The organism is Bacillus sp. N6 (assembly GCF_052805735.1).
The window spans coordinates 32,501-80,000 of record NZ_CM127843.1; the positions used below are offsets into that span (position 1 = coordinate 32,501).

Annotated in this window: 49 protein-coding genes, 2 tRNA genes and 2 rRNA genes (1 of these 53 only partly in view); 52 read left to right on the top strand and 1 reads right to left on the bottom strand. The window is 36.5% G+C overall.

Going from position 1 to position 47,500, the window contains the following annotated elements:
• The 11 genes from ACUXVC_RS00165 to rsmI form a co-directional block, all read left to right on the top strand.
• Window positions 1-998: ribosomal RNA gene (locus ACUXVC_RS00165) — 23S ribosomal RNA — on the top strand (it extends 1,924 nt beyond the left edge of the window).
• A gap of 48 nt (window positions 999-1,046) precedes the next feature.
• Window positions 1,047-1,162 (top strand): 5S ribosomal RNA (rrf, locus tag ACUXVC_RS00170).
• 189 nt (window positions 1,163-1,351) lie between these two features.
• The gene (locus tag ACUXVC_RS00175) at window positions 1,352-1,531 is read left to right on the top strand and encodes a sigma factor G inhibitor Gin (RefSeq protein ID WP_000776279.1); all 180 of its coding nucleotides are present in this window, start codon (window positions 1,352-1,354) and stop codon (window positions 1,529-1,531) included.
• Between the two features lie 71 nt (window positions 1,532-1,602).
• Entirely contained in the window at window positions 1,603-3,024 is a 1,422-nt protein-coding gene (locus tag ACUXVC_RS00180; protein WP_064531870.1) for an aminotransferase class I/II-fold pyridoxal phosphate-dependent enzyme, read from the top strand.
• Window position 3,025: 1 nt separating this feature from the next.
• Window positions 3,026-3,652 carry a dTMP kinase gene (tmk, locus tag ACUXVC_RS00185; RefSeq protein ID WP_000677220.1) on the top strand — a complete coding sequence of 209 codons (627 nt, stop codon included), beginning with the start codon at window positions 3,026-3,028 and terminating at the stop codon, window positions 3,650-3,652.
• Window positions 3,653-3,687: 35 nt separating this feature from the next.
• Complete coding sequence (gene holB / locus ACUXVC_RS00190) at window positions 3,688-4,671, top strand: DNA polymerase III subunit delta' (RefSeq protein WP_000978578.1); 984 nt, start codon at window positions 3,688-3,690, stop codon at window positions 4,669-4,671.
• 5 nt (window positions 4,672-4,676) lie between these two features.
• The gene (locus ACUXVC_RS00195; RefSeq protein WP_000272429.1) at window positions 4,677-5,504 is read left to right on the top strand and encodes a PSP1 domain-containing protein; all 828 of its coding nucleotides are present in this window, start codon (window positions 4,677-4,679) and stop codon (window positions 5,502-5,504) included.
• A 14-nt stretch (window positions 5,505-5,518) separates the two neighbouring features.
• A complete protein-coding gene (gene yabA / locus ACUXVC_RS00200; protein WP_000412063.1) occupies window positions 5,519-5,869 on the top strand; it encodes a DNA replication initiation control protein YabA in 351 nt (116 codons plus the stop codon).
• 82 nt (window positions 5,870-5,951) lie between these two features.
• Window positions 5,952-6,692 (top strand): tRNA1(Val) (adenine(37)-N6)-methyltransferase, encoded by a 741-nt coding sequence (locus tag ACUXVC_RS00205; protein WP_001055355.1) that lies wholly within the window; start codon window positions 5,952-5,954, stop codon window positions 6,690-6,692.
• The gene (locus ACUXVC_RS00210; RefSeq protein ID WP_000414350.1) at window positions 6,679-6,969 is read left to right on the top strand and encodes a GIY-YIG nuclease family protein; all 291 of its coding nucleotides are present in this window, start codon (window positions 6,679-6,681) and stop codon (window positions 6,967-6,969) included. Before ACUXVC_RS00205 ends, ACUXVC_RS00210 begins: the two co-directional genes overlap by 14 nt.
• Window positions 6,938-7,813 carry a 16S rRNA (cytidine(1402)-2'-O)-methyltransferase gene (rsmI, locus tag ACUXVC_RS00215; RefSeq protein ID WP_000267824.1) on the top strand — a complete coding sequence of 292 codons (876 nt, stop codon included), beginning with the start codon at window positions 6,938-6,940 and terminating at the stop codon, window positions 7,811-7,813. Before ACUXVC_RS00210 ends, rsmI begins: the two co-directional genes overlap by 32 nt.
• 20 nt (window positions 7,814-7,833) lie before the next feature.
• Here rsmI and ACUXVC_RS00220 read toward each other — a convergent pair whose 3' ends face one another.
• On the bottom strand, window positions 7,834-8,118 hold the full coding sequence (locus tag ACUXVC_RS00220) for an AbrB/MazE/SpoVT family DNA-binding domain-containing protein (RefSeq protein WP_000843036.1): 285 nt from the start codon (window positions 8,116-8,118) through the stop codon (window positions 7,834-7,836).
• A gap of 487 nt (window positions 8,119-8,605) precedes the next feature.
• Between ACUXVC_RS00220 and metG the strand changes: the two genes are divergently transcribed.
• From metG to dusB, 41 genes are all read left to right on the top strand, one after another.
• Window positions 8,606-10,588: a methionine--tRNA ligase gene (metG, locus tag ACUXVC_RS00225; RefSeq protein ID WP_375853541.1), complete on the top strand. Its 1,983-nt coding sequence runs from the start codon at window positions 8,606-8,608 to the stop codon at window positions 10,586-10,588.
• 166 nt (window positions 10,589-10,754) lie between these two features.
• Window positions 10,755-11,522 (top strand): TatD family hydrolase, encoded by a 768-nt coding sequence (locus ACUXVC_RS00230; protein WP_098127747.1) that lies wholly within the window; start codon window positions 10,755-10,757, stop codon window positions 11,520-11,522.
• A gap of 214 nt (window positions 11,523-11,736) precedes the next feature.
• Window positions 11,737-12,294 (top strand): ribonuclease M5, encoded by a 558-nt coding sequence (gene rnmV, locus ACUXVC_RS00235; RefSeq protein ID WP_000692837.1) that lies wholly within the window; start codon window positions 11,737-11,739, stop codon window positions 12,292-12,294.
• A complete protein-coding gene (rsmA, locus tag ACUXVC_RS00240) occupies window positions 12,291-13,169 on the top strand; it encodes a 16S rRNA (adenine(1518)-N(6)/adenine(1519)-N(6))-dimethyltransferase RsmA (protein ID WP_000651548.1) in 879 nt (292 codons plus the stop codon). The genes rnmV and rsmA overlap by 4 nt, the downstream gene beginning before the upstream one ends.
• A gap of 110 nt (window positions 13,170-13,279) precedes the next feature.
• Window positions 13,280-14,143, top strand: coding sequence for a sporulation peptidase YabG (yabG, locus tag ACUXVC_RS00245; protein ID WP_001173734.1), 864 nt, complete (start codon window positions 13,280-13,282; stop codon window positions 14,141-14,143).
• Between the two features lie 226 nt (window positions 14,144-14,369).
• Window positions 14,370-14,630, top strand: a complete 261-nt coding sequence (gene veg / locus ACUXVC_RS00250) for a biofilm formation stimulator Veg (RefSeq protein ID WP_000044349.1) — start codon at window positions 14,370-14,372, stop codon at window positions 14,628-14,630.
• A 91-nt stretch (window positions 14,631-14,721) separates the two neighbouring features.
• Window positions 14,722-14,901, top strand: a complete 180-nt coding sequence (gene sspF / locus ACUXVC_RS00255; RefSeq protein ID WP_002094215.1) for an acid-soluble spore protein SspF — start codon at window positions 14,722-14,724, stop codon at window positions 14,899-14,901.
• A 196-nt stretch (window positions 14,902-15,097) separates the two neighbouring features.
• Complete coding sequence (gene ispE, locus ACUXVC_RS00260) at window positions 15,098-15,967, top strand: 4-(cytidine 5'-diphospho)-2-C-methyl-D-erythritol kinase (RefSeq protein WP_000772104.1); 870 nt, start codon at window positions 15,098-15,100, stop codon at window positions 15,965-15,967.
• Window positions 15,968-16,021: 54 nt separating this feature from the next.
• Entirely contained in the window at window positions 16,022-16,870 is an 849-nt protein-coding gene (gene purR, locus ACUXVC_RS00265) for a pur operon repressor (protein WP_000702467.1), read from the top strand.
• A gap of 120 nt (window positions 16,871-16,990) precedes the next feature.
• The gene (locus tag ACUXVC_RS00270; RefSeq protein ID WP_000869823.1) at window positions 16,991-17,365 is read left to right on the top strand and encodes a RidA family protein; all 375 of its coding nucleotides are present in this window, start codon (window positions 16,991-16,993) and stop codon (window positions 17,363-17,365) included.
• Between the two features lie 152 nt (window positions 17,366-17,517).
• Complete coding sequence (gene spoVG, locus ACUXVC_RS00275; RefSeq protein ID WP_000454041.1) at window positions 17,518-17,811, top strand: septation regulator SpoVG; 294 nt, start codon at window positions 17,518-17,520, stop codon at window positions 17,809-17,811.
• A 311-nt stretch (window positions 17,812-18,122) separates the two neighbouring features.
• Entirely contained in the window at window positions 18,123-19,502 is a 1,380-nt protein-coding gene (glmU, locus tag ACUXVC_RS00280) for a bifunctional UDP-N-acetylglucosamine diphosphorylase/glucosamine-1-phosphate N-acetyltransferase GlmU (RefSeq protein WP_053563253.1), read from the top strand.
• Window positions 19,503-19,520: 18 nt separating this feature from the next.
• Window positions 19,521-20,474, top strand: a complete 954-nt coding sequence (locus tag ACUXVC_RS00285) for a ribose-phosphate diphosphokinase (protein WP_000107420.1) — start codon at window positions 19,521-19,523, stop codon at window positions 20,472-20,474.
• A gap of 72 nt (window positions 20,475-20,546) precedes the next feature.
• On the top strand, window positions 20,547-21,107 hold the full coding sequence (pth, locus tag ACUXVC_RS00290) for an aminoacyl-tRNA hydrolase (RefSeq protein ID WP_000767702.1): 561 nt from the start codon (window positions 20,547-20,549) through the stop codon (window positions 21,105-21,107).
• Window positions 21,108-21,177: 70 nt separating this feature from the next.
• The gene (locus ACUXVC_RS00295) at window positions 21,178-21,402 is read left to right on the top strand and encodes an anti-sigma-F factor Fin family protein (RefSeq protein WP_000399438.1); all 225 of its coding nucleotides are present in this window, start codon (window positions 21,178-21,180) and stop codon (window positions 21,400-21,402) included.
• A gap of 105 nt (window positions 21,403-21,507) precedes the next feature.
• Window positions 21,508-25,038: a transcription-repair coupling factor gene (gene mfd, locus ACUXVC_RS00300; protein WP_000579684.1), complete on the top strand. Its 3,531-nt coding sequence runs from the start codon at window positions 21,508-21,510 to the stop codon at window positions 25,036-25,038.
• A 136-nt stretch (window positions 25,039-25,174) separates the two neighbouring features.
• Window positions 25,175-25,711, top strand: a complete 537-nt coding sequence (gene spoVT / locus ACUXVC_RS00305; RefSeq protein ID WP_000648306.1) for a stage V sporulation protein T — start codon at window positions 25,175-25,177, stop codon at window positions 25,709-25,711.
• 230 nt (window positions 25,712-25,941) lie between these two features.
• Entirely contained in the window at window positions 25,942-27,543 is a 1,602-nt protein-coding gene (locus ACUXVC_RS00310) for a putative polysaccharide biosynthesis protein (protein WP_095689913.1), read from the top strand.
• 12 nt (window positions 27,544-27,555) lie between these two features.
• On the top strand, window positions 27,556-29,016 hold the full coding sequence (gene mazG / locus ACUXVC_RS00315) for a nucleoside triphosphate pyrophosphohydrolase (RefSeq protein WP_095689912.1): 1,461 nt from the start codon (window positions 27,556-27,558) through the stop codon (window positions 29,014-29,016).
• Window positions 29,017-29,030: 14 nt separating this feature from the next.
• Window positions 29,031-29,306: an RNA-binding S4 domain-containing protein gene (locus ACUXVC_RS00320; protein WP_001234876.1), complete on the top strand. Its 276-nt coding sequence runs from the start codon at window positions 29,031-29,033 to the stop codon at window positions 29,304-29,306.
• Between the two features lie 58 nt (window positions 29,307-29,364).
• A complete protein-coding gene (yabP, locus tag ACUXVC_RS00325; protein ID WP_001059104.1) occupies window positions 29,365-29,673 on the top strand; it encodes a sporulation protein YabP in 309 nt (102 codons plus the stop codon).
• The gene (yabQ, locus tag ACUXVC_RS00330; RefSeq protein WP_000059781.1) at window positions 29,670-30,323 is read left to right on the top strand and encodes a spore cortex biosynthesis protein YabQ; all 654 of its coding nucleotides are present in this window, start codon (window positions 29,670-29,672) and stop codon (window positions 30,321-30,323) included. Before yabP ends, yabQ begins: the two co-directional genes overlap by 4 nt.
• A complete protein-coding gene (gene divIC / locus ACUXVC_RS00335; protein ID WP_001208739.1) occupies window positions 30,320-30,679 on the top strand; it encodes a cell division protein DivIC in 360 nt (119 codons plus the stop codon). The genes yabQ and divIC overlap by 4 nt, the downstream gene beginning before the upstream one ends.
• 87 nt (window positions 30,680-30,766) lie before the next feature.
• Window positions 30,767-31,252, top strand: a complete 486-nt coding sequence (locus ACUXVC_RS00340; protein ID WP_000021451.1) for a S1 domain-containing RNA-binding protein — start codon at window positions 30,767-30,769, stop codon at window positions 31,250-31,252.
• Between the two features lie 158 nt (window positions 31,253-31,410).
• Window positions 31,411-31,484, top strand: a tRNA-Met gene (locus ACUXVC_RS00345).
• 13 nt (window positions 31,485-31,497) lie between these two features.
• Window positions 31,498-31,569, top strand: a tRNA-Glu gene (locus ACUXVC_RS00350).
• A gap of 259 nt (window positions 31,570-31,828) precedes the next feature.
• A complete protein-coding gene (gene spoIIE / locus ACUXVC_RS00355) occupies window positions 31,829-34,300 on the top strand; it encodes a stage II sporulation protein E (RefSeq protein ID WP_001123550.1) in 2,472 nt (823 codons plus the stop codon).
• A gap of 230 nt (window positions 34,301-34,530) precedes the next feature.
• Window positions 34,531-35,961 (top strand): tRNA lysidine(34) synthetase TilS, encoded by a 1,431-nt coding sequence (gene tilS, locus ACUXVC_RS00360; RefSeq protein WP_144465876.1) that lies wholly within the window; start codon window positions 34,531-34,533, stop codon window positions 35,959-35,961.
• The gene (gene hpt / locus ACUXVC_RS00365; RefSeq protein WP_000981846.1) at window positions 35,958-36,500 is read left to right on the top strand and encodes a hypoxanthine phosphoribosyltransferase; all 543 of its coding nucleotides are present in this window, start codon (window positions 35,958-35,960) and stop codon (window positions 36,498-36,500) included. Before tilS ends, hpt begins: the two co-directional genes overlap by 4 nt.
• Window positions 36,501-36,585: 85 nt before the next feature.
• On the top strand, window positions 36,586-38,487 hold the full coding sequence (gene ftsH / locus ACUXVC_RS00370) for an ATP-dependent zinc metalloprotease FtsH (protein ID WP_001079669.1): 1,902 nt from the start codon (window positions 36,586-36,588) through the stop codon (window positions 38,485-38,487).
• A 244-nt stretch (window positions 38,488-38,731) separates the two neighbouring features.
• Complete coding sequence (locus ACUXVC_RS00375) at window positions 38,732-39,520, top strand: type III pantothenate kinase (RefSeq protein WP_000578365.1); 789 nt, start codon at window positions 38,732-38,734, stop codon at window positions 39,518-39,520.
• 6 nt (window positions 39,521-39,526) lie between these two features.
• Window positions 39,527-40,405, top strand: coding sequence for a redox-regulated molecular chaperone HslO (gene hslO / locus ACUXVC_RS00380; RefSeq protein WP_095689910.1), 879 nt, complete (start codon window positions 39,527-39,529; stop codon window positions 40,403-40,405).
• A 104-nt stretch (window positions 40,406-40,509) separates the two neighbouring features.
• On the top strand, window positions 40,510-41,433 hold the full coding sequence (gene cysK / locus ACUXVC_RS00385; protein WP_001261712.1) for a cysteine synthase A: 924 nt from the start codon (window positions 40,510-40,512) through the stop codon (window positions 41,431-41,433).
• A gap of 222 nt (window positions 41,434-41,655) precedes the next feature.
• On the top strand, window positions 41,656-43,053 hold the full coding sequence (gene pabB / locus ACUXVC_RS00390) for an aminodeoxychorismate synthase component I (protein WP_016513294.1): 1,398 nt from the start codon (window positions 41,656-41,658) through the stop codon (window positions 43,051-43,053).
• Window positions 43,054-43,058: 5 nt separating this feature from the next.
• Entirely contained in the window at window positions 43,059-43,646 is a 588-nt protein-coding gene (gene pabA, locus ACUXVC_RS00395; protein ID WP_000602297.1) for an aminodeoxychorismate/anthranilate synthase component II, read from the top strand.
• Window positions 43,640-44,512, top strand: coding sequence for an aminodeoxychorismate lyase (gene pabC, locus ACUXVC_RS00400; RefSeq protein WP_016513295.1), 873 nt, complete (start codon window positions 43,640-43,642; stop codon window positions 44,510-44,512). Before pabA ends, pabC begins: the two co-directional genes overlap by 7 nt.
• Window positions 44,487-45,347 (top strand): dihydropteroate synthase, encoded by an 861-nt coding sequence (gene folP / locus ACUXVC_RS00405; protein ID WP_141240955.1) that lies wholly within the window; start codon window positions 44,487-44,489, stop codon window positions 45,345-45,347. The genes pabC and folP overlap by 26 nt, the downstream gene beginning before the upstream one ends.
• Window positions 45,348-45,710, top strand: a complete 363-nt coding sequence (folB, locus tag ACUXVC_RS00410) for a dihydroneopterin aldolase (RefSeq protein ID WP_000358070.1) — start codon at window positions 45,348-45,350, stop codon at window positions 45,708-45,710.
• Window positions 45,707-46,222 (top strand): 2-amino-4-hydroxy-6-hydroxymethyldihydropteridine diphosphokinase, encoded by a 516-nt coding sequence (folK, locus tag ACUXVC_RS00415; RefSeq protein WP_001059456.1) that lies wholly within the window; start codon window positions 45,707-45,709, stop codon window positions 46,220-46,222. Before folB ends, folK begins: the two co-directional genes overlap by 4 nt.
• On the top strand, window positions 46,174-46,377 hold the full coding sequence (locus tag ACUXVC_RS00420) for a helix-turn-helix domain-containing protein (RefSeq protein WP_000387030.1): 204 nt from the start codon (window positions 46,174-46,176) through the stop codon (window positions 46,375-46,377). The genes folK and ACUXVC_RS00420 overlap by 49 nt, the downstream gene beginning before the upstream one ends.
• Before the next feature lie 23 nt (window positions 46,378-46,400).
• Window positions 46,401-47,399: a tRNA dihydrouridine synthase DusB gene (dusB, locus tag ACUXVC_RS00425; protein WP_144465875.1), complete on the top strand. Its 999-nt coding sequence runs from the start codon at window positions 46,401-46,403 to the stop codon at window positions 47,397-47,399.
• The last annotated feature ends 101 nt before the right edge of the window (window positions 47,400-47,500 follow it).

Below are 47,500 nucleotides of genomic sequence, written 5' to 3' on the forward strand. Positions count from 1 at the left end.
CGGCGGCCGTAACTATAACGGTCCTAAGGTAGCGAAATTCCTTGTCGGGTAAGTTCCGACCCGCACGAAAGGTGTAACGATTTGGGCACTGTCTCAACCAGAGACTCGGTGAAATTATAGTACCTGTGAAGATGCAGGTTACCCGCGACAGGACGGAAAGACCCCGTGGAGCTTTACTGTAGCCTGATATTGAATTTTGGTACAGTTTGTACAGGATAGGCGGGAGCCATTGAAACCGGAGCGCTAGCTTCGGTGGAGGCGCTGGTGGGATACCGCCCTGACTGTATTGAAATTCTAACCTACGGGTCTTATCGACCCGGGAGACAGTGTCAGGTGGGCAGTTTGACTGGGGCGGTCGCCTCCTAAAGTGTAACGGAGGCGCCCAAAGGTTCCCTCAGAATGGTTGGAAATCATTCGTAGAGTGCAAAGGCATAAGGGAGCTTGACTGCGAGACCTACAAGTCGAGCAGGGACGAAAGTCGGGCTTAGTGATCCGGTGGTTCCGCATGGAAGGGCCATCGCTCAACGGATAAAAGCTACCCCGGGGATAACAGGCTTATCTCCCCCAAGAGTCCACATCGACGGGGAGGTTTGGCACCTCGATGTCGGCTCATCGCATCCTGGGGCTGTAGTCGGTCCCAAGGGTTGGGCTGTTCGCCCATTAAAGCGGTACGCGAGCTGGGTTCAGAACGTCGTGAGACAGTTCGGTCCCTATCCGTCGTGGGCGTAGGAAATTTGAGAGGAGCTGTCCTTAGTACGAGAGGACCGGGATGGACGCACCGCTGGTGTACCAGTTGTTCTGCCAAGGGCATAGCTGGGTAGCTATGTGCGGAAGGGATAAGTGCTGAAAGCATCTAAGCATGAAGCCCCCCTCAAGATGAGATTTCCCATAGCGTAAGCTAGTAAGATCCCTGAAAGATGATCAGGTTGATAGGTTCGAGGTGGAAGCATGGTGACATGTGGAGCTGACGAATACTAATAGATCGAGGACTTAACCATATAATATGTAGCAATGTTATCTAGTTTTGAAGGAATATGCCTTCATAGTTTGGTGATGATGGCAGAGAGGTCACACCCGTTCCCATACCGAACACGGAAGTTAAGCTCTCTAGCGCCGATGGTAGTTGGGACCTTGTCCCTGTGAGAGTAGGACGTCGCCAAGCAACTAAAAACACAAGTCTTTTGACTTGTGTTTTTTTGTATTGTTAAAAAGAATGGGAAAGAAGTAATGGTAATACAAACACGTTGCCCAAGAGTTAATCATATTATATAAGAGATGGGTGTATATTTTTCTGGAAATTGTTAAGGATTAGAAGTATAAAATAGGTTCACTTAAATAGGGAGGGAAGGTTATGAAATTACAAAGTGAAGTTTGTATTGTTTGTGAGACAAAAAGAAAAGAAGGTATATATGTTTATAATAATTTAATATGTTATGAATGTGAAAAGGATATGGTGAATACAGAGACAGATGATCCGAAATATATACATTATTTAAAGCAACTTCGAAAATTAGAAGTATCATATTTTTAAATAGGCATATGCCTATTATTTTTTTTGTTCTGTATAATAGATGGAGAATGAATAATAAGGAAGAGATGTAGATGAATCAAAATCATATGCCTTTATATGAGGCGTTAATCGAGTTTAAAGAAAGAGGGCCGTTATCCTTTCATGTCCCAGGTCATAAGAATGGTTTAAACTTCCCTCAGAAGGCAATAAGAGAGTTTAAAGATATTCTATCTATTGATGTAACTGAGTTAGCAGGACTAGATGATTTGCATAGTCCGTTTGAATGTATAGATGAGGCACAACAATTATTGGCTGAAGTGTATGATACAAAGAGAAGTTATTTTTTAATTAATGGTTCAACAGTCGGGAACTTAGCGATGATTTTGTCTTGTTGTGGGGAACATGATATTGTTCTTGTACAAAGAAATTGTCATAAATCAATTATTAATGGTTTAAAACTAGCGGGAGCAAATCCCATTTTTTTAGATCCATGGATTGATGAAACTTATAACGTACCAGTGGGAGTTCGTAATGAAATTATTAAGAAAGCAATTGGAAAATATCCAAATGCGAAAGCACTCATTCTAACGCATCCTAATTATTATGGTATGGGCATGGATTTAGAGGCAAGCATCGCTTTTGCACATGCACATGAAATCCCTGTTTTGATAGATGAGGCACATGGGGCACATCTTTGTTTAGGAGAACCATTCCCGAAATCAGCGTTAACATATGGTGCAGATATTGTAGTGCATTCTGCACATAAGACATTACCCGCAATGACAATGGGTTCCTATTTACATATAAATAGTTACTTAGTAGACGAAGAGAAGGTTACTACTTATTTAAGTATGCTACAATCTAGTAGTCCATCGTATCCAATTATGGCTTCCTTGGATATAGCACGCTTTACAATGGCGCGTATAAAAGAAGAAGGTCATGGTGAAATTGTTGAGTTTTTACGGAGATTTAAGGAACGGTTACGTTCTATTCCCCAAATCGCCATTTTAGAATATCCGTTGCAAGACGAGTTAAAGGTTACCGTACAAACTCGTTGTCAGTTATCAGGGTACGAATTACAGTCCGTATTTGAAAAGGTCGGTATATATACAGAGATGGCTGATCCGTACAATGTCCTATTTATTTTACCCCTGCAAGCAAATGAGGGGTATATGAAGGTTATAGAGATGATCCGAGTAGCATTGCAACATTATGACGTGAAAGACAAGAGGGAATCTATTCGTTATACTTATAAAGGTGAATTCTCTCCGTTGCCGTATACGTATAAACAACTAGAAAGATATGGAACAAGGATAGTATCTATAGAAGAGGCTGTTGGAATGATAGCGGCGGAAATGGTGATTCCGTATCCACCTGGGATTCCATTGGTTATGTATGGAGAGAGAATTACTTCAGAGCATAAAGAGCAAATTATGTATTTAGAGAGAGCAGGAGCTCGTTTTCAAGGTAATACGAAATATATGAAAGTGTATGATATAGAAAGTAGGTTTTAGGATGAAGGGATTATTTGTAACAATTGAAGGCCCAGAAGGTTCAGGTAAAACAACGTTAATTAAAAGCTTATTGCCATATTTTGAACAAAAAGCACAAAAGGTAATGGCGACAAGGGAACCAGGTGGTATTGCAATTTCTGAGGACATTAGGACGATTTTACATAAACAAGAATATACGATGATGGAAGCACGTACAGAAGCGCTTCTTTATGCTGCTGCGCGCAGACAACATTTAGTAGAAAAAGTTATGCCAGCACTTAATGAGAACTATCTCGTGTTATGTGATCGTTTTATAGATAGTTCTTTAGCATATCAAGGCTATGCAAGAGGATTGGGTATGGATAAGGTATTTGAAATAAATCGTTTCGCAACAGAGGACTGTATGCCTAGTTTAACAATTTATCTAGACATTGAGCCTGAGGTTGGCTTGGCTCGGATTGAAAAAGATGCAGGACGTGAAGTAAATCGACTAGATATGGAAGATATCTCTTTCCATAAACGCGTGCGCGAAGGGTATTTACAAGTTGTAGAACGTTTCTCGGAGCGTATTGTATTGGTAAATGCTGATCAGCCGATGGAAAAACTTATAGAAGAAGTTGTTCAGATTATAGAAGATAAATTGTTATAATAGAAGGAAAGAATGAAATAAGTGAGGTATGCATTATGATGAAGACGTGGGAGCAGCTTTCTGCTATACAACCCATCGGTGTAAAAATGTTGATGAATAGCATTGCAAAAGAGCGTATATCCCACGCTTACTTGTTAGAGGGAGGGAAAGGTACGGGAAAGTTTGCGACAGCAATTCAAATGGCAAAGAGTTTCCTCTGTTCTCAGCGGAATGGAGTAGAGCCCTGTCATGTATGCACAAATTGTAAGCGAATTGATTCAGGTAACCACCCTAACTTACATATTGTAAAACCAGACGGATTATCTATTAAGAAGCAGCAAATTCATGATTTACAAGAAGAGTTTTCAAAAACAGGATTAGAGGCAAATAAAAAATTATATATTATTGAGCACGCAGATCGTATGACGGCAAATGCGGCAAATACACTTTTGAAATTTTTAGAAGAACCAAGTAGTGATACAACCGCTATTTTACTTACTGAACAAAGTCATCAAATTTTAAATACGATTTTATCTCGTTGCCAAGTTGTTACGTTTAGACCGTTACCTACAGAATCTTTAATTAGAAGATTACAGGAAGAAGGTATTACAGCATCTTTATCGACACTTGCTGCTCAACTCACAAATAGTTTTGATGAAGCTTTAGCTTTATGTAGTGATGAATGGTTTGCACAAGCACGAGCTTTAGTGATAAAATTATGTGAAGCGCTCGAAAAAGATAAAACCTCTATTTTTTTTGTACAAGAAAAATGGGGAAAACACTTTGGAGAGAAAGAACAATTACAGCAAGGGTTAGATATGTTACTCCTTATTTATAAGGATTTACTATATGTTCAACTTGGAGAAGAAGATCGTCTTGTTTTTCATGAGCAGAAAGAGATGTTTGAATCGTTTTCCTATGCTCAGAAGCGCATTGTATCAGCTCTCTTTAATATATTAGAGGCAAAAAATAGAATCAACGCTAATGTAAATGCGCAGCTTGTGTTCGAACAGTTAGTGTTGCGGTTGCAGGAGGGATGACCGTTTTGTATGATGTAGTAGGTGTTCGCTTTAAGAAGGCCGGAAAGGTATATTACTTTGATCCAAATCAGTTCGATATCTCTGAAAATGAGTTTGTTATTGTAGAAACGGTAAGAGGTATTGAATACGGAAAAGTAGTTATTACCAAAAAGCAAGTTGATGAAAACGACGTTGTATTACCGCTAAAAAAGGTTATTCGTATTGCAAATGAAAATGATCGTACCATTGTTGAAGAGAACAAACATGCTGCAAAAGAAGCATATCAAGTCTGTCAGCAAAAGGTAGTAGAGCATAATCTTGATATGAAACTTGTAGATGTAGAGTATACATTCGATCGTAATAAGATTATTTTCTATTTTACTGCGGATGGTCGGATTGATTTCCGCGAACTAGTGAAGGACTTAGCGGCAATTTTTAGAACAAGAATTGAACTAAGACAAATTGGTGTTCGTGATGAAGCGAAGATGCTAGGTGGTATTGGTCCATGTGGTCGTATGCTTTGTTGTTCTACTTTTTTAGGAGATTTTGAACCTGTATCCATTAAAATGGCAAAGGATCAAAATTTATCATTAAATCCTGCAAAAATCTCTGGTTTATGTGGTCGCTTAATGTGTTGCTTAAAATATGAGAATGATGAATATGAGGCAGCAAAGGAACAACTTCCTGATTTAGATCAACGTATACAAACCCCGCATGGTACTGGCCGTGTGATCGGATTAAATATTTTAGAAAGATTAATTCAAGTGGAACTAGTAGACAAGGAACGGATAGTAGAATATACGTTAGATGAGTTAGTGAATAAAGGGGTCGTTTCGAGTCAAACCACAGATTAATGAGGTGGGTGCTTGTGGAGAAAAAAGATATTTTTGAATCGGTTTCTAGTATGGAAGAGCAAATTGGACATTTATACAAACAGTTGGGAGAGTTAAAACAGCATCTTGCAGAGTTGTTGGAAGAAAACCAGCATATAAAAATGGAAAATAACAATTTGCGACACCGTTTTGAAGAAGTGCAGAATAAAGAAAAACAAAAAACTCAAAAGCGTAAAGAAGTGAAGCCGAAAACAGATATTGGTGAAGGCTATGACAATTTAGCGAGACTGTATCAAGAAGGTTTTCATATTTGCAATCTACATTATGGAAGTGTACGTAAAGAGGGAGATTGTTTGTTCTGTCTGTCATTCTTAAATAAAAAGTGAAATTACCTTTCCAATTATAATTGGAAAGGTAATTTTTTATACATGAAATAGGGTAGGTTAAGGGTAAGAAAAGGAGCAGTATATGAATTTATATGAAGATGAACGTTTAGATTACTTATTAGCGCAAGACATGAAGATTATACAAAGCCCATCAGTATTTAATTTTTCTTTAGATGCTGTTTTACTGGCAGATTTTGCATGGGTACCAATTCAAAAGGGGAATTTACTTGATTTGTGTACAGGTAACGCAGTTGTCCCCCTTCTATTAAGTACAAGAACAAAAGGAAAGATTACTGGTGTGGAAATTCAAGAACGCTTATATGATATGGGAGTAAGAAGTGTTCAATATAATGGGCTGGAAGAAAGAATTCACCTCATACATGGAGATTTGAAAGATATGCCAGAGAAACTCGGACGTCATCAATATGATGTTGTTACATGTAATCCACCATATTTTCAAACACCTCAAACTTCAGAGAAAAATATGAATGAACATTTAGCGATAGCTCGTCATGAAATTATGTGTACATTAGAAGATGTTGTATCTGCAAGTAGTCAGTTAGTAAAACAAGGTGGGAAAGTGGCGTTTGTACATCGTCCAGGGCGATTACTCGACATTGTCACATTAATGCGTAAATATAAAATTGAACCAAAGCGTGTGCGATTTGTTTATCCTAAGGTTGGAAAAGAAGCAAATACATTGTTAATTGAAGGAATTAAGGATGGAAATGCAGATTTAAAAATTTTACCACCTCTCGTTGTATATGAGAACAATAACGAATATACAAAGGAGATACGTTCAATTTTATATGGAGAAGAATAAGCATTTTTTTTATGTGGTAGAGTGCTCTGATGGAAGTTATTATGCTGGATATACAAACCATATAGAAAAACGAATACAGACTCATAATAGCGGCAAAGGAGCTAAGTATACACGCGTCAGGCTTCCTGTCGTTTTAAAATATGTAGAGACCCATGATGATAAGCGTACAGCTATGCAAGCGGAGTATTACTTTAAGCAATTAACGAGAAAACAAAAAGAGGCATATATGCAAAAAGGAGAACGCTATGTGGCAACAAAAAAGCTTTCAACAAAATGAAAAGGGAGTTTTATATTTAGTACCAACTCCTATTGGAAATTTAGAAGATATGACATTTCGTGCAATCCGAATTTTAAAAGAAGTTGATTTAATTGCTGCTGAAGATACGAGACAAACGAAAAAACTTTGTAATTATTTTGAAATTGAAACACCTGTCACGAGTTATCATGAGCATAATAAAGAAGTAAGTGGAAAGAGAATATTAGAGAAGTTAGAGGATGGAAAGAATGTAGCACTTGTTAGTGACGCTGGTATGCCGTGTATTTCTGATCCGGGTTACGATATTGTTGTTGAGGCAGTAGCTGAGCAATATCATGTAATTCCGCTTCCTGGAGCAAATGCAGCCCTTACAGCATTAATTGCATCCGGTCTTGAAACAAAGCAGTTTTATTTCTATGGTTTCTTGCAGAGAAACAAAAAGGAACGGAAGATGGAGTTAGAAAAGCTTCGTTATGTACAAACTACAATGATGTTTTATGAAGCGCCTCATCGTTTAGATGATACTTTAATTTCGATGCAGGAAGTGTTGGGAAATAGAGAGATTGTATTGTGTCGAGAGTTAACGAAAAAATTTGAGGAATTTATTCGAGGGACAATTCAAGAAGCAATTGAGTGGACGAAGCAAAATGAAGTACGTGGTGAGTTTTGTATTTTAGTAGCTGGTTCAACAGAAGAACCTGCTCCAGAAGAACAATGGTGGGAATCTCTTTCAGTATATGATCATATTGAACACTATATAAATGAAAAAGGTATGAATTCAAAAGAAGCGATTAAAACAGTCGCTAAAGATCGAGATTTGTCGAAAAGAGATGTATATCAAATCTATCATGTCGATAAAAAATAAGCTTCTCATAATTGAGAAGCTTATTTTGCTGTTTCGATATAATCTTGAAGTTCGTTTAAGATTTGCTCAGCGCCTTCTTTGCTTAAGATGATTTTACCTTCAGCTAAAGAAAGGTTACCGTCAGATACTTCACCAGTTACTTGGCAAGTCATGTTTGGTTTATATTTCTTTAAGATGATTTTTTCGTCATCAACATAGATTTCAAGAGCGTCCTTTTCTGCAATACCTAAAGTACGGCGTAATTCGATTGGAATTACTACACGACCTAATTCATCAACTTTACGAACAATACCAGTAGATTTCATAATTTTTTTCCTCCTAAATAAATAGTTTATAAGTTTCGAGTCTATTTTTAGATTCGTCATTTTTCGACAAAATACCCTATGGACATATGATACCAATCATTTACATTTCCGTCAATTCTTAAATTCTATATTTTTTAAAAAGATTTATAGATTTCTTATTTCTTATATATAATAGATTGAGAGGAAATTCCACAATTATTTACAATATTTTCAGAAAAAAATAACAAATTTCAAGTGGAGATTGTATATTTTTTTGAAATATGAGCAATAGATGATAAAGATATCGAGCATTAAGACCCAGAATTCAAAATTAGGTTGGCTTAAAGAAGATAAGTGAGATTCGGGCTGCTCGTAAAAGCCCGATTGATGTGGGCTAATAATCAGTGGGGATGAAGAAAAACCCCACTGATTAAAGTTTCACTTTATATATGAGTTTTTGATATACTGTTTATAAATACATATGAGGTTATTCGGGAGGTCCAAAACAATGACAGAGGAAAATAAGTCCTTTTATATTACTACCCCAATTTATTATCCAAGTGGAAAATTACACATTGGACATGCTTATACGACAGTAGCAGGAGATGCGATGGCACGATATAAGCGTATGCAAGGATATAATGTGCATTATTTAACAGGAACTGATGAGCATGGACAGAAGATCCAAAAGAAAGCAGAAGAGTTAAATATTACGCCACAGGCATATGTTGATAATATTGTTGCAGGAATTAAAGAGCTTTGGGAGAAGATGGATATTTCTTATGATGATTTTATTCGTACAACTGAAGATCGTCATAAAGATGTTGTCGAAAAAATCTTTAAGCAATTAGTAGATCAAGGTGACATTTATCTTGATGAATATGAAGGTTGGTATTCTGTACAAGATGAGACGTTCTATACAGAGCATCAATTAGTAGATCCAATTATGGAAGGTGACAAAGTAGTTGGAGGGAAAAGCCCAGATAGTGGTCATGATGTAGAACTTGTTCGTGAAGAATCTTATTTCTTTAGAATGGGTAAATATGTCGACAGACTATTAAAGTTCTATGAAGATAATCCACATTTCATTCAGCCGGAGTCTCGTAAAAATGAAATGATTAATAATTTTATTAAACCAGGATTAGAAGATTTAGCAGTTTCTCGTACTTCATTTGACTGGGGAGTTCGTGTTCCTGGTAACCCAAAACACGTTATTTACGTATGGGTTGACGCATTATCTAACTATATTACGGCGTTAGGTTATGGAACAGCAAATGAAGAGAAATATAAAAAATTCTGGCCTGCAGATGTGCATTTAGTTGGGAAAGAAATCGTTCGTTTCCATACAATTTATTGGCCGATAATTTTAATGGCATTAGATTTACCTCTTCCAAAGAAAGTCTTTGCTCATGGCTGGATTTTAATGAAGGATGGAAAGATGAGTAAGTCAAAAGGAAACGTAGTAGATCCAGTTACATTAATCGATCGTTATGGATTGGATGCATTACGTTATTACTTACTTCGTGAAGTTCCATTTGGATCTGATGGCGTATTTACACCAGAAGGATTTGTGGAGCGTATTAATTACGACTTAGCAAATGACTTAGGTAATTTATTAAATCGTACAGTAGCTATGATTGATAAGTACTTTAACGGAGAAATCCCTGCATTTAAAGCAAATGTAACAGAATTTGATGAAACGTTAGTAGCGTTTGCACAAGATACTTTGAAAAAAGTAGAAGAAGCAATGGAGAATATGGAGTTCTCTGTAGCGTTAGGATCTATTTGGCAATTGGTTAGTCGTACGAATAAATATATTGATGAAACACAACCATGGGTATTAGCAAAAGATGAGAATGATCGTGAAAAGTTAGCTTCCGTAATGGCTCATTTAGCAGAAGTACTTCGTCAAACAGGTATTATGCTTATGCCATTCTTAACAGTAGCACCAAGCAAGATGTTTGCTCAGCTTGGCCTTACTGATGAGGCTCATAAATCTTGGGAAAGTCTATCTACAATTGGCTGTATTCCAGCTGGAACAAAAGTAGAAAAAGGAAACCCGATTTTCCCTCGTTTAGAAATAGAAGTGGAAGTAGAGTACATTAAAGAACAAATGAAAAGCTCTGCCCCTAAAGTAGAAGAGAAAAAAGAAGAAGAGCCGAAGGCAGAAGAAATTACAATTGATGATTTCTTTAAAGTAGAATTACGCGTAGCTGAAGTACTATCTGCTGAACCTGTGAAAAAAGCAGACAAGTTGTTAAAAATTCAACTAGACTTAGGCACAGAAAAGCGTCAAGTTGTTTCTGGAATTGCAAAATTCTATTCGCCAGAAGACCTAAAAGGTAAAAAGGTTATTTGTGTAACAAACTTAAAACCTGTAAAATTACGCGGTGAATTATCGCAAGGTATGATTTTAGCGGGTGAAGAGAATGGCGTATTGTCATTAGCATCAATTGACCAAAATCTACCAAATGGTACAAAAATCAAGTAATTAAGACAAGAAAAGAGATGTTTCACGTGTAACATGTGTGAAACGTCTTTTTTCTTTTTACATTCTCTATTTTTGCATTAAGATTGTAGTATTGTTATCGTTAAGTTATTAAAGAACTTATTTTTGTAGAATAAACTGGATTTCAATATAAAAGGAGTTATGTATTATGTTGTTTGATACACATTCGCATTTGAATGCAGAGCAATTTGAAGAAGATTTGCAAGAAGTTATTGCCCGAATGAAAGAAGCGGGAGTTACTTATACAGTTGTTGTTGGTTTTGATGAAGTAACGATAAAAAAGGCGATGGAATTAGCTGAAGCTTATGATTTTATTTACGCTGCGGTTGGATGGCATCCAGTTGATGCAATTGACATGACAGAAGAACATTTAGCTTGGTTAGAAGAACTTGCTTCTCATCCTAAAGTCGTTGCACTTGGAGAAATGGGTTTAGATTATCATTGGGATAAGTCTCCAAAAGAAATACAGAAAGATGTATTTCGTAAACAAATTGCATTAGCGAAAAAAGTGAAATTGCCGATTATTATACATAATCGCGATGCAACTCAAGATATTGTTGATATTCTAGAAGAAGAGAATGCAGCTGAAGTAGGAGGCATTATGCATTGTTTTAGCGGCAGCGTAGAAGTAGCAGAGCGATGTGTTGATATGAACTTTCTAATTTCGTTAGGCGGACCAGTTACATTTAAAAACGCTAAAAAGCCGAAAGAGGTTGCTACGGAGATTCCATTAGAGAAATTGTTAATAGAGACGGATTGTCCATATCTAACGCCGCATCCATTTCGAGGGAAACGAAATGAACCGAGTTATGTAAAACTCGTAGCAGAAGAAATTGCGAATTTAAAAGGTGTTTCTTATGAGGAAGTAGCAGAAATGACAACCAAAAATGCAAAAGCTTTATTTGGTGTTGAATAAAAAGAATGGGGAAACCTGTTCTTTTTTATTTTGAAAAAACACTAGTAGAAGTGATGAAGAAAATAAATGTGAATGATGAAGTGTTACAATAAGGACAGAGAACAAAGATTTTTCTATTCTATTTTTTAAAATATAAGAATGAGGAAAATAATAATGGAAAAGTCGTCATTTTTTTGTTTTACTAAGTAGAGACGAAACGAGTGTGGAGGCAAGTATGAAAATAAAAGAGATTATCGTTGTAGAAGGTAAAGATGATACAGTTGCGATTAAGCGTGCTGTTGATGCGGATACAATTGAAACGAACGGTTCAGCAATCGGTGATCATGTTATTGAGCAAGTTAAATTAGCGCAGCAAAAAAGGGGCGTTATTATTTTCACAGATCCAGATTATCCTGGAGAGCGTATTCGAAAAATTATTTCTGACAAGGTTCCCGGCTGTAAGCATGCCTTTTTACCGAAGGAAGAAGCGCTTGCTAAAAGGAAAAAGGGAGTTGGGATCGAACATGCTTCTAATGAGTCGATTCGCCGTGCTCTAGAGAATATACATGAAGAAATGGAAGCTTATACAAGTGAAATTAGTTGGAGTGATTTAGTCGATGCAGGCTTAGTGGGCGGAGAAATGGCAAAGAGCCGCAGAGAAAGAATGGGTAAGCTATTAAAGATTGGTTATACAAATGCAAAACAGTTACATAAACGATTACAGATGTTTCAAGTTTCAAAGGAATCATTTGGAGAAGCTTATAAGCAAGTAATACAGGAGGAAAAAAAATGAAGGATATCGCAACGCCAAATCGTACAAAAGACATTGTTGAAAAGTATGGATTTTCATTCAAAAAAAGTTTAGGACAAAACTTTTTAATTGATACAAATGTATTAAATCGTATTGTCGATCATGCAGAAATTGGTTCAGAAAGTGGTGCAATTGAAATTGGACCAGGTATCGGTGCATTAACAGAGCAATTAGCGAAGCGTGCTAAAAAAGTAGTGGCTTTTGAAATTGATCAAAGACTATTACCAATTTTAGATGAGACGTTAGCACCATATGGTAACGTTACAGTTATTAATAAAGACGTACTAAAAGCGGATGTACATGAAGTATTTAATGAGCAATTTGAAGAAGGGCAAGATGTAATGGTAGTAGCTAATTTGCCATACTATATTACAACGCCAATTTTATTTAAATTGCTTGAAGAAAAGTTACCAGTTCGTGGATTTGTTGTTATGATGCAAAAAGAAGTTGGAGATCGTTTAGCTGCTAAACCTGGAACGAAAGAGTATGGTTCTTTATCGATTGCTATTCAGTATTATACAGAAGTTGAAACAGTTATGACTGTACCACGTACAGTGTTTGTACCACAGCCAAATGTTGATTCTGCAATTATTCGCCTTCTAAAGCGTCCGAAACCGGTTGTAGAGGTGACAGATGAAACATTCTTCTTTGAAGTAGTACGAGCAAGTTTCGCACAGCGCCGTAAAACTTTGATGAATAATTTATCAAATAATTTAAATGGTTTCCCGAAAGATAAGGAATTATTGGATCGAATTTTAACAGAAGTAGGAATTGATCCAAAGCGAAGAGGCGAAACGCTATCTATTGAAGAGTTTGCAACATTAAGTAATGCATTGGTTCTTCATAAATTATCATAAGAATATGAAAGGGACAGTTCAACTTGAACTGTCCCTTTTGTCACCTTTCTCCCTCTAAATTCATATTTTAAAAACAGGTAAGATGGCCTAATGAGTTTGGAGGTAGGAGAATGGCTTTACATGTTGGAGAATTAGTGGAACGATATTCTCATAAGAGGGATATTCTTTTTCGTATTATAGAAATAAAAGGCGAGATAGCTATATTGTTTGGAGAGGAAATTAGACTGGTGGCGGATGCGCCACTTGAAGATTTAATTAGTATAGATCAACGAGAACATAAAAAAAGGGTGAAGCGTGAGAAAGAAACAATGGAGCGCACGTATCGTTTGTTTCAACAAGATTATGTGTTAATGAAACAAAGGCATGAACATACTTCAACTGGTGGATACACAAGTGAGGTGAATTATTTTCAAATGCCGGGACGTGTATTGCATATAGATGGAGACCCTTTATATTTGCGCAAGTGCTTAGACTTATATAACAAAATTGGCGTTCCTGTACAAGGTATTCATTGTAAAGAAACGGAGATGCATGAAAAAGTAGTAGACTTAATAGATCACTTTCGCCCAGACATTCTCGTTATTACGGGGCATGATGCATATACAAAATCGAAAGGAGTGAAGGGAGATTTAGCGGCATATAGGCATTCAAGGCATTTTGTACAGGCTGTTCGAGAAGTGCGAAAAAAATATCCATCATTGGATCAACTTGTTATTTTTGCTGGGGCATGTCAATCGCACTTTGAGGCACTAATTCGTGCAGGCGCCAATTTCGCTAGTTCACCATCTAGAATTAATATTCATGCACTAGATCCTGTATATGTAGTTGGTAAAATTAGTTTTACTTCATTTATGGAGAGAGTCAATGTATGGGATGTCGTACGTAATACAATTACTGGTGAAAAGGGACTAGGTGGAATTGAAACGAGAGGGATTTTACGAACGGGATTACCTTTTCAACATTACGAAGAGTAAGCAGGGTACATATGTATCTTGCTTTTTTGTATGGAAGGATTTAAATGAATTTGGATAAAAAGAGACAAGAACGTACAGACTACGTAATGATACTTTTACAATATAGTATTTCTTCTATCTATTCAAACGCAAGATGATATTAGCTGTGAATCGCGGTTAATAATTAGGATAGATATATCGTGTTTTAAGTGTTCAATCTAAATTACAGCGAGGTGTAGCGAAGTATATGTCAAAACGTTTAGATGAAATTAAAAGCGAATTAGATCACCATCTTGGACAGCGACTTATGTTAAAAGCAAATAGTGGAAGAAGAAAAACTGTGGAGCAATCAGGTGTACTAGCAGAAACATACCGTTCTGTTTTTGTTGTACAATTGGATCAACAAGAAGATGCGTTGCAACGTGTATCTTATAGTTATGCAGATGTTTTAACAGAGACAGTAGAGTTAACATTTTATGGAGAACCTCATAATGAGGTCATTTTATAATCCGTATATCATTACATATATTCCCATAAATGAAAAGCTATATTATTTTGCATACTAACTATACCGTAGCAAAATAAGGAGGGACTCTGCATTGAGTAGACGAAGAGGTGTCATGTCAAACCAATTTAAAGAAGAGCTAGCAAAAGAGCTTGGCTTTTATGATGTTGTTCAGAAAGAAGGATGGGGCGGAATTCGTGCGAAAGATGCTGGTAACATGGTGAAACGTGCTATAGAAATTGCAGAACAGCAATTAATGAAACGAAACCAGTAGTTGTAAGATACTTTCTATGCTACGGTAGCCGAGGAGACATTCCTCGGCTTTTTGTACTCTAAAAGGTGCCATCATTTTACATAAGTAGTTTCATTCTGAATGCTTTTCGTTATAATTAGGGAAGTGTCATCGTCTTACTATAAATTTATGGTAAAATAAACGATAAAAGATTGAGTACATAGAGTGGGTGAATAGATTGAAGCTACTAGTGAAAGCACCAGCAAAGATTAATCTGTCGTTAGATGTACTGGGAAAAAGACAAGACGGATATCATGAAGTGAAAATGATTATGACAACCATTGATTTAGCAGATCGTCTAGAACTAACGGAATTAGCAGAAGACCGTATTGAAATTTTATCCCATAATCGGTATGTCCCAGACGACCAACGAAATTTAGCTTATCAGGCAGCGAAATTATTAAAAGAGAAGTTTAATGTAAAAAAAGGTGTATCTATTACTATTGAAAAAACGATTCCAGTAGCAGCTGGATTAGCAGGTGGAAGTAGTGATGCAGCAGCGACATTACGTGGTCTTAATAAATTATGGAATTTAGGGCTTACAATTGATGAGTTAGCAGAGCTTGGCGCAGAAATTGGATCAGATGTATCTTTCTGTGTATATGGCGGCACAGCAATTGCCACTGGAAGAGGAGAGAAAATTGAGCATATAAAGACTCCGCCTTCTTGTTGGGTTATTTTAGCGAAACCACATATAGGTGTATCTACTGCTGATGTGTATGGAAATTTAAAGTTAAATCGAGTTACACATCCAAATGTAGATAAAATGGTTGATGTCATAAATTCTGGAGATTATAAAGGGATTTGTGATACTGTTGGTAACGTTTTAGAAGATGTAACATTTGGAATGCATCCTGAAGTTGCACGTATTAAATCACAGATGAAGCGATTCGGAGCGGATGCTGTATTGATGAGTGGAAGTGGTCCAACTGTATTTGGACTTGTACACCATGATTCTCGAATGCATCGCATTTATAACGGATTAAAAGGATTTTGTGAACAGGTCTATGCGGTACGTTTATTAGGAGAGCGAGAAACGCTTGAATAAAGACGTATAATACGTTATGATTTGTTTAGAATATTCGTGATTTGAGGTGAGAGTATGAAAATTAGAAGAAGTACAAGATTAGTCGATATGACTTATTACTTGCTACAAAACCCTCGTCAGCTAGTATCTCTCACTTTTTTTGCTGAAAGGTATCAATCGGCTAAGTCTTCCATTAGTGAGGATTTAGTTATTATTAAGCAAACGTTTGAACAACAAGGGGTCGGCACATTGCAAACGATACCAGGAGCAGCAGGAGGAGTGAAATATATACCGTATATAAGTGAAGAAGAGGCAGATCTAATTATTGATGAGCTTTGTGGCTTATTTGAAAATCCAGATCGTATTTTGCCTGGCGGTTACTTATACATGACAGATTTATTAAGTAATCCTCGCCATATTAATGGCGCAGGTCGTTTGTTTGCTTCTGTTTTTGCTAGGCAATCAATTGATGCGGTTATGACAGTGGCAACGAAAGGGATTCCACTTGCTTATGCAGTGGCAAATTACTTAGATGTACCAGTTGTAATTGCAAGGAAAGATAATAAGGTAACAGAAGGTCCGACTGTTAGTATTAACTATGTGTCGGGTTCTTCTAAACGAATTCAAACAATGACGTTAGCAAAACGCAGCCTTCCAGAAGGATCCAATGTTTTAATTATTGATGACTTCATGAAAGCTGGCGGAACGATTCAAGGTATGATGAGTATGTTAGAAGAGTTCAAGGCTAATGTTGTTGGTATTGGTGTATTAGTAGAATCCACAGATATTGAAGAACGACTAATTAATAATTTTGTATCATTAATTCGTCTATCGGAAGTTGATGTGAAAGAAAAAACGATTCAAGTGGAAAAAGGGAATTATTCTCTTGCACCATTTGATGAAGGGCTTGTAGAGGCTGAATAAAAGGTAGAGCAGATAGCTCTATCTTTTTTTATTTTATTTATAGATTATAAAATAGATGGACAAACTGCCTTTCGTACACTATTTTTAAAGAGTAAAATAAATAATAAAAGGGTGAAAAGTATGAAAGTTGTTCAAACAAGCAAGGCACCACAAGCGATTGGACCTTACTCACAAGGGATTATTGTAAATAATATGTTTTATAGCTCAGGACAAATTCCATTAACGGAGAATGGGGAGCTTGTAACAGGAGATGTAACAGTACAAACAGAACAAGTATTTCAAAATTTACAAGCGGTATTAGAGGAAGCGGGTGCTTCATTTGATACAGTCGTAAAAACAACAGTATTTTTAAAGGACATGGATGATTTTAATGCTGTGAATGAAGTATATAGCTCTTATTTCTCTACTCATAAACCAGCTCGATCTTGTGTGCAAGTAGCAAAATTACCGAAAGATGTTTCCGTTGAAATTGAAGTAATCGCCCTAGTTAAGTAACCTTTTGTAAGCGATAACCTCCACTAATCTCTATATTCAACTACATTAAAAATTTTTATCTTAAAAATTTTTAAAAAATTAAAGGGAAAATAGAAAATTTGTGGAATTTATACAAATATATCGCTTATTTAGAAAAGGGTGGTGAACACAAGATGGAAGTGACTGACGTAAGATTACGCCGCGTAAACACAGAAGGCCGCATGAGAGCAATTGCCTCTATTACTTTGGACCATGAATTTGTTGTTCATGATATTCGTGTAATTGATGGTAATAATGGATTATTTGTAGCAATGCCAAGTAAACGTACTCCAGATGGAGAGTTCCGTGACATTGCACATCCGATTAATTCTGGTACACGCTCTAAAATTCAAGATGCGGTTTTAACAGAGTATCATCGTTTAGGCGAGTTAGAAGAGGTTGAGTTTGAAGAAGCAGGTGCTTCGTAAAATTCGAATGAAAAGGGCTTTGACGAAAAGCCTTATAATTTTGTAGCAAACTCCTGTAAGCATTTACAGGAGTTTGTTTTTTTTGCTTTATATTTGAAAATTTCATAATTCATTAACATAAAAAGAAGAAACTACTAATTTTTTCAAAATCATTTTAAATAGTATAGCTTATTTCTTAAAAAAGATACTAAAGAGTAAAACATCTTATAAGAATTATGGTAAAATTTAATAGTTAAAATGTGTTTCTTGAAATATATGATGATTTAGGATAATATCTTTAATGGATAAATAGGTTGCGATGGAGGGTCTATATGTCAAACAGATTTGCAGTGATTCTAGCTGCAGGTAAAGGCACACGTATGAAGTCTAAGCTATACAAAGTGCTGCATCCTGTATGTGGAAAACCTATGGTACAACACGTAGTCGATCAAGTATCTCAATTAGGATTGCAGAAACTTGTAACGGTTGTTGGGCATGGTGCTGAAATGGTACAAGAACAGCTAGGAAACGTAAGTGAGTTTGCATTACAAGCAGAACAACTTGGTACAGCACATGCTGTAGATCAAGCTGCAAGTGTACTTGCAAATGAAGAAGGAACAACTTTAGTTATTTGTGGGGATACGCCGCTAATAACTGCTGAAACGATGGAAGCATTACTTCAGCAACATAAAGAAGCAGGAGCAATGGCGACGGTGCTAACAGCGTACATAGAAGAACCTGCTGGATATGGCCGTATTGTTCGTAATGAGAATGGTCATGTTGAAAAGATTGTTGAGCATAAAGATGCAAATGAGAAAGAATTAGCTATTAAAGAAATCAATACAGGTACGTATTGTTTTGATAATAAGGCTTTATTTGCTTCACTTTCTAAAGTTTCAAATGATAACGTACAAGGTGAATATTACCTTCCAGATGTTATTGAGATTTTAAAAAATGAAGGTCATATCGTATCAGCTTATCAAACAGAGCAGTTCGATGAAACGTTAGGTGTTAACGACAGAGTCGCTCTATCGCAAGCGGAAATTATTATGAAAAACCGTATCAACCGAAAGAACATGGTAAATGGTGTCACAATTATTGATCCAAGTAACACTTATATTTCTGCTGATGCAATTATCGGTAGTGATACAGTTCTTCATCCAGGAACAATTATTGAGGGGAACACTGTAATTGGTTCTGATTGTGAAATTGGACCGCATACAGTAATTCGTGATAGTGAAATTGGAGATCGTACGACAATTCGTCAATCTACTGTACATGATAGTAAACTTGGTACAGAAGTATCGATTGGTCCATTTGCACACATTCGCCCAGATTCAGTTATTGGAGACGAAGTACGCGTTGGAAACTTCGTGGAAATCAAAAAAACTGTCTTTGGTAATAGAAGTAAAGCTTCACACTTGAGTTATATCGGGGATGCACAAGTTGGAGAAGACGTGAATCTTGGTTGTGGTTCAATTACGGTGAACTATGACGGTAAGAATAAATTCAAAACTGTGATTGGTAATGGGGTATTTATTGGATGTAATTCAAACCTTGTTGCTCCAGTAACAGTTGAAGATGGTGCTTATGTGGCAGCAGGCTCTACAATTACAGAGAATGTTCCATCAAAAGCATTATCGGTAGCACGTGCACGTCAAGTTAACAAAGAAGACTATGTTGATCAATTGCTGAATAAGAAAAAATCATAATGTGGAGGGTTAATCTAGATGTCGACTCAATATCTAAATTCTAATTTGAAAGTATTCTCTTTAAACTCTAATAAGGAACTTGCTGAGCAGATTGCAAAGCATATTGGAGTAGGACTAGGAAAATGTTCTGTTGATCGTTTTAGTGATGGAGAAGTTCAAATTAACATTGAAGAAAGTATCCGTGGTTGCGATGTATTCATTATTCAATCTACAAGCTTCCCAGTAAACGAACATATCATGGAATTACTTATTATGATCGATGCATTAAAACGTGCATCTGCGAAAACAATTAATATTGTTATTCCTTATTATGGTTATGCGCGTCAAGACCGTAAAGCGCGTTCTCGTGAACCAATTACATCGAAACTTGTAGCAAACTTGCTTGAAACAGCAGGTGCAACTCGTGTAATCACTCTAGATTTACATGCTCCACAAATTCAAGGGTTCTTTGATATCCCAATCGACCACTTAATGGGTGTACCGATTCTTTCTGATTACTTTGAAACAAAAGGTCTTAAAGATATCGTAATCGTGTCTCCTGATCATGGTGGTGTAACTCGTGCAAGAAAAATGGCAGATCGTCTAAAAGCGCCAATCGCTATTATTGATAAGCGTCGTCCTCGCCCGAACGTATCAGAGGTAATGAACATTATCGGTAATATTGAAGGAAAAACAGCGATTTTAATTGATGACATCATTGATACAGCTGGTACAATTACATTAGCAGCAAACGCTCTTGTTGAGAACGGTGCTTCTGAAGTATATGCTTGCTGTACACACCCAGTATTATCTGGCCCAGCAATTGAGCGTATTCAAAATTCAAATATTAAAGAGTTAGTTGTAACGAACTCTATCGTATTACCAGAAGAGAAGAAAATCGACAAAGTACATGAACTTTCAGTTGCTCCATTAATTGGAGAAGCAATCATTCGTGTATACGAAGAAGAATCTGTGAGTGTATTATTCAATTAATTGGATAGAATGAGACGTAACCAATTTTGGTTACGTCTTTTCGTATCGAAAAAAGAAAGTAGTGGTACAAGAATGAAATTGATAGTAGGACTTGGGAACCCAGGTAGAGAATATGAATTAACAAGGCATAATATTGGATTTATGGCCATTGATGAACTTGCGAAGCGTTGGAACATTTCTTTGAATGAACAAAAATTTAAAGGTGTATTTGGTGCAGGGTTTGTTAATGGAGAAAAGGTAATCTTATTAAAGCCGCTAACATATATGAATTTATCTGGGGAAAGTATTCGTCCACTCATGGATTATTATAAAATTGATGTTGAGGACTTCGTTGTTATGTACGACGATTTAGACATTCCTGTAGGTAAATTGCGTCTTCGCATGAAAGGTAGTGCTGGTGGACATAATGGTGTAAAGTCAACGATTTCGCACCTAGGAACACAAGAATTTCAACGTATCCGTATGGGAATCGATCGCCCGAAAAATGGAATGAAGGTAGTCGATTATGTATTAGGACGCTTTACATCTGAAGAGATTCCGGATGTTAACCATTCTATTGAAAAAGCAGCGGATGCATGTGAAGAGTGGCTAAATAAGCCTTTTCTCCAAATCATGAATACTTTCAATAGTTAAAAATGAGATTGGGAATATTTCTCTTTTGTTTTACCCATACTAGTAGTAATTGAATTTTTAGGAGGCTAGTATGGAAGGGTATTATTATTGCAGACACTGCGGAGGTAATGTAGGCTCCATTAACGCAGAAAAAGTATATAGCGACGTTTTATTTCAACTAACAGAGCAAGAAGTAGTAGAGATGATTCATTTTCATGAGAATGGAAATATATATATAAAAACAATTTGTGAATCGTGTCAAGAAACGCTCGCATCTTATCCTGAGTATTATGAGTATGAAAAATTTCTGCAATAAAATGTTGTCGCTTTGGCATGTCCAAAGCATTTTTCTGTTTTCCTTTTCCAAAATATTTGCATAAAATAGAATGACTTGCTCTTTATGTTGAGAGGAGTTTTAAAAATGATAGGTTTATTAGAGCAATTTTATAAAAATGAAGAGATACAATCGGTTATTAATGGATTAGAAGATGGGTTAAAAGAACAACTTATATCAGGGATGGCAACGTCTTCTCGTTCATTATTAATGGCGGCTTTATATAAAAAAACAAAAAAATCACAATTAATCGTTACACATAACTTATACCAAGCACAAAAAGTACATGAAGATTTAGTGGCGTTACTTGGTGAAAAAGATGTGTGGCTATATCCAGTGAATGAACTGATAGCATCGGAAATTGGGGTTGCAAGTCCAGAATTGAAGGCGCAACGTATAGAAGTGTTAAATCGCTTGGCTGCGGGAGAGAATGGAATCATTGTAGCGCCAGTGGCAGGATTGCGTAGATTTTTACCAATAAAAGAATTGTGGAAGCAAAAGCAAGTTGAAATCAATCTAGGGCAAGAGATTGATTTAGATGCGCTCTTGCATACTTTACATCATATTGGCTATGAACGTAAGTCGATGGTAGAAGCTCCAGGGGAGTTCAGTTTACGCGGGGGAATATTAGATATTTATCCTTTAACTGAAGAACTACCATTTCGTATTGAATTTTTTGATACAGAAGTCGATTCTATTCGATTATTTGATGTGGATGAACAGCGTTCTCAAGGTAAAAAAGAAAGCGTTAGGTTTGGTCCGGCAACAGAGTTTTTATTTTCACAGGAAGAATTAAAATCAGGAATTCAGCATCTTGAAGAAGGTTTGACTAAGACGATGCAAAAACTTTCTGATGATAAACTAAAGACTACAGTGCTTGAGACGGTAAGTCATGAAATTGAGATGTTGAAAAACGGGCAAAGTATAGAACAGATGTTTAAATACTTATCTATTTTCTATAAAGAACCTGCTAGTCTGATAGATTATTTACCAGAAGATGGTGTTGTAATTTTAGATGAGATTTCCCGTATTCAAGAAACAGCATCACATCTTGAAACAGAAGAGGCGGAATGGTATATATCACTTCTTGGTGAAGGAACAATTATTCAAGATTTATCTTTCTCTCACGCATTTGAGGGGTTTCTTCATCATAAAAAAAGAAGTTTTGTATATTTAACGTTATTCTTGCGTCATATCGCACACACACATCCGCAAAATATTGTAAATGTAACATGTAAAACAATGCAAGATTTCCATGGACAGATGAATTTGTTAAAAACAGAAATTGATAGATGGAATGAAGGGCATTTTACGACTGTTGTACTTGGAACAGATGATGAACGTGTGAAGAAATTACAACATATTTTAAGTGATTATGATATTGAGGCAGATATTGTAGAAGGCACAGATATCTTATTGCCTGGAAGGCTACAAATTGCTGTAGGTGATTTACATGCAGGGTTTGAAATGCCGATGCAAAAGCTTGTTGTCATTACTGAAAAGGAGCTTTTTCATAAGAAAGTTAAAAAATCACAACGTAAACAAAAGTTATCGAATGCTGAACGTATTAAAAGTTATTCGGAATTAAAAGTTGGAGATTATGTAGTTCACGTAAATCATGGTATAGGTAAATTTTTAGGTATTGAGACATTAGAGATTAATGGTGTTCATAAAGATTATTTAAATATTAAATATCAAGGTAATGATAAGTTATACGTTCCAATTGAACAAATTGATCAAGTCCAAAAATATGTAGGGTCTGAAGGTAAGGATCCGAAAGTTTACAAATTAGGCGGAAATGATTGGAAAAAGGTTAAAACGAAAGTTGAAAAATCTGTACAAGACATTGCGGATGACCTAATTAAACTATATGCTGAGCGCGAAGCTTCAAAAGGCTATGCATATACGCCAGATACGGCAGAACAACAAGAGTTCGAATCATCTTTCCCATATCAAGAGACAGAGGATCAGTTACGTTCTATTGACGAGATTAAAAAAGATATGGAACGCGGACGCCCGATGGATAGGCTCCTTTGTGGTGATGTAGGGTATGGAAAGACGGAAGTGGCTATTCGTGCGGCATTTAAAGCAATTATGGATGAAAAACAAGTTGCGATTTTAGTACCGACAACGATTCTTGCGCAGCAACACTATGAAACAATTCGAGAGCGTTTTCAAGATTATCCAATCAATATAGGATTATTAAGTAGATTCCGTACGAGAAAGCAACAAAATGAAACGATTAAGGGCTTAAAGGATGGCACAATAGATATTGTAATCGGAACACATCGTATTTTATCTAAAGATGTCACTTATAAAGATTTAGGGCTTCTTATTATTGATGAAGAACAAAGATTTGGTGTGACGCATAAAGAAAAAATTAAACAATTGAAGGCGAATGTTGACGTATTAACATTAACGGCAACTCCGATTCCGCGGACGCTTCATATGTCTATGCTTGGTGTGCGCGACTTATCTGTTATTGAGACACCGCCAGAAAATCGTTTCCCAGTCCAAACGTATGTAGTAGAGTATAATCCAGCATTAATGCGAGAGGCGATAGAGCGAGAGCTTGCAAGAGGCGGTCAAATTTACTTCCTATATAACCGTGTAGAGGATATTGAAAGAAAAGCAGATGAAATTTCGATGTTAGTTCCAGATGCTCGCGTAACGTACGCACATGGGAAAATGAACGAAAGTGAATTAGAGTCTGTTATGCTATCATTTTTAGAAGGACAGCATGATGTTCTTGTAAGTACAACAATTATTGAGACGGGTGTAGATATTCCGAACGTAAATACGTTAATTGTATTTGATGCAGATCGTATGGGGTTATCACAGTTGTACCAGCTTCGTGGGCGTGTTGGACGTTCTAATCGTGTTGCATATGCATACTTTGCCTATAAACGTGACAAAGTGCTGTCAGAAGTTGCAGAGAAGCGTCTGCAAGCAATTAAAGAGTTCACAGAACTTGGATCTGGTTTCAAAATTGCGATGAGAGATTTATCTATTCGTGGAGCAGGTAATTTGTTAGGAGCAGAACAGCATGGGTTTATTGATTCTGTCGGATTTGATCTGTATTCTCAAATGTTAAAAGATGCAATTGAACAGCGAAGAGGAACAGATGGGGCTGAAAATACAGTTAATGTTGAAATTGACTTAGAGGTAGATGCATACTTACCAGATGCTTATATTTCAGATAGTAAGCAAAAAATTATGATGTATAAACAATTTAGAGGTGTTTCTGCAATTGAGGATATTGAAGAATTGCAGGAAGAAATGATCGATAGATTCGGTGATTACCCACAAGAAGTTGGTTATTTATTACAAATTGCAAATATTAAAGTGTTGGCAATGAAAGAACAAATTGAGTTAATTAAGCAGAATAAATTTGAAGTAACATTCCTGTTTTCTGAACAAGCAAGTCAAAATATTGATGGTGGAAAATTATTCATGCTCGGAAATAGTTTTGGGCGTATGATCGGTCTAGGAATGGAAGGATCACAATTGAAAATTGTTATGAAAACAAATGGCTTAGAGACATCGAAGTGGTTAACAATTGCTGAAAATTTATTAAAAGGCTTACCAGATGTGAAAAAAGAAGTAATAAATGCCTAAAATAAGATAAAAAAATACAATTCGACGTGCATAGAAGAACTAATGTGTAAAATACTATGTCTAACAGTTGGTGATTTTTACATGAACAGGTAAATTCACCACTTTGATCATCAGTAGAAAGTGAGGCAGCATTAGAATGAAAGCAACTGGAATCGTACGTCGAATTGATGATTTAGGCAGGGTAGTAATCCCAAAGGAAATTCGTAGAACTTTACGTATTCGAGAAGGAGACCCACTAGAAATATTTGTTGATCGCGATGGAGAAGTAATTTTAAAGAAGTATTCTCCAATTAGTGAACTAGGTGATTTTGCAAAGGAATATGCTGAGGCTTTATATGACAGCTTAGGACATAATGTGCTTGTCTGTGACCGAGATTCTATCATCGCAGTATCAGGCGTATCGAAAAAAGAATACTTAAATAAAAGTGTTGGCGATCTAATCGAAAAAACGATGGAAGAAAGAAAGTCTGTTATTATGACGGACGAAAGTGATATTTCCATTATCGATGGTGTAACAGAAAAGGTTCATTCTTATACAGTTGGACCGATTGTTGCAAACGGAGACCCAATTGGAGCCGTCATTATTTTTTCAAAAGAAGCTATTATAAGCGAAATCGAGCATAAAGCGGTTAATACTGCTGCCAGTTTCTTAGCGAAACAAATGGAACAGTAAGGGTATATTGGTTTTAGAAGTAGCAATCTTTCCTAATTATGATCTTTCTTTTTGAGAAATCAATTATTTGGAGATATATGTATATTGAATGAAGGTAGCGCTTTGCTACCTTTTTTCGTTGAATATTTTTAACGTGTAGGGACCTAGTATTACCCGTGGTGGTAAGGGAGTTTGTACTTTTCTTTATGATATAATACGAGAGGTGAGAATAGAAAAAGGAGTTTTCTTGTATGGAAGCGAAGAAGTATCAAGCCTTTTGGCGTGGGGCTATTATATTAACGATTGCAAGTTTTGTTACAAAAGTATTAAGCGCTTTTTACCGTATTCCATATCAAAATATAGCAGGGGATATTGGTTTTTATATTTACCAACAAATTTACCCGTTTTATGGATTTTGTTTAATTTTAGCTACTTATGGATTTCCTGTTATCATTTCAAAAATGGTTGCAGAACGACTAGAGTGGGGAAAACAGAGAGAAGCAGAAGAAATTATTTGTGTATCTTTTTGGTTTTTATTAGGAATTGGTTTTATAGGTTTCTTTACATTGTTTTTTGGGGCCGAAACAATCGCGATAGCTATGGGCGATATGCACTTAGATAAGTTGCTACGTGTTATTTCATTTTCGTTCTTATTGATGCCGTTTTTGTCTGTAGCAAGAGGGTATTTTCAAGGGTTCAATAATATGATGCCAACGGCTGTTTCGCAAGTAATAGAACAAACAATTCGAGTTTCTATTATTGTATTTTTATCGCTATTCCTAATTGCTCACGGATTTGATTTATATACAGTTGGTGCAGGGGCTATGTTAGGCTCAATTGCGGGTGGACTTATTGGGATTATTGTACTTATGTTGTATATGCGTCGAGATTTTCGTTCCATATTTTTTAAACGTGTAGCGAGAATTAAGGGTAAAAGGAAGATAATTAAAATCCTTTTTTGGCAGGGGTTAGCGATTTGTGTTAGTAATTTAGTGCTTATTTTTATACAGATGGCTGATTCAATGTCCTTGTACACTTTACTTATTGGTGCGGGAGAACAGGCTGAAAGTGCAAAAGTATTAAAGGGTGTTTATGATAGAAGTATTCCGCTAATGCAATTAGGTACTGTTGTGACAACTTCTTTCTCGTTATCACTTATTCCAATTATTACAGCGGCGAAGGAAAGAGGAGATCTTTCCTTTATTCAAGAAAAGGTAAAGTTAGCAATGAAAATAACATTTGTTATTGGATTTGCAGCAGCTATTGGACTAACTTGTATTATTCAACCTACGAATATTATGTTGTTTGAAAATAGTGATGGATCAGATGTTTTATCTATTTTATCTTTATCTATTTTATTTAGTTCATTGTCAATTACGACGGCTTCTATTTTACAAGGGTTGGGACAAACATTTAAGCCAGCATTATTTGTTGTATTTGGAGGTTGCTTAAAGTTAGCGTTAAATTATATATTCATGCCTTATTTTGGTGTGAAAGGGGCAGCCTTAGCGACTTTATGTGCGTTAATCATAATTTCTGGACTAAATAGTTTGTTGCTTATGAGAGCTGTATCAGGGTCACTTATCAATAAGCGAAATATGTTAGGTGTAGTAATTAGTGGTATCTGTATGGGATTTGTATTAATGATGTTCACGCGTGTGTTGCAGATGTCTGGATTAGTAATTGATACGGAACATAGAGCGAGCGCGACGCTTGAAGCGTTGTTAGGTGTAGCCATCGGCGGATTGACATATATGTTTTTTATTTTAAAATTACGTGTATTTACAAAAAAAGAATTAGGAACTGTTATGAAACAAGAGAAAAAAGAAGGTTCATTGAAGAAGAGTGGATAGAGGTGACAGGTTGTGAGTGGAATCATTACTGTTTTAGGTTTAGGTGCTGGTGAATTAGATCAGCTAACGATGGGTGTATATCGAAAAATAAAAGAAGCAGACCATCTGTTTGTTAGAACGAAGGAACATCCGGTTATAGAAGAATTGGAGAAAGAAGGCATACAATATACGGCTTTTGATGCTGTATATGAAGCACATGATACGTTTGAAATTGTATATGAAACAATTGCGAATAAATTGCTAGAACAAGCTGAAGGTACAGAAATTATCTATGCGGTTCCGGGGCATCCACTTGTAGCAGAAAGAACAGTTCAGCTATTGTTGGAAAAAGGAGACGTTTCAAATGTTGAAGTGCGAATTGAGGGTGGACAAAGTTTCCTTGATCCTATGTTTGCAAGCCTAAAAATTGACCCGATTGAAGGATTTCAATTACTTGATGCTACATCATTTGAAAGAGGGCAATTAGAATTACGTCAACATTTAATCTTTTGCCAAGTATATGATGCATTCGTTGCATCTGATGTGAAATTAACATTAATGGAGATGTTGCCAGATGATTATGAAGTGTATATCGTAACAGCTGCAGGAACTTCATTTGAACAAGTAAAGAAGGTACCGTTGTACATGTTAGATCATGAAACGGAATTGAATAATTTAACAAGTGTGTACGTGCCACCTGTTCAGGAGCGTGCGTCCTTGTATCAACAGTTTGATGTTCTTAGAGAAATTATTGCAGACCTGCGTGGTCCAAATGGTTGTCCGTGGGATAAAAAGCAAACGCATCAATCATTAAAGAAATATTTAATTGAGGAAGCTTATGAGGTGTTGGAAGCAATTGATGAAGAGGATGATGATCACTTAGTAGAAGAATTAGGTGATATATTATTACAAGTTATGCTTCATGCTCAAATTGGAGAAGATGAAGGTTGGTTCTCTATAGATGATATCATTCGAACTCTATCTGAGAAAATGGTTCGTCGCCATCCACATGTATTTGGAAATACGGATGTAAACAATGCTGATGAAGTGATTGCCAATTGGGAAGAAATTAAAAAACAAGAAAAAGGATTCGTGAAAGAATCTGTTTTAAATGGCGTTCCTAAAAGTTTGCCGCAGTTACTACGCGCCTTTGAAATTCAGAAGAAAGCTGGTAAGGTTGGATTTGATTGGGTTGATGTGCAGCCGATGATAGAGAAAGTTTTGGAAGAATGGCAAGAGTTCCAGCAAGAAGTTACAAACATGGATGAGGAAAAGATGCTAGGTGAGTTTGGTGATTTACTATTTGCATTTGTTAATATAGCCCGTCATTATAAAATAGATCCAGAAGAGGCGTTACGTTCAACTAATGAGAAATTTACTGGTCGTTTTTTATACATGGAGGCAAAAGTAGCTGAAATGAATAAAGAGATGGAAGATTTATCATTAGAACAGTTAGATGTTTTATGGGAAGAAGCGAAACAAACAGAGCGTTAATAGGGGGATTTGATATGCGTCTAGATAAGTTTTTAAAAGTGTCACGTTTAATTAAAAGAAGAACATTAGCGAAAGAAGTAGCTGATCAAGGAAGAATATCTATTAATGGTCAAGTGGCAAAAGCGAGTTCTGATGTGAAAGTAGCTGATGAATTAACAATTCGTTTTGGTCAAAAAATAGTGACTGTAAAAATAAATGAATTGAAAGAAACAACTAAAAAAGAAGATGCAGCAAATATGTATAGCTTAGTTCGTGAAGAAAAAGTAAAAGCGGAAGAAGGCTTGTTCTAAAATTATGTATCCCCTCATACATTACTATTAGCTAGTAAAAACCTATGGGGGGATTTACGTGAATAATGGTTACTCACCTACGTCTTCTAATCAACAAAATGTTTCTGTAGAACATGACATTATTATGCGTGGCAGGCGTATAATTGATATTACCGGTGTGAAGCAGGTAGAGAGTTTTGATAGCGAAGAGTTTTTGCTAGAGACCGTAATGGGTTTTTTAACGATTCGTGGTCAAAATTTACAAATGAAAAATTTAGATGTAGAAAAAGGTATTGTGTCGATTAAAGGGAAAGTTAATGAGATGCTGTATATTGATGAAAATCAAGGAGAAAAAACTAAAGGTTTCTTTAGTAAGTTGTTTAAATGAGTCTAACAATTCAGTTGTATACAATGCTTTCAATGATTGGAATGGGTGCTTGGATTGGAGCGTCTTTAGATACATATCAACGTTTTTTAAAGCGCCAAGAACGTAAACGTTGGCTTGTATTTATACAAGATATATTATTTTGGATTGTCCAAGCATTATTCGTCTTTTATGTATTGCTTCTCGTAAATGAAGCTGAACTACGTATATATGTGTTTTTGGCATTGTTATGTGGTTTTGCGGCATATCAAAGCTTACTGAAAGCACTATACATGAAGCTGTTAAATTTTCTCATCTATATTTTTATGCAAACAACATATTTTTTTGTTCGAATTATACAGCTACTCATGATAAAACCTGTTATTATTATAGCGCAGCTATTTATTGCATTTATATTATTCTTATTTCGTATACTGCTTTCAATTGGACATGTGTTATGGAAAATTGTGATTTGGATATTACTTTTCATATGGAAAGTTTTTTTCTGGCCTGTTCGATTTATTGCTTCGCTCATATGGAAACTTCTCCCTAATCGTGTTAAACTTTTTATAGTGAAACATATAGGGTTCCTGCAATATATAGCAAAATTGAAGGGACATATCTTCCAAATATGGGAGCGTATAAAAAAGAAGTTAGGGGGACCTCGGAAATGAGGGAACTGAGACAAAGAACAATCGAAAAACAGAGTCCAAATCCTGTTAAAGAGCATATAATACAAACGGATGAGAACAGGAAGCGACTTTATCGCCGTTTAGCGGTTTTTCTTGTCTTTACTTTTACAATTATTGCGAGTATTAGTGTAACGTTTTATCAACAAAACAGTTCCATTAAAGCAAAAGAAGCAAAAGTTAAGGACATGAAAAAAGAACTGGATTCATTAACGAATAAAGAAAAAAGTCTAAAAGACGAAGTTCAAAAGTTAAATGATGAAGAGTACGTATTAAAGATTGCTAGAAGGGATTATTTCTTCTCTGGTAAAGGGGAGATAATTTTTCCTGTTTCGAAGTAGAGTATGTCTTATTGACACTATATTTTAGGATTATATATAATAAAGTAAAATTTGACTTTTTAACCACTAAGGAGGAGCATTTTTTTTATGTCAATCGAGGTAGGCAGCAAGTTACAGGGTAAAGTAACAGGTATTACAAATTTTGGGGCTTTTGTGGAGCTGCCAGAAGGCTTAACTGGTCTTGTTCATATTAGTGAAGTTGCTGATAACTATGTAAAAGATATTAACGATCACTTAAAAGTGGGCGACCAAGTAGAAGTAAAAGTTATTAATGTTGAAAAAGATGGAAAGATTGGTTTATCTATCAAAAAAGCGAAAGAACGTGAAAAAACAGAAGGAGATCGTCCACGCGGTGAATACCAACGCGGTGGTGATCAACAACGTTCTGGACGTCCACAACGTAATAATCGCTCTTTCAACAGAGATAATCGTGGTGGCGGTAACGACCGAGCTCCAAAAGAAACATTTGAGCAAAAGATGGCACGCTTCTTAAAGGATAGCGAAGATCGTTTAACTTCTTTAAAGCGTAACACAGAGTCTAAACGTGGTGGCCGTGGCGCACGTCGCGGATAATAAGGCGTTTAGTTTTTAACATATAGAGAGGTACCCAGAGTGATGGCTCAGGGTGCTTTTTTATATGTGAAAATATATTTTAAAAAAGTTTTCAAGATGTGTTGACTTTAAATAATATCTGATGTAAGATACTAATTGTCCGTTAAATAAGACGACATGGCGGTGTAGCTCAGCTGGCTAGAGCGTACGGTTCATACCCGTGAGGTCGGGGGTTCGATCCCCTCCGCCGCTATATTTATTTTAACGGCCCGTTGGTCAAGTGGTTAAGACACCGCCCTTTCACGGCGGTAACACGGGTTCGAATCCCGTACGGGTCATCTAAAAAGATCATGCAAATTTGCATGATCTTTTTTTGTTAAATGGATTAAGACATACAACACTTCTACAAAATCACCCTATATTTTCTGAATATTTAATTAAAAAACCAAGGATAACTTACATACCGTGTATATCTGTAGAGTTATTTCGAATAAAAAGTCGAACGATTATAAAAGTGAAAACTGTTGTTTTGACAAAAATCCCAACAATCATCTTTTATAATGACAGTAATTAAACTATGCAGGTGGTGTTAAAAATATGCCTAAAGCAGGAAGGAATACTATGAATACAAGTGCATTGGCAATGAATGAGAGTCAGCTTGGAGGAATAAAGTGGACGAGTAAGTTGCGAATGAAATTCGAACAAGTTTTCTTTAGATGGGGATTTATTATTGTTGTTATTGGTTTTCTTTTGGGAAGAGCATATATATTAACAAATATTTTACCGTTTGCACTACCGTTTTTTGCTGCTGTTTATGTTATGAAGCGGGATAAGATGCCGCTAGCATTTTTAGCTCTAATGGGAGGAGCTCTTTCAGTCTCGATAGATAATTTGTTTTTTACTTTTGCATCTATCTTTACTTTCTTCATTTATAATATCTTCTTTAGCAGATTTACACGTAAAACCGTTGGACTTGTTCCATTTCAAGTATTTATCTCCGCATTAACCGCACACTTAGTTGTTGTATATTTTGCGCAACAAACTGTCACCATGTACGATTTACTCGTTAGTACCATTGAGGCTGGGCTTAGTTTCGTATTAACTATGATATTTTTACAAAGTGTCCCGCTTTTAGTGGAAAGGAAAGGAAAACAACAGGCTTTAGAGACAGAAGAAATTGTTTGTTTGATTATATTACTAGCATCTGTTTTAACGGGTACAACAGATTGGTTTGTATATGATGCTTCTATTCAACATATTTTTACAAGGTATTTAGTACTAGTATTTGCATTTATTGCGGGTGCTGCTACAGGATCTACAGTGGGGGTCGTAACAGGATTGATATTAAGTTTAGCAAATGTGTCTAGTTTGTCTCAGCTTAGCCTTCTCGCTTTTTCTGGATTACTTGGTGGGTTGTTAAAAGAAGGGAAGCGTTTAGGTGTTAGTTTAGGTTTATTAATAGGGACAAGCTTAATTACATTATATGTAGACAAGCAGACAAATATTGTAACAACTTTAATTGAGTCAGGTGTAGCGATTGCTATCTTCTTATTAACGCCAAAGCTTGTTTTGGATCGTATTGCTAAATTTATGCCGGGTACACAAGAGCATTCGCAAGATCAACAACAATATTTAAGAAGGATGCGTGATGTTACAGCGAACAAAATCAACCAATTCGCAAATGTATTTGCTGCTTTATCGAATAGTTTTTCTGTATATGGGTATGTAGAGGAAGAAGATAAAGAGACAGAAGCAGATTTGTTTTTGAGTACAATTACTGCGAAAACATGTCAAACGTGCTTTAAAAAGGATCAATGCTGGGTAGTGAATTTCGATAAAACGTACGATTATATGAAACAAATAATGAATGAAACGGAAGAAGGAACCCTGCAACATAATCGTAAATTAGTTCGTGAGTGGGACAAGCATTGTGTGAGAGGGAAAAAAGTGACGGATTTAGTAGCGGGTGAATTAGATCACTTCTATGAGGGACAAAAATTGCGAAAACAAATGAAGGAAAATCGTAGAATAGTAGCGGAGCAACTATTAGGTGTATCAAAAGTTATGGAAGATTTTGCCAAGGAGATACAACGAGAGCGTGAAAATCATCAAGTGCAGGAAGAGCAGATTATGCAAGCGTTCCGTGATTTTGGTGTCGAAGTAGAGCATGTTGATATTTATTGTTTAGATAGAGGAAGTATTGATATTGAAATGTTGATTCCAGTTGCATCTAATGAACATGGTGAATGTGAAAAGTTAGTTGCACCGATGCTTTCGGATATCCTTAAAGAAAATATTGTCGTTAAACATGAAGAAAAGTCTTCTTATCCGAATGGTCACAGTTTAATATCATTTGGTTCGGCGAAGACGTATTCTCTTGATACAGGATTGGCTACAGCCGCAAAAGGCGGTGGGTTTGTTTCGGGTGACTCTTATGCGATGATGGATTTAAGTGTTGGTAAATACGCACTTGCGATTAGTGATGGTATGGGTAATGGGCAAAGAGCTCATATGGAAAGTAAGGAAACGGTGAAATTATTACAAAAAATACTCCAATCGGGTATTGATGAAGAAATAGCTATTAAGTCTATCAATTCAATCCTTTCTTTGAGAACGACAGAAGAGATGTTTACAACATTAGATTTAGCTATGGTAGATTTGCGGGATGCGAGTGCTAGGTTTTTAAAGATTGGATCAACGCCGAGTTTTGTTAAACGCGCGAATAATATTTTGAAAATTGAAGCAAGTAATTTGCCGATGGGAATCATCGAAGATGTTGAAGTTGATGTGGTGGGTGAACAATTAAAAACGGGCGATATCCTTATTATGATGAGCGATGGGATTTTTGAGGGCGCGCAGCATGTAGAGAATCATGAATTATGGATGAAGCGGAAAATTAAAGAATTGCAAACCGAAGACCCGCAAGAAATTGCTGATATCATTATGGAAGAAGTGATTCGCTCTTGTGATGGTTATATAAATGATGATATGACTATTGTGGTGGCAAAAGTGAAGAAAAATATGCCGAAGTGGGCTACGATTCCGATTGTAGGAATGCAGGCGCAGTAAAATATAAGTGGAATGTTTATCTATAATTTGATTTTAAAAACCTAGGTGAATACCTAGGTTTTTTTGTGGGAAAAGGTAATGTTATTGATTTTATGAATATACACGGAGGATGTAAGATAAAAATGTAATTTTTGTATATCTTTTTTTTGCACAATGTTTGTAAAAGTTGTACCATTATAGACAAGGTAACTAACGTTGCTGTTCTTGTTTAATGAAAGGTGATTGCGAAGTTGAAAGATACATTTGTTGAAAAAGTAGATGACTTTGTAAAGCAGCATGATGTATTAAAGAATGATTCAACAATTGTTGTGGGAGTTTCTGGTGGTCCTGACTCGTTAGCCCTTTTATATTATTTATTAGAAAAAAGAGCGGAAAAACAGTTGGGAATTGTAGTAGCTCATGTGGATCATATGTTTAGAGGTGATGAATCTCATGAGGATTTACAGTTTGTGCAGGACCTTTGTGAAGAACTGGGAATTATTTGTGAAACGATAAGGATTAATGTATCACAATATCAACAGCAATACGGAATGAATGCACAGGTTGCTGCTAGAGAATGCAGATATGCATTTTTGGAAAGAATAATGAAGAAATATGATGCAAGATATGTTGCTCTTGGACATCATGGAGATGATCAAGTCGAGACAATTTTAATGCGTCTTGTAAGAGGGAGTACTCCGAAAGGATATGCAGGAATTGCAGTGAAGCGTCCTTTTCATAATGGATATTTAATTAGGCCGTTACTTGGGGTAACGAAGGAAGAAATTGTTGATTACTGTAATAAGCTAAATTTAATTCCACGTATAGATCCGAGTAATAAAAAGGAAGTATATACAAGGAATCGATTACGTAAATATGTCCTTCCTCACTTAAAAGAAGAAAATCCACAAATGCATGAGAAATTCCAAAAATTTAGCGTGCAGATGCAAGAGGATGAGGCTTATTTGCAGGAATTAGCTTTTGAGAAAATGAATAAAGTAATTACAAAAAAAAGTGATAAACAAATTAGCTTATCAATTCCTGCCTTTGAATCCATGTCTATGCCTTTACAAAGAAGAGGGATTCAACTAATATTAAACTATCTTTATGAATATAAGATTCCATCTTCTCTTTCTTCTATACATATTGACAAGGTGATTGAGTTTTTTAAGCGGACACAACCTTCAGGTTCACTTGATTTTCCAGGTGATTTGAAAATTGTTCGCACATACGAGGAGTGTAGCTTTAGATTTAAACAAGAAATTGTCTCTCCTTTTTTGCAAGATTTATCAGTACCCGGGACCATTACACTATTGAACGGGGATGAATTTGTAACAGAGGTGAGCGAAGATATACCAAGTAACATGAATGAAACAGTATTTGTTGCTAAGTATAATGATATATCATATCCACTTCGTATTCGTTCTAGGGAAAATGGAGATCGCATGTCAATACAAGGTATGGATGGCACGAAAAAGATAAAAGCTATTTTTATCGAAGCGAAAGTACCAAAAGAAAAAAGAGAAGAATGGCCGGTCGTTTGTGATGCAAGTGGGAACATTATTTGGGTACCCTTGTTGAAGCGATCTGCATTTGCAATTTCGAAAGAGATGGCAAAGAAGGGTAAATATATGATTATTCACTACAAAAGCAAGGAGTCTTCCGGGAGGATAATGAAATGATGAATCAAGATATCGAAAAAGTATTAATTTCTGAAGAACAAATACAAGAAAAGGTGCGCGAACTAGGTGCAGTTATTGCAGAGGATTATAAAAACACAGTACCTCTTGCAATTGGTGTATTAAAAGGCGCAATGCCATTTATGGCAGATTTATTAAAGAGAACAGATACATATCTTGAAATGGATTTTATGGCTGTATCTAGTTATGGTCATTCTACAGTTTCAACAGGCGAAGTGAAAATTTTAAAAGATCTTGATACTTCTGTAGAAGGTCGCGATATTTTAATCGTCGAAGATATTATTGATAGTGGTCTTACACTAAGCTACTTAGTAGACTTATTCAAATATCGTAAAGCGAAGTCTGTAAAAATTGTTACATTATTAGATAAGCCAACAGGCCGTAAGGTTGATCTGAAAGCGGATTATGTTGGATTTACTGTTCCACATGAATTTGTAGTAGGATATGGATTAGATTATAAAGAGCAGTACCGTAATCTTCCTTATGTAGGCGTATTAAAACCAAGCGTTTACTCAAATTAATTAAATACAGGCTTTACAATTGTATAGGAAAGTTTTTCTATGTTACGATTTACTATAGTGTTTATGCCGTGAGAGGAGGTTAGGAATGAATCGTATCTTCCGTAATACCATCTTTTATTTACTGATATTCTTAGTAGTAATTGGAATCGTGAGCTATTTTAATGGTTCGACACAAAAAACGACATCAGTTAGCTACGACAAATTCATTACTAAACTAGAAAGCGGTGAAGTGCGTAATGTGCAACTTCAACCGAAAAATGGTGTATTTGAGGTAAAAGGACAATTCAATAACTCTAGCCAAGGAGAACAATTTGTTACTTATGCACCAAATACTGAGGAATTACAAAAGAAAATCAATGATAAAGCGAAAGGTGCCGAAGTTAAGTATCAACCAGCAGAAGAAACAAGTGCTTGGGTAACATTCTTTACTTCAATCATTCCGTTTGTCATCATCTTCATTTTATTCTTCTTCTTATTAAACCAGGCTCAAGGCGGCGGTAGCCGTGTTATGAACTTCGGGAAAAGTAAGGCGAAGTTATATAATGATGAAAAGAAAAAAGTTCGTTTCAGAGATGTTGCTGGGGCGGATGAAGAGAAACAAGAACTTGTCGAGGTAGTTGAATTCTTAAAAGACCCTCGTAAGTTTTCTGAAGTTGGTGCCCGTATTCCGAAGGGTGTCCTATTAGTTGGACCTCCAGGTACAGGTAAAACTTTATTAGCACGTGCTGTTGCAGGTGAGGCTGGCGTTCCATTCTTCTCTATCAGTGGTTCTGACTTTGTAGAGATGTTTGTCGGTGTCGGTGCATCACGTGTACGTGATTTATTTGAAAATGCAAAGAAAAATGCTCCTTGTATCATTTTCATTGATGAAATTGATGCAGTAGGTCGTCAACGTGGCGCAGGTCTTGGTGGTGGTCATGATGAGCGTGAGCAAACATTGAACCAGTTACTTGTTGAAATGGATGGATTCGGTGCAAACGAAGGTATTATTATCATTGCTGCGACAAACCGTCCAGACATTCTTGACCCAGCGTTATTACGTCCAGGTCGTTTTGACCGTCAAATTACAGTAGATCGTCCAGATGTAAATGGCCGTGAAGCTGTACTGAAAGTACATGCGCGTAATAAACCGCTTGATGAGCATATTAATTTAAGAGCAATTGCGACTCGTACACCAGGATTCTCTGGTGCGGATCTTGAAAACTTATTAAACGAAGCTGCTTTAGTAGCTGCACGTCGAGATAAGAAGAAGATTGACATGAGTGATATCGATGAAGCAACGGATCGTGTTATTGCAGGTCCAGCTAAGAAAAGCCGTGTTATCTCTGAAAAAGAACGTAATATCGTTGCTTTCCATGAAGCAGGCCATACTGTAATTGGTGTTGTTCTTGATGAAGCTGATGTCGTTCATAAAGTAACAATTGTCCCTCGTGGTCAGGCTGGTGGATATGCGGTAATGCTTCCGAAGGAAGATCGTTACTTCATGACAAAGCCAGAGTTACTTGATAAAATCACTGGTTTACTTGGTGGTCGAGTAGCTGAGGAGATTGTATTTGGTGAAGCAAGTACAGGTGCTCACAACGATTTCCAACGTGCAACTGGTATTGCAAGACGTATGGTTACGGAATTCGGTATGAGTGATAAGCTTGGACCGATGCAATTTGGTAGCTCACAAGGTGGTCAGGTATTCTTAGGAAGAGACTTCCATTCAGAACAAAACTACAGTGATGCAATCGCACATGAAATTGATGTGGAAATGCAAACAATTATTAAAGAATGTTATGCTCGTGCGAAACATATTCTTACTGAAAAACGAGATAAGCTTGATATTATCGCGAAAACGTTACTTGAAGTAGAAACATTAGACGCAGAGCAAATTAATCATTTATATGATTATGGCAGATTACCTGAGCGTCCAACATCTTCAGATGATGTGAAAGTAAACATCAATATGAAGAAAGACGATGAAGATAAAGAAGATAAGTAAGAAATGAAGGAGTGACTATCGTCACTCCTTTTTTGTTTGTTAAGATTTTTGTTAATTACTATTAAGGGCTTAGTGGGTAAAGTAATTTAAGTAAAACTAGTATTAAAAATTGAAATAGAGAGCAATCTTTTTGTAAAATGATGAGGATAGGAAAGCTGATTATATAAGTATGTGTGATATGATGTTTTTATAAGTTTTATACATACTACACAAATATAGATTAAATAAGATAAGTGGTGAGAATATGATTTTTGTATTGGATGTAGGGAACACAAATGCTGTACTAGGCGTGTTTGAAGAGGGGGAACTTCGTCAGCATTGGCGCATGGAAACAGATCGTCATAAGACAGAAGATGAATATGGAATGCTTGTAAAACAGTTACTTGATCATGAGGGTCTTTCGTTTGAAGATGTGAAAGGTATTATTGTGTCTTCAGTCGTACCACCAATTATGTTCGCTTTAGAACGTATGTGTGAAAAATATTTTAAAATTAAACCGCTTGTAGTAGGGCCTGGAATAAAAACGGGGCTAAATATTAAATATGAAAATCCACGTGAAGTAGGCGCAGATCGAATTGTAAATGCAGTAGCGGGAATCCAATTGTATGGAAGTCCACTTATTATTGTTGATTTTGGTACGGCTACTACATATTGTTATATTAATGAAGAAAAGCATTATATGGGTGGAGTTATTACGCCAGGAATTATGATTTCAGCAGAGGCTTTATATAGTAGGGCAGCAAAACTTCCTCGTATTGAAATTACAAAACCGAGCAGTGTTGTTGGGAAGAATACAGTAAGTGCGATGCAATCAGGTATTCTTTATGGTTATGTAGGACAAGTGGAAGGTATTGTTAAGCGTATGAAAGAAGAAGCTAAACAAGAACCGAAAGTTATTGCAACAGGTGGATTGGCGAAATTAATTTCAGAAGAATCGAATGTAATTGATATTGTAGATCCATTTTTAACGTTAAAAGGCTTGTATATGTTATATGAGCGTAATGCAAATTTACAGCATGAGAAAGGTGAATAAATAAGTATGAAAGATTATTTAGTAAAAGCGTTAGCGTTTGATGGAGAAGTACGTGCGTATAGTGTACGCACAACGAATACAGTAAGTGAGGCACAAAGACGTCATGATACATGGAGAACAGCTTCGGCGGCACTTGGTCGTTCTTTAACTGCAGGTACAATGATGGGTGCGATGTTAAAAGGTGATCAAAAGTTAACGATTAAGGTAGAAGGTAATGGTCCGATTGGCCCTATCTTAGTAGATGCTCATGCAAATGGGGATGTACGTGGCTACGTAACGAATCCACATGTTGATTTTGAAGGAACGGAACAAGGGAAATTACGTGTATATCAAGCGGTAGGTACAGAAGGGTTTGTAACAGTAATTAAAGATATTGGTATGCGTGAGCCGTTTATCGGTCAATCTCCAATCGTTTCGGGAGAACTAGGGGAAGATTTCACGTATTATTTCGCAGTTTCTGAGCAGACGCCTTCTTCTGTTGGTGTGGGTGTACTTGTAAATGGAGATGACAGCGTATTAGCGGCGGGTGGATTTATCCTTCAAATTATGCCGGGCGCACAGGAAGAAACAATTTCATTCATTGAAGATCGTTTGCAAAAAATCCCGCCTGTATCAACATTGATCGAACAAGGTCTTTCTCCAGAAGAGCTACTATATGCAGTCCTTGGAGAAGATAAAGTAAAAGTATTAGAAACAATGGATGTTCAATTTAATTGTACGTGCTCACGTGAACGTATTGAGAGTGTGTTAATTAGTTTAGGTAAAACAGAGTTAGAGCAAATTCGTGAAGAAGAAGAAGAAGAAACAGAAGTTCATTGTCATTTCTGTAATGAACGATACAAGTTCTCTAAAGAAGATATTACAAATTTAATTGAGAATTTGTAATAAGGGGATTAACCCTCCGAATAGATTGACAAACAGGGAATTTTCTGACAAAATCTAAATATAGATAAAACCAATAAAAATACTCGGTGTTAGGAGTGACAGGAATGCGAGTGGCACAATCAGTTTCAGAATTAATCGGGAAAACGCCGATCGTTAAGTTGAACCGCATCGTAGAATCAGACAGCGCAGATATATACTTAAAACTAGAATTTATGAATCCAGGGAGTAGCGTTAAAGATCGTATTGCACTAGCTATGATTGAAGATGCTGAAAAAAAGGGATTGTTAAAAGAGGGCGATACAATCATTGAGCCAACAAGTGGTAACACAGGGATTGGTTTAGCGATGGTAGCGGCTGCTAAAGGATATAATGCAATTTTAGTAATGCCAGAAACAATGAGTATTGAGCGTCGTAATTTATTACGTGCTTACGGTGCTGAATTAGTATTGACTCCAGGTCCTGAAGGGATGGGTGGAGCAATTCGTAAAGCGACTGAATTAGCGAAAGAGCATGGCTACTTTATACCACAACAGTTCAAAAACCAATCAAATCCAGAAATTCACCGTTTAACAACAGGTCCAGAAATTATTGAACAAATGGGCGACCAATTAGATGCGTTTATTGCAGGTATTGGTACAGGTGGAACGATTACTGGTGCTGGTGAAGTGCTGAAGGAAGCGTATAAAGATATTAAAATTTATGCAGTAGAACCTGCAGATTCACCAGTATTATCTGGTGGGAAACCAGGTCCACATAAAATCCAAGGAATTGGGGCGGGATTTGTTCCGGAGACGTTGGATGTAGAAGTATATGATGAAATTATTCAAGTGAAAACAGAGCAAGCATTTGAATATGCGAGAAGAGTGGCTAAAGAGGAAGGTATTTTAGTTGGTATCTCTTCAGGCGCAGTTATTTATGCAGCAACAGAAGTTGCGAAAAAGTTAGGTAAAGGGAAAAAGGTACTTGTTATTATCCCGAGTAACGGTGAACGTTATTTAAGTACACCACTTTATCAATTTGAATCATAATTAAATGCGATTGAAAAAGCATCCTTGAAAAAGGATGCTTTTTCTTTTTGGATTGGAAATAGGAAAAGAGTGAATGACTAGAAAACTTCATGTAAAATAAGAGGTAGTATAATTAAATTATTTTCACTAGCCTTCGAGTATAATCAATCTCTATATAAATAACTTATGTAGTTGGAGCTGGTTCATCTAAGAGGGTGGGATAAAAGAAGACGGGGTGTTGATATGCAACGAAGAAAATCTTTAGCGCTTTCTATTCCATATCAGTTAGATTTCTTTAAGCAATATAAATTTCTTTCTCAGGATAAGCCGCAACATATTTTGCTGGAAAGTGGACGTGGCGGTCGTTATAACATAGTGGGTTTAAACCCGGTAGCGGTAATCCAAGGGAAGGGTGAAAAGTTACATATAAGTGAAAGCGGTAAGGAAACAATAAAAAGAGGGAATCCATTAGATTTAATGCAAGAATATATGGAGAAATGGAAAACAGACTACAATCCAGAGTACCCGCCTTTTCAAGGTGGTGCAATTGGCTACTTTAGTTATGATTGTATCCGTTATATCGAAAAACTCCCTTCTCTTGCAGAGGATGATCTGAATATACCCGATATATACTTTTTATTATTTGACGATGTGTTTGTCTATGATCAAAAAGAAAAGCTATTGTGGATTATTACACATTATGTAGATAAGCATGCAGAAGCAGAAGAACGTTTAAATGAATGGAAGGATCTTTGGGTGGCAGAAGTGCCTGAAGTGACTATGCCGTTTGAACGTCCTAAAAAGAAAAATGAAGCGGTTGCCTTTACAGAAACAGGCTTTATGAAGGCAGTTGAATGTATTCAAGAATATATTGGGGCGGGTGATGTGTTCCAAGTAAACTTGTCGACGAGACAAGAAAGAACTTTACAAACGCATCCACTAGAAATTTATACAAGTCTTCGTGAAATTAATCCATCTCCATATATGGGTTACCTGGAGCTTGGGGATTTTCAAATTGTTAGTGGATCGCCAGAGTTGTTAATTAAGAAACAAGGAACTGAAGTAAGTACAAGACCAATTGCTGGAACGAGATCTAGAGGCGCGGATGAGCAAGAGGATGAAGAATTAGCAAGAGAATTAATTGAGAACGAAAAAGAAAGAGCAGAGCATGTAATGCTTGTGGATTTAGAAAGAAATGATTTAGGGCGTGTTTGTAAATATGGCACTGTAGAAGTAGATGAATTTATGGTAATTGAGAAATACTCACATGTTATGCATATTGTTTCTAATGTGCGTGGTGAGGTGGAAGAAGATAAAGATGCTTTTGATTTAGTGAAGGCTGTATTCCCTGGTGGAACAATTACTGGTGCCCCGAAAATACGTACAATGGAAATTATTGAGGAATTAGAACCTGTTCGCCGAGGGATTTATACAGGTTCAATCGGTTGGATTGGTTATTCTGGAGATACAGAATTGAATATTGTAATTAGAACACTTCTTGCTAAAGATGGAAAAGCTCATGTACAAGCGGGGGCGGGAATTGTAATTGATTCAAATCCGGAAAATGAATATAAAGAGTCGTTAAAAAAGGCGATTGCTTTATGGCGTGCAAAAGAACGTAGCGAAGAAACGGTTAGGTGAGAGAAATGATATTAATGATTGATAATTATGATTCTTTTACATTTAATTTAGTGCAGTTTCTTGGAGAACTTGGACAAGAGCTCGTTGTTAAACGTAACGATGAAGTGACGATTTCAGATATCGAGAATATGAAACCGGATTTTCTAATGATTTCTCCAGGTCCATGTAGTCCTAATGAAGCGGGGATTAGTATGGAAGTTATTAAATACTTCGCGGGGAAGATTCCGATTTTTGGAGTTTGTTTAGGGCATCAATCTATTGCACAAGTGTTTGGTGGAGAGGTTGTTCGTGCAGAGCGATTAATGCATGGGAAAACTTCGCTTATGCATCATGATGGAAAGACGATTTTTTCGGATATTCCTAATCCGTTTACTGCGACGCGCTATCATTCCCTTATTGTTAAGAAAGAGACGTTACCAGATTGCTTAGAGGTAACATCTTGGACGGAGGAAGGGGAAATTATGGCACTTCGTCATAAGACATTGCCGATAGAGGGTGTGCAATTCCATCCGGAATCTATTATGACTTCTCATGGGAAAGAGTTATTGCAGAATTTCATTCGTAAATACAGTCCAAGTGCGACATTATGTTAATTTACGTAAATGGTCAGTATGTAGAAGCAAGTGAAGCGAGAATTTCTCCTTATGATCATGGTTATTTATATGGTCTTGGAGTGTTTGAAACGTTTCGTATTTATAATGGTCATCCTTTCTTATTGGATGATCATTATGACCGTTTAATAGAGGCACTGGATACATTGCAAATTAAATGGACAATGACAAAAAATGATGTGATGCTTATTTTGAAAGATTTACTCGCTAAGAATGAATTGAAGCATGCATATGTACGTTTTAATGTATCGGCGGGTATAGATGAAATAGGATTACAAACGGAAATATACGAAGAGCCTTCGGTTATTGTTTTTATAAAACCTTTAACAGCTCCAGGAGATGTAGTAGAAAAAGAAGGTGTTATTTTAAAACAAGTGCGAAATACACCGGAAGGGACATTTCGCCTGAAGTCTCATCACTATTTAAATAATATTTTAGGTAAGCGTGAAATTGGAAATGTTGTGAGCAAGGAAGGTATTTTCCTTACTGAAGCAGGTTATGTTGCAGAGGGTATTGTTTCGAATCTATTTTTTGTGAAAGGTGATGTTTTATATACACCTTCGTTAGAGACAGGTATTTTAAATGGTATCACTCGTGCGTTTATTATAAAGAGTGCTGAAGAATTAAATATAGAAGTAAAGGAAGGTTTCTTTACAAAAGATGAGCTACTTTCAGCGGATGAAGTCTTCGTAACAAACTCCATTCAAGAAATTGTTCCGCTTTATCGTATAGAAGCGCAGGATTTCCCGGGTAAAGTAGGAGTGGTTACAAAAAGTTTAATGTACCTTTATGGAATGCAAAGAGAGAAATTATGGAGCAGAAATGAATTACGAAGAGGAGATGTGTAGTTTGAAGTGGGATTATGATTTACGCTGCGGCGAATATACATTGAATTTAAATGAAAAGACATTAATTATGGGGATTTTAAATGTAACACCAGATTCGTTTTCTGATGGTGGGAGTTACAACGAGGTAGATGCTGCGGTACGTCACGCAAAAGAAATGCAAGGTGAAGGTGCTCATATTATTGATATTGGTGGCGAATCTACTCGCCCAGGTTTTGCTAAAGTATCAGTAGAAGAAGAAATAAAGCGAGTCGTCCCGATGATTCAAGCAGTTTCAAAAGAAGTAAAATTACCTATATCTATCGATACATATAAAGCTGAAGTTGCAAAGCAAGCAATTGAGGCTGGTGCTCATATTATTAATGATATTTGGGGGGCGAAGGCGGAGCCGAAAATTGCTGAAGTCGCAGCCCATTATGATGTACCCATCATTTTAATGCATAACCGTGATAATATGAATTATCGTAATTTAATGGCGGATATGATGGCTGATTTGTATGACAGTATTAAAATTGCTAAAAATGCTGGTGTGCGAGATGAGAATATTATTTTAGATCCAGGTATCGGTTTTGCTAAAACACCGGAGCAGAACTTAGAGGCGATGCGTAATTTAGAACAGTTAAATGTGCTAGGTTATCCGGTTCTCTTAGGTACTTCGAGAAAGTCCTTTATTGGGCACGTATTAGATTTGCCAGTAGAGGAACGCCTTGAGGGAACGGGAGCTACTGTTTGTCTTGGTATTGAAAAGGGCTGTGAGTTTGTTCGTGTCCATGATGTGAAAGAAATGGCGCGTATGGCTAAAATGATGGATGCGATGATTGGTAAGGGGGTAAGGTAATTGGATAAAATTTATATCCATGATATGGAATTTTATGGTTATCATGGTGTGTTTCCAGAGGAGAATAGATTAGGTCAGAGATTTAAAGTTGACTTAACGGTGGAGTTGGATTTAAAGCGTGCAGGGGAAAGTGATGACTTAGAGCATTCGGTCAATTATGGAGAGCTTTTCGAATTATGTAGAAAAGTTGTTGAGGATAGAAAGTATAAGCTTGTGGAGAGTATCGCTGAAAATATTGCTGCAGATATATTAAAGCAATATAAAAGTATTTCACGGTGTACAATTAAGGTGATTAAACCAGATCCGCCGATACCGGGCCATTATCGCGCTGTAGCAGTAGAAATTACGAGAGAACGTCCATGAATAATATAGCGTACATTGCATTAGGGTCAAATATTGGAGAGCGTTATACGTATTTAACTGAAGCCATTCAGTTTTTAAATAAAAGTCCGTATATTCAAGTTGATGATGTTTCGTCAGTGTATGAAACTGATCCAGTTGGCTATACTGACCAAAGTTGTTTTTTAAATTTAGTTATAAAAATTTCTACCAATTTATCACCGCAAGAATTATTGAAAGTAACACAAAAAGTAGAAAATGACCTAGGAAGAAAAAGGGAAATTAGGTGGGGGCCGAGGACTATCGACCTTGACATTTTACTTTATAATCAAGAGAATATTGAAGCAGAGAATCTTATTGTTCCGCATCCGCGGATGTTCGAAAGAGCTTTTGTTATCGTTCCGTTGTTAGAGATTAATCAAGATATAAAACAAAACATTTCACGTTCACAAGTAGAAGAAATGAAAAGGCGAGAGGGAGTAACGGTATGGAAGCAGAAAAATGGGGAAGACGCATTCGTGCTTTTCGAAAGCTAAAAGGCTATACGCAAGAAGGTTTTGCTAAAGAATTAGGGGTATCAGTATCTGTTTTAGGTGAAGTTGAGAGAGGGAATCGATCGCCTTCTCAAGATTTTGTAGTAGAAGTTGCTAAGGCGTTAAATGTTTCGATAGATGAATTAATGCCAAAGTGACTGTGCAGGAAGGAGTAGGTTGATTGTTAAAGATTGCAAATATTGAGATGAAAAATCCGGTTGTATTAGCACCGATGGCGGGAGTGTGTAACTCTGCATTCCGTTTAACAGTTAAAGAATTTGGTGCAGGTTTAGTTTGTGCTGAAATGGTAAGTGATAAGGCAATATTACTGAATAACAAAAGAACATTAGATATGTTATATATTGATGAGAGAGAAAAACCATTAAGTTTACAAATTTTCGGTGGAGAGAAAGAAACGCTTGTAGATGCTGCGAAATACGTAGATAAATATACGACAGCAGACATTATTGATATTAATATGGGTTGCCCAGTACCGAAAATCGTTAAATGTGATGCGGGGGCAAGGTGGCTTCTAAATCCAAATAAAATATACGAAATGGTAGCAGCGGTTGTAGATGCTGTTGAAAAGCCGGTTACGGTTAAAATGCGTATTGGTTGGGATGAAGAACATATTTTCGCAATAGAAAATGCTAGAGCTGTTGAGCGTGCTGGCGGACAAGCTGTGGCGGTTCACGGACGTACGCGAGTGCAAATGTATGAAGGGAAAGCAGATTGGGATATCATTAAACAAGTAAAGCAAGCTGTGAATATCCCGGTTATCGGAAATGGTGATGTCGAAACACCGCAAGATGCGAAGCGTATGCTTGATGAGATTGGTGTAGATGGTGTTATGATTGGTCGTGCAGCTCTTGGTGATCCATGGATGATTTATCGTACGGTAAAGTATTTAGAGACAGGTGAATTAATGCCGGAACCAACAGTCCGTGAGAAAATTGATGTATGTATGTTGCATCTAGATCGTCTTATCGATTTAAAGAACGAAAATGTTGCTGTAAGAGAGATGAGAAAGCATGCGGCTTGGTATTTAAAAGGTGTTCGTGGTAATGCGAGTGTGCGTAATGGTATCAATACTTGCAACACGCGTGAAGACCTTGCGAATGTATTAGGTGCATTTGTAGAAGAAGTAGAGGCGAAACAACAAACAATTTACGTTGGTTAATAAGGAGGACGGAGAAGATTGACATTCTTCTACACACTTCCTATAATTACGTGAAAGAAAGAAGAACTGCCAGTTAGTTGCTGGCAGTTTTTCTAGTTGAG

Bases quoted from the DNA above. Each gene is read 5' to 3' on its own strand.
- ACUXVC_RS00175 (WP_000776279.1), top strand. From the start codon at position 1,352: ATGAAATTACAAAGTGAAGTTTGTATTGTTTGTGAGACAAAAAGAAAA.
- hslO (WP_095689910.1), top strand. From the start codon at position 39,527: ATGAAAGATTATTTAGTAAAAGCGTTAGCGTTTGATGGAGAAGTACGT.
- ACUXVC_RS00375 (WP_000578365.1), top strand. From the start codon at position 38,732: ATGATTTTTGTATTGGATGTAGGGAACACAAATGCTGTACTAGGCGTG.
- rsmA (WP_000651548.1), top strand. From the start codon at position 12,291: ATGAAGGATATCGCAACGCCAAATCGTACAAAAGACATTGTTGAAAAG.
- mfd (WP_000579684.1), top strand. From the start codon at position 21,508: ATGATAGGTTTATTAGAGCAATTTTATAAAAATGAAGAGATACAATCG.
- pabA (WP_000602297.1), top strand. From the start codon at position 43,059: ATGATATTAATGATTGATAATTATGATTCTTTTACATTTAATTTAGTG.
- pabC (WP_016513295.1), top strand. From the start codon at position 43,640: ATGTTAATTTACGTAAATGGTCAGTATGTAGAAGCAAGTGAAGCGAGA.
- folK (WP_001059456.1), top strand. From the start codon at position 45,707: ATGAATAATATAGCGTACATTGCATTAGGGTCAAATATTGGAGAGCGT.
- rnmV (WP_000692837.1), top strand. From the start codon at position 11,737: ATGAAAATAAAAGAGATTATCGTTGTAGAAGGTAAAGATGATACAGTT.
- ACUXVC_RS00295 (WP_000399438.1), top strand. From the start codon at position 21,178: ATGGAAGGGTATTATTATTGCAGACACTGCGGAGGTAATGTAGGCTCC.
- folP (WP_141240955.1), top strand. From the start codon at position 44,487: ATGAATTACGAAGAGGAGATGTGTAGTTTGAAGTGGGATTATGATTTA.
- yabQ (WP_000059781.1), top strand. From the start codon at position 29,670: ATGAGTCTAACAATTCAGTTGTATACAATGCTTTCAATGATTGGAATG.
- purR (WP_000702467.1), top strand. From the start codon at position 16,022: ATGAAAATTAGAAGAAGTACAAGATTAGTCGATATGACTTATTACTTG.
- hpt (WP_000981846.1), top strand. From the start codon at position 35,958: ATGATGAATCAAGATATCGAAAAAGTATTAATTTCTGAAGAACAAATA.
- ftsH (WP_001079669.1), top strand. From the start codon at position 36,586: ATGAATCGTATCTTCCGTAATACCATCTTTTATTTACTGATATTCTTA.
- glmU (WP_053563253.1), top strand. From the start codon at position 18,123: ATGTCAAACAGATTTGCAGTGATTCTAGCTGCAGGTAAAGGCACACGT.
- pabB (WP_016513294.1), top strand. From the start codon at position 41,656: ATGCAACGAAGAAAATCTTTAGCGCTTTCTATTCCATATCAGTTAGAT.
- spoVG (WP_000454041.1), top strand. From the start codon at position 17,518: ATGGAAGTGACTGACGTAAGATTACGCCGCGTAAACACAGAAGGCCGC.
- spoIIE (WP_001123550.1), top strand. From the start codon at position 31,829: ATGCCTAAAGCAGGAAGGAATACTATGAATACAAGTGCATTGGCAATG.
- ACUXVC_RS00340 (WP_000021451.1), top strand. From the start codon at position 30,767: ATGTCAATCGAGGTAGGCAGCAAGTTACAGGGTAAAGTAACAGGTATT.
- veg (WP_000044349.1), top strand. From the start codon at position 14,370: ATGTCAAAACGTTTAGATGAAATTAAAAGCGAATTAGATCACCATCTT.
- ACUXVC_RS00210 (WP_000414350.1), top strand. From the start codon at position 6,679: ATGGAGAAGAATAAGCATTTTTTTTATGTGGTAGAGTGCTCTGATGGA.
- spoVT (WP_000648306.1), top strand. From the start codon at position 25,175: ATGAAAGCAACTGGAATCGTACGTCGAATTGATGATTTAGGCAGGGTA.
- pth (WP_000767702.1), top strand. From the start codon at position 20,547: ATGAAATTGATAGTAGGACTTGGGAACCCAGGTAGAGAATATGAATTA.
- rsmI (WP_000267824.1), top strand. From the start codon at position 6,938: ATGTGGCAACAAAAAAGCTTTCAACAAAATGAAAAGGGAGTTTTATAT.
- ACUXVC_RS00270 (WP_000869823.1), top strand. From the start codon at position 16,991: ATGAAAGTTGTTCAAACAAGCAAGGCACCACAAGCGATTGGACCTTAC.
- ACUXVC_RS00180 (WP_064531870.1), top strand. From the start codon at position 1,603: ATGAATCAAAATCATATGCCTTTATATGAGGCGTTAATCGAGTTTAAA.
- cysK (WP_001261712.1), top strand. From the start codon at position 40,510: ATGCGAGTGGCACAATCAGTTTCAGAATTAATCGGGAAAACGCCGATC.
- metG (WP_375853541.1), top strand. From the start codon at position 8,606: ATGACAGAGGAAAATAAGTCCTTTTATATTACTACCCCAATTTATTAT.
- ACUXVC_RS00285 (WP_000107420.1), top strand. From the start codon at position 19,521: ATGTCGACTCAATATCTAAATTCTAATTTGAAAGTATTCTCTTTAAAC.
- ACUXVC_RS00320 (WP_001234876.1), top strand. From the start codon at position 29,031: ATGCGTCTAGATAAGTTTTTAAAAGTGTCACGTTTAATTAAAAGAAGA.
- ACUXVC_RS00230 (WP_098127747.1), top strand. From the start codon at position 10,755: ATGTTGTTTGATACACATTCGCATTTGAATGCAGAGCAATTTGAAGAA.
- holB (WP_000978578.1), top strand. From the start codon at position 3,688: ATGATGAAGACGTGGGAGCAGCTTTCTGCTATACAACCCATCGGTGTA.
- ACUXVC_RS00310 (WP_095689913.1), top strand. From the start codon at position 25,942: ATGGAAGCGAAGAAGTATCAAGCCTTTTGGCGTGGGGCTATTATATTA.
- yabG (WP_001173734.1), top strand. From the start codon at position 13,280: ATGGCTTTACATGTTGGAGAATTAGTGGAACGATATTCTCATAAGAGG.
- ACUXVC_RS00205 (WP_001055355.1), top strand. From the start codon at position 5,952: ATGAATTTATATGAAGATGAACGTTTAGATTACTTATTAGCGCAAGAC.
- tmk (WP_000677220.1), top strand. From the start codon at position 3,026: ATGAAGGGATTATTTGTAACAATTGAAGGCCCAGAAGGTTCAGGTAAA.
- divIC (WP_001208739.1), top strand. From the start codon at position 30,320: ATGAGGGAACTGAGACAAAGAACAATCGAAAAACAGAGTCCAAATCCT.
- ACUXVC_RS00420 (WP_000387030.1), top strand. From the start codon at position 46,174: ATGGAAGCAGAAAAATGGGGAAGACGCATTCGTGCTTTTCGAAAGCTA.
- ACUXVC_RS00220 (WP_000843036.1), bottom strand. From the start codon at position 8,118: ATGAAATCTACTGGTATTGTTCGTAAAGTTGATGAATTAGGTCGTGTA.